At 69.3% G+C, this 43,771-nt stretch carries 35 protein-coding genes and 1 pseudogene; 15 read left to right on the top strand and 21 right to left on the bottom strand.

The window, feature by feature from the left end:
* From ACFW0G_RS14880 to ACFW0G_RS14870, 3 genes and pseudogenes are all read left to right on the top strand, one after another.
* Window positions 1–217 (top strand): annotated as a pseudogene (locus ACFW0G_RS14880) (S1 family peptidase); the annotation flags it as partial.
* Between the two features lie 225 nt (window positions 218–442).
* Window positions 443–1,426 (top strand): S1 family peptidase, encoded by a 984-nt coding sequence (locus ACFW0G_RS14875; RefSeq protein WP_378325727.1) that lies wholly within the window; start codon window positions 443–445, stop codon window positions 1,424–1,426.
* 151 nt (window positions 1,427–1,577) lie between these two features.
* The gene (locus ACFW0G_RS14870) at window positions 1,578–2,462 is read left to right on the top strand and encodes a sigma-70 family RNA polymerase sigma factor (protein WP_378325726.1); all 885 of its coding nucleotides are present in this window, start codon (window positions 1,578–1,580) and stop codon (window positions 2,460–2,462) included.
* Window positions 2,463–2,501: 39 nt separating this feature from the next.
* On the opposite strand, the gene ACFW0G_RS14865 is transcribed toward ACFW0G_RS14870, so the two are convergent.
* The 6 genes from ACFW0G_RS14865 to ACFW0G_RS14840 all read right to left on the bottom strand — a co-directional run bounded on the left by ACFW0G_RS14865 (window position 2,502) and on the right by ACFW0G_RS14840 (window position 8,251).
* The gene (locus tag ACFW0G_RS14865; RefSeq protein WP_378325725.1) at window positions 2,502–2,861 is read right to left on the bottom strand and encodes a YciI family protein; all 360 of its coding nucleotides are present in this window, start codon (window positions 2,859–2,861) and stop codon (window positions 2,502–2,504) included.
* 94 nt (window positions 2,862–2,955) lie between these two features.
* Window positions 2,956–3,534: a hypothetical protein gene (locus ACFW0G_RS14860; protein ID WP_378325731.1), complete on the bottom strand. Its 579-nt coding sequence runs from the start codon at window positions 3,532–3,534 to the stop codon at window positions 2,956–2,958.
* Window positions 3,535–3,781: 247 nt separating this feature from the next.
* Entirely contained in the window at window positions 3,782–6,037 is a 2,256-nt protein-coding gene (locus ACFW0G_RS14855; RefSeq protein ID WP_378325724.1) for a heavy metal translocating P-type ATPase, read from the bottom strand.
* Between the two features lie 25 nt (window positions 6,038–6,062).
* Entirely contained in the window at window positions 6,063–6,974 is a 912-nt protein-coding gene (locus ACFW0G_RS14850) for a hypothetical protein (RefSeq protein WP_378325723.1), read from the bottom strand.
* Window positions 6,975–7,022: 48 nt separating this feature from the next.
* The gene (locus ACFW0G_RS14845; protein WP_378325722.1) at window positions 7,023–7,232 is read right to left on the bottom strand and encodes a heavy-metal-associated domain-containing protein; all 210 of its coding nucleotides are present in this window, start codon (window positions 7,230–7,232) and stop codon (window positions 7,023–7,025) included.
* A 284-nt stretch (window positions 7,233–7,516) separates the two neighbouring features.
* On the bottom strand, window positions 7,517–8,251 hold the full coding sequence (locus ACFW0G_RS14840) for an SDR family oxidoreductase (protein WP_378325721.1): 735 nt from the start codon (window positions 8,249–8,251) through the stop codon (window positions 7,517–7,519).
* A gap of 93 nt (window positions 8,252–8,344) precedes the next feature.
* Between ACFW0G_RS14840 and ACFW0G_RS14835 the strand changes: the two genes are divergently transcribed.
* Window positions 8,345–8,827 (top strand): RrF2 family transcriptional regulator, encoded by a 483-nt coding sequence (locus ACFW0G_RS14835; protein ID WP_378325720.1) that lies wholly within the window; start codon window positions 8,345–8,347, stop codon window positions 8,825–8,827.
* 42 nt (window positions 8,828–8,869) lie between these two features.
* Complete coding sequence (locus tag ACFW0G_RS14830; RefSeq protein WP_378325719.1) at window positions 8,870–10,027, top strand: MFS transporter; 1,158 nt, start codon at window positions 8,870–8,872, stop codon at window positions 10,025–10,027.
* Here the strand turns inward: ACFW0G_RS14830 and ACFW0G_RS14825 are convergent.
* The 5 genes from ACFW0G_RS14825 to ACFW0G_RS14805 all read right to left on the bottom strand — a co-directional run bounded on the left by ACFW0G_RS14825 (window position 10,011) and on the right by ACFW0G_RS14805 (window position 15,277).
* The gene (locus ACFW0G_RS14825) at window positions 10,011–11,174 is read right to left on the bottom strand and encodes an MFS transporter (protein WP_378325717.1); all 1,164 of its coding nucleotides are present in this window, start codon (window positions 11,172–11,174) and stop codon (window positions 10,011–10,013) included. The genes ACFW0G_RS14830 and ACFW0G_RS14825 overlap by 17 nt on opposite strands.
* Window positions 11,175–11,209: 35 nt before the next feature.
* Window positions 11,210–12,373: a S8 family peptidase gene (locus ACFW0G_RS14820; protein WP_378325716.1), complete on the bottom strand. Its 1,164-nt coding sequence runs from the start codon at window positions 12,371–12,373 to the stop codon at window positions 11,210–11,212.
* A 63-nt stretch (window positions 12,374–12,436) separates the two neighbouring features.
* Window positions 12,437–12,895 carry a thioredoxin family protein gene (locus tag ACFW0G_RS14815; protein WP_378325714.1) on the bottom strand — a complete coding sequence of 153 codons (459 nt, stop codon included), beginning with the start codon at window positions 12,893–12,895 and terminating at the stop codon, window positions 12,437–12,439.
* Window positions 12,896–12,908: 13 nt separating this feature from the next.
* A complete protein-coding gene (locus tag ACFW0G_RS14810) occupies window positions 12,909–14,597 on the bottom strand; it encodes a cytosine permease (protein WP_378325712.1) in 1,689 nt (562 codons plus the stop codon).
* Window positions 14,594–15,277, bottom strand: a complete 684-nt coding sequence (locus ACFW0G_RS14805) for a tRNA-dependent cyclodipeptide synthase (protein ID WP_378325710.1) — start codon at window positions 15,275–15,277, stop codon at window positions 14,594–14,596. The genes ACFW0G_RS14810 and ACFW0G_RS14805 overlap by 4 nt, the downstream gene beginning before the upstream one ends.
* A gap of 218 nt (window positions 15,278–15,495) precedes the next feature.
* Here ACFW0G_RS14805 and ACFW0G_RS14800 point away from each other — a divergent pair, with 218 nt between their 5' ends.
* The 6 genes from ACFW0G_RS14800 (at window position 15,496) to ACFW0G_RS14775 (ending at window position 23,535) form a co-directional block, all read left to right on the top strand.
* The gene (locus tag ACFW0G_RS14800) at window positions 15,496–16,449 is read left to right on the top strand and encodes a LysR family transcriptional regulator (protein WP_378325709.1); all 954 of its coding nucleotides are present in this window, start codon (window positions 15,496–15,498) and stop codon (window positions 16,447–16,449) included.
* 17 nt (window positions 16,450–16,466) lie between these two features.
* Window positions 16,467–17,369 (top strand): LysR substrate-binding domain-containing protein, encoded by a 903-nt coding sequence (locus ACFW0G_RS14795; RefSeq protein ID WP_378325708.1) that lies wholly within the window; start codon window positions 16,467–16,469, stop codon window positions 17,367–17,369.
* Between the two features lie 77 nt (window positions 17,370–17,446).
* On the top strand, window positions 17,447–18,805 hold the full coding sequence (locus tag ACFW0G_RS14790; protein WP_378325706.1) for a M14 family zinc carboxypeptidase: 1,359 nt from the start codon (window positions 17,447–17,449) through the stop codon (window positions 18,803–18,805).
* The gene (locus ACFW0G_RS14785) at window positions 18,802–19,416 is read left to right on the top strand and encodes a TetR/AcrR family transcriptional regulator (RefSeq protein ID WP_378325705.1); all 615 of its coding nucleotides are present in this window, start codon (window positions 18,802–18,804) and stop codon (window positions 19,414–19,416) included. Before ACFW0G_RS14790 ends, ACFW0G_RS14785 begins: the two co-directional genes overlap by 4 nt.
* A gap of 485 nt (window positions 19,417–19,901) precedes the next feature.
* Window positions 19,902–22,301: an ATP-binding protein gene (locus ACFW0G_RS14780; protein WP_378325704.1), complete on the top strand. Its 2,400-nt coding sequence runs from the start codon at window positions 19,902–19,904 to the stop codon at window positions 22,299–22,301.
* Window positions 22,302–22,956: 655 nt separating this feature from the next.
* On the top strand, window positions 22,957–23,535 hold the full coding sequence (locus ACFW0G_RS14775) for a DinB family protein (RefSeq protein WP_378325703.1): 579 nt from the start codon (window positions 22,957–22,959) through the stop codon (window positions 23,533–23,535).
* 13 nt (window positions 23,536–23,548) lie between these two features.
* On the opposite strand, the gene ACFW0G_RS14770 is transcribed toward ACFW0G_RS14775, so the two are convergent.
* The 8 genes from ACFW0G_RS14770 to ACFW0G_RS14735 all read right to left on the bottom strand — a co-directional run bounded on the left by ACFW0G_RS14770 (window position 23,549) and on the right by ACFW0G_RS14735 (window position 32,017).
* On the bottom strand, window positions 23,549–24,907 hold the full coding sequence (locus tag ACFW0G_RS14770) for an FAD/NAD(P)-binding protein (protein WP_378325702.1): 1,359 nt from the start codon (window positions 24,905–24,907) through the stop codon (window positions 23,549–23,551).
* Window positions 24,904–25,365 carry an SRPBCC family protein gene (locus ACFW0G_RS14765; RefSeq protein ID WP_378325701.1) on the bottom strand — a complete coding sequence of 154 codons (462 nt, stop codon included), beginning with the start codon at window positions 25,363–25,365 and terminating at the stop codon, window positions 24,904–24,906. Before ACFW0G_RS14765 ends, ACFW0G_RS14770 begins: the two co-directional genes overlap by 4 nt.
* 76 nt (window positions 25,366–25,441) lie before the next feature.
* The gene (locus ACFW0G_RS14760; RefSeq protein WP_378325700.1) at window positions 25,442–26,221 is read right to left on the bottom strand and encodes an SDR family oxidoreductase; all 780 of its coding nucleotides are present in this window, start codon (window positions 26,219–26,221) and stop codon (window positions 25,442–25,444) included.
* Window positions 26,221–27,366, bottom strand: a complete 1,146-nt coding sequence (locus ACFW0G_RS14755) for a sulfotransferase family protein (protein ID WP_378325699.1) — start codon at window positions 27,364–27,366, stop codon at window positions 26,221–26,223. The genes ACFW0G_RS14760 and ACFW0G_RS14755 overlap by 1 nt, the downstream gene beginning before the upstream one ends.
* Complete coding sequence (locus ACFW0G_RS14750) at window positions 27,363–28,442, bottom strand: DUF1214 domain-containing protein (protein ID WP_378325698.1); 1,080 nt, start codon at window positions 28,440–28,442, stop codon at window positions 27,363–27,365. The genes ACFW0G_RS14755 and ACFW0G_RS14750 overlap by 4 nt, the downstream gene beginning before the upstream one ends.
* Window positions 28,443–28,494: 52 nt before the next feature.
* Window positions 28,495–30,387 carry a sulfate adenylyltransferase subunit CysN gene (gene cysN / locus ACFW0G_RS14745; protein WP_378325697.1) on the bottom strand — a complete coding sequence of 631 codons (1,893 nt, stop codon included), beginning with the start codon at window positions 30,385–30,387 and terminating at the stop codon, window positions 28,495–28,497.
* Window positions 30,387–31,286 (bottom strand): sulfate adenylyltransferase subunit CysD, encoded by a 900-nt coding sequence (cysD, locus tag ACFW0G_RS14740; RefSeq protein WP_378325696.1) that lies wholly within the window; start codon window positions 31,284–31,286, stop codon window positions 30,387–30,389. The genes cysN and cysD overlap by 1 nt, the downstream gene beginning before the upstream one ends.
* The gene (locus ACFW0G_RS14735) at window positions 31,283–32,017 is read right to left on the bottom strand and encodes a 3'(2'),5'-bisphosphate nucleotidase CysQ (RefSeq protein WP_378325695.1); all 735 of its coding nucleotides are present in this window, start codon (window positions 32,015–32,017) and stop codon (window positions 31,283–31,285) included. Before ACFW0G_RS14735 ends, cysD begins: the two co-directional genes overlap by 4 nt.
* Window positions 32,018–32,096: 79 nt before the next feature.
* Here ACFW0G_RS14735 and ACFW0G_RS14730 point away from each other — a divergent pair, with 79 nt between their 5' ends.
* The gene (locus ACFW0G_RS14730) at window positions 32,097–32,732 is read left to right on the top strand and encodes a TetR/AcrR family transcriptional regulator (protein WP_378325694.1); all 636 of its coding nucleotides are present in this window, start codon (window positions 32,097–32,099) and stop codon (window positions 32,730–32,732) included.
* A gap of 114 nt (window positions 32,733–32,846) precedes the next feature.
* On the opposite strand, the gene ACFW0G_RS14725 is transcribed toward ACFW0G_RS14730, so the two are convergent.
* A complete protein-coding gene (locus ACFW0G_RS14725; protein WP_378325693.1) occupies window positions 32,847–33,248 on the bottom strand; it encodes a hypothetical protein in 402 nt (133 codons plus the stop codon).
* 69 nt (window positions 33,249–33,317) lie between these two features.
* Window positions 33,318–37,202: a nucleic acid/nucleotide deaminase domain-containing protein gene (locus ACFW0G_RS14720; protein WP_378325692.1), complete on the bottom strand. Its 3,885-nt coding sequence runs from the start codon at window positions 37,200–37,202 to the stop codon at window positions 33,318–33,320.
* Window positions 37,203–37,759: 557 nt separating this feature from the next.
* Between ACFW0G_RS14720 and ACFW0G_RS14715 the strand changes: the two genes are divergently transcribed.
* The 3 genes from ACFW0G_RS14715 (at window position 37,760) to ACFW0G_RS14705 (ending at window position 43,658) form a co-directional block, all read left to right on the top strand.
* The gene (locus ACFW0G_RS14715) at window positions 37,760–38,296 is read left to right on the top strand and encodes a hypothetical protein (protein WP_378325691.1); all 537 of its coding nucleotides are present in this window, start codon (window positions 37,760–37,762) and stop codon (window positions 38,294–38,296) included.
* Window positions 38,297–38,342: 46 nt separating this feature from the next.
* Window positions 38,343–40,313, top strand: coding sequence for an FG-GAP-like repeat-containing protein (locus tag ACFW0G_RS14710; RefSeq protein ID WP_378325690.1), 1,971 nt, complete (start codon window positions 38,343–38,345; stop codon window positions 40,311–40,313).
* A 138-nt stretch (window positions 40,314–40,451) separates the two neighbouring features.
* Window positions 40,452–43,658, top strand: coding sequence for a DUF2961 domain-containing protein (locus ACFW0G_RS14705; RefSeq protein ID WP_378325688.1), 3,207 nt, complete (start codon window positions 40,452–40,454; stop codon window positions 43,656–43,658).
* Window positions 43,659–43,771: the final 113 nt, after the last annotated feature.

Genomic DNA, 43,771 nt, shown 5'->3' with positions numbered 1-43,771 from the left:
CGGCGAGGTCACCTCGGTCGACCAGTCGGTGAACTTCGACGTCGGCGTGCTCAACCACGAGTTCGGCACCACCGCGCACACCGACCACGGTGACTCGGGCGGCCCGGCCTACGACGGCTCGGCCGGGCTCGGCACGCTGTCCGGCGGCGACGGCGTCACCAGCTACTTCTACCCGCTGACACTGGAACTGCAGTCCTACGGGCTGTCCCTGGCCTGATCGCCCACCACGTCGTGGCCTTGCGAGACGTTCTCGCGAGGCCACGACCTTCGTCGGTGTCGAACGCGTCGGAAATGTTCGAGAATAACTCACCTCAGGGCGATCGCGGCCCGTTTCAACGGCGAAACGGACCGCATCTCCTGAGCTGAAGCCATGGCCTCGATCCGAACGCGGGCTCTTCATCCGCGCGATCCGTTTCGCTCATGTTCCGCTCAGGAGGTAAGCATGCGATCGACACGTTCCCGGCTCGGCGTCCTCGGTGTCGCCTCGTTCGGCGCACTGGCACTCGGCATGACCGCCCTGCCCGCGGCGTCCGCCGCGATGACCCCGGCAGCGGTGCTGGACGGCCTCGGCACCGCCACCGGCGGCCACTACCTCGACGACGCGGGCAATTCCGTGGTCACCGTGGTGAACAACGCCGACGCGGCCAAGGTACGGGCCTCCGGTCTGACGGCGAAAGTGGTGCGCTACAGCCTGAACCAGCTCACCCAGGTGAAACAGCGCCTCGACGCCGCCGGCAGCGTGCCCAGCGCGGGCTGGGGTCTCGACATCGCGCACAACCAGGTCGTCGTCGACGTCTACGACGCCACTCCCCAGGCACAGCGGCGGGCTCTGCTCGACACGGTCATCCAGTACGGCGACATGGTGCGCGTCGAGCACCATCCCGGCGCCATGTCCCTGTTCATCAGGGGCGGCGACGAGATCAGCAACGGCCAAGCGGCCTGCTCCAACGGGTTCAACGTGGAGAAGGACGGCCAGAAGCTGTTGCTGTCCGCGGGCCACTGCGAGGTACTCGGCGGCGGCGGGCCGTGGAACGACGGCAAGACCGTCGACGCGGTGTTCCCCACCGAGGACAACATGCTCGTGGAAAACGCGTCGGGCGAAGGACCGAGCGAGATCAACGACGGCACCAAGATCACCTCGTTCGCCGACGCCACGGTCGGCGAGCAGATGAAGCGGGCAGGGCGGACGTCCGGCGTGACCTCGGGCAAGGTCACCAAGGTCGACTACACCTTCGAAGCCGAGGGCTACACCGTCTACCACGAGTTCTGCACGACCGCGCACTCCGACCACGGTGACTCGGGCGGCCCGGCCTACGACGGCGGAAAGGGCCTCGGCACCCTCTCCGGCGGCGACACCCAGACGTCGTGCTTCTTCCCGACGACGCTGTCCGCCAAGCGATACGGCGTGACCCTTCCCCAGTCCTGAGTCCACAGAGGACCCAGGTGCCGGTAAGGCCACCTTGAGGGCGTCCAACGCCGCAAGGTGGCCTTACCGGCACTGCGCGCCCGCGGGCTGTCACATTCGCCGTCGCGGCGGGCTCATCCGGGAGAGCCTGGGTGATGGGATGGTGTGATCGATGAACGAGAACGAGTGGCTGGCCGAGCGGTTCGAGCAGCACCGGCCCCGGCTGCGGGCGGTGGCCTATCGCATGCTCGGCTCGCCGGCCGAGGCGGAGGACGCCGTGCAGGACGCCTGGCTGCGGCTACGCCGGTCCGACGCCGGGGAGATCGACAATCTGGGTGGCTGGTTGACCACGGTCGTCGCCAGGGAGTGCCTGCACGCGCTGCGGTCGCGGCGGCGCCGCCGGGAGGCCCCGTTCGACACGCACCTGCCCGATCTGGTGGTCGTTCCGGACGGTGACCTCGATCCGGAGCAGGAGGCGCTGCTGGCCGACTCGGTCGGCCTCGCACTGCTCGTCGTGCTCGACCGGCTCACTCCGGCCGAACGGCTCGCGTTCGTGCTGCACGACATGTTCGAGCTGCCCTTCGACGACATCGCGGGCATCGTGGGCCGCACGCCGGCGGCCACCCGGCAGCTCGCCAGCCGGGCACGACGCCGGGTGAGCGGTGCCGAAATCCCCGAAGCGGACCCCGATCTGACGCGCCAGCGGAAGGTCGTCAACGCCTTCTACGCGGCCGCGCGCTCCGGCGGTTTCGACGCCCTCGTCCAGATCCTCGATCCCGACGTCGTCCTGTGCACCGACTTCGGTGCCGGTCGCCCGCCGACCGTCGTCCGGGGCGCGGCGACCGTGGCAGGGCAGGCTCAGGCTCCGCGCGGCGGGCAACTGCGTCCCGCTCTGGTCAACGGCATGATCGGCGCGGTGATCACCCAGGACGGGCAGCCGTTCTCCGTCATGGCCTTCACCGTCGCGGGCGACCGGATCGTCCGGATCGACGTCCTCCGCGACCCCGGCCGCGTCCGCCGCCTCGCCGCCGCGGTACTCGACCAGCCCGGGTGGTGAACGCCGGGCCCGGCGCGCGTGACACGCCGGGCCCGGGCCTCACCAGTACTTGGCCGACGGCCGGATCTCGACCGCGCCGCCGAGTCTCGCCTGCGGGACACGAGCCGCGAGGGCGATCGCGGCGTCGAGGTCCTCGGCCTCGACCACCGCGAACCCGCCGACCGCGTTTTCGCCGTCCAGGTACGGCCCCTGGGTGGTGACGGCCGAACCGTTTTCCACCCGCACCGTCGTCGCGTCCGCGGGCAGCCCCATCGGCGGAGCGCCCTTCCAGTTCTCCATCGCGCTGAGCGCGGCCCAGTCCGCGTAAGCCGCCTTCACGTCCTCGTCGGAAACCGTCTCGGCCTGCGGCGTACCCGGCAACGGATAGCTTCCCTGGTGAATGACCAGTACGAACTGCATCGTCGTCCTCCTCATCGGCTTGGTGTGCTCGGCGCACACACCCATGAGCCCGGACGACGCGACGATGTGACCGCCGGGGACGCGGATTCTTCGATCAGCGGACGTCGCGGCACGGCGGCGTGTAGCCGTCGATGCGCAGCCCGCGGAAGTCGAGCGTGTTCGGGGTCTTGCCGACGAAGACCAGGCCGCGTGCCTCGCGCAGCGCCGACGCGAACGAGTAAGACGGCTTGCCCAGCTCGGGCAGCCAGGTCCACGCGTCGGGCGCGAAGCCGAAGAACTTCGTCACGAGCTTCCCGCCCGTCGACGGCACCTTCGTGAGCCACTTGTCGCCGCCGCTCCAGTGCGAAGCCGGGCGCAACTGCACGTAGAGATCGTCGGTCGCGCTGTAGGTCAGCCAGAAACCGGACGACGCCGAAAGGTCGGCCTGCGCCTCGAACCGATTGCCGAGCCAGACGACGATCACATGCCACTCGGCCTTGAGGAACACCACTTTGGCCGCATAACGGTCGCCTTCGCGCACGAGCAGGCTCCCGGTGGCCGGTACAGTGGTGCCCTCGCCGCTGGCAAGCCATTGCTGCAACCGGTCGATCGACGGCGTCGCGCACTCACCGCAGCGCCCGGCCGTCACGGTGTTCGCGTGGGCGACGGTTGTCGTCCCGCTGAGCGAAACCACCAGCGCGAGCGCGAAAGCCACGCGCCTCCAGCGGAAAATGTTCCTCGCACGACCGTGTTCCGAACCTACGCGCATTCGAGGGAAATTAGCACAGATCGAGGGACGTCGTAAGGGACGAAAACCTTGTCATCATGGTGTTTTCGCCCGGCGAACCGAGCGACGCCCTGTCGCGAACGCTCCGTTCGAGACGATCAACGTCCCGGACGGAGCGTTCGCGGCAAGGGGCCAACGGCATCCCTCGGTCACCTCATGCACTCACGCCGCGGAAGCCACGCAGCCGGAGGCTGTTGCTCACCACGAAAACCGAACTGAACGCCATCGCCGCACCCGCGATCATCGGGTTCAGCAGCCCGGCCGCCGCGAGCGGCAACGCCGCGACGTTGTAGGCGAACGCCCAGAACAGGTTTCCCTTGATGGTGCGCAATGTCCGGCGGGACAGGCGGATCGCGTCGGCGGCCGCGCGCAGGTCACCGCGGACCAGCGTGAGATCGCTCGCTTCGATGGCCACGTCGGTGCCGGTGCCCATGGCCAGGCCGAGATCGGCCCGCGCGAGCGCGGCGGCGTCGTTCACCCCGTCCCCGACCATGGCCACGACCTTGCCCTCGGCCTGCATTCTCCGCACGACGTCCACCTTGTCCTTCGGCAGGACTTCCGCGATCACCTCGTCGATTCCGACCTCGGCGGCGACGGTCCTGGCGACGGCTTCGTTGTCCCCGGTCAGCAACACCGGGGTCAGCCCCAGTTCACGGAACCGGACGACGGCGTCCGCCGAGGTCGGTTTCACCGTGTCCGCGACGACCAGTACCGCACGCGCCTCGCCGTCCCAGCCCACCGCGACCGCGGTGCGGCCCCGCGCCTCGGCGTCGGCCTTCGCCCGCGCGAGGCCGGCGGGCAGCTGCTGGCTCCACTCCTCGAGCAACGCCGTCCTGCCGGCCAGAACCGCCCGTCCGTCCACAATGCCCTGTACGCCGAGACCCTCGATGTTGGTGAAGCCCTCGACCTCGGGCAGTTCCCCGGTCCGCTCGCGGGCACCGCGGGCGATGGCTTGCGCGATCGGGTGTTCCGACGCGTTCTCCAGTGCACCGGCCAACCGCAGCACCTCGTGCCGCGCAACGCCTTCGGCCAGGTGAACGTCCACAAGGGACATCTGACCGGTGGTGACGGTGCCGGTCTTGTCGAGCACGATCGTGTCGACGCGCCGGGTCGACTCCAGCACCTCCGGCCCCTTGATCAGGATGCCGAGCTGGGCACCGCGGCCGGTACCGACCAGCAACGCCGTCGGCGTCGCCAGCCCGAGCGCGCAGGGGCAGGCGATGATCAGCACCGCGACCCCGGCGGTGAAGGCCGCCGACACCGTTCCGCCGGCGCCGAGCCAGAACGCCAGCGTCCCGGCGGCCAGCGCGATCACGATCGGTACGAAGATCGCCGAGACCCGGTCGGCCAGCCGCTGCACCTGTGCCTTACCGGTCTGCGCGTCCTCGACGAGCTTGGCCATCCGCGCCAGCTGGGTGTCCGAACCGACCCGGGTCGCGCGCACGACCAGGCGGCCGCCGGCGTTGACCGTCGCCCCGGTCACCGCGTCGCCCGGCCGGACCTCGACCGGCACCGACTCGCCGGTCAGCATGCTCGCGTCGACCGCGGAACCGCCTTCCTCGACGACCCCGTCGGTGGCGATCTTCTCGCCGGGCCGGACCACGAACCGGTCCCCCGCCGCCAGCTGGTCGATGGGGACACGGTGTTCCCGGCCGTCACGCAGGACCGCGACGTCCTTCGCGCCCAGCTCCAGCAGGGCGCGCAAGGCCGCTCCGGCCCGGCGCTTCGACCGCGCCTCGAAGTACCGCCCGGCAAGGATGAACGTGGTCACCCCGGCGGCGACCTCGAGGTAGATGCTGCCGTCGCCGGACATCCGCTCGATGGTCAGCTCGAACGGGTGGGTCATCCCCGGCACGCCCGCGCTGCCGAACAGCAACGCGTAGAGCGACCACAGGAACGCGGCCAGCGTGCCGAGCGAGATCAGCGTGTCCATGGTCGCCGCGCCGTGCCGCAGGTTCGCCCACGCCGCCCGGTGGAACGGCCAGGCCGCCCACACGATCACCGGCGCGGCCAGCACCAGCGAAATCCACTGCCAGTAGGTGAACTGCAGCGCGGGCACCATGGCCATCGCGATCACCGGCACCGAGAGCACCGCCGAGCCGATCAGCCGCTGTCGCAGGGATCGCGTCGGATCGTCTTCGGCGGACTCACTTTCGGCGGACTGTTCAGCGCTTTTCGGCGTCGGCAGCGTCGCGGTGTAGCCCGCGGCTTCGACCTGCTGGACGAGCTGCTCGGGTTGGACGCCGTCGGCGTAGACGACCTTGGCCTTCTCGGTGGCGTAGTTGACCGTCGCGGTGACGCCGTCCAGCTTGTTGAGCTTCTTTTCGATGCGCATCGCGCAGGAAGCGCAGGTCATCCCGCTGATCGCCAGTTCGATCTCACCAGTGGGACCGGCCAAGGACGCGGTCATCGAACTCTCCTTCCCGCTCATGGCTTCAGCGCTGTCCGCTGTGGACGGTGAACTCCGCGGTGCGGACCGTTCCGGCGTGCTGGAAGTCCAGGAACAGCCGGTAGGTTCCGGCCGACGGCGTCTCGGCGTGGAACGTGATGCCGGGGCCCGCCGGGGTTGTGCCGTCCCCGGGCGCGCCGTCGGGATGGACGTGGAGGTAGGCGAGGTCGCCGCCGCGCAACGCGACCAGGTGCCCGTAGGCGCCGAGGTAGGGCTGCAGGTCGGTGACGGGGCGGCCGTCCTTGCGCACGGTCAGCGTCACCTTCGACGGCTGTCCCGGGATCAGGTCGCCGTCAAGGCGCACCTGGTAACCGTCCACTGAGGACTCACGCGACGGCTGCCGCTCGACCGGCCGGAAGTCGCCGGGTACCGCCAGATCGACGCCGAGGGTCATGCTCTCCCCGCCGGTCGGCGTGAAGTCGGCGAAGGCCCGGTAGCTGCCCGCCGACGGCAGGTCCAGCGGAACGGACCAGGTCCCGTCGGCGGCGAGTTCGGGATGCACGTGCCGGAAGACCGCGGTGTCCCGGCGGGTCACGATCAGGTGCAGCCGCTTGTCGTGCGCCACGTCGAACGCGGTGACCGGGCGGCCGTCGGGTCCGGTGATGCGGAAGGTGAAGGGCTCGGTGGTTCCCGGTGCGAGCGTCGTGGTGGTGGGCGTGAGGGTGTAGCCGCCCCTGGACGACGCCAGCCCGCCGGGCTGGTCGGAACGCGTGGCCTCCGCGACGGTGCCGCTGTGAGCGTCCCCGTGCCCGGTGTCCTCGCCACCGTGCGCTCCGGTGCGGCCGGGAGTACCGGCGGCACCGGCGAAGGGACCGACGGCCGCGCCGAGTGCCCAGGCGCCACCGGCGACCAGGACGAGCGCCGCACCGTAGGCGGAGAGCTTCGCTGCTGTGTTCATGTCTTCCTCAGCGGGGCATCGCCCGCAGGTAGGGGAACTGCCGCCGGGTCAGGCGGCGAGCTCGTATCCGGCTTCTTCGACCGCGGCGCGCACTTCGGCGAGCGCGGGTTCCCGGGTGCTGCTCACGGTGACCGCGCCGGTGGCCAGGTCGACGGCGACGTCGGTGACGCCCTCGATGGCGCCGACCTCGTCGGTCACCGCGCGGACGCAGTGGCCGCAGGTCATGCCGGTGACGGTGTAGGTGGTGGTCCCTGCCATGACTGGCTCCTTCTCGTACTCGATGTCGTTCCCGGGGTGCCCGACTTCGCTGGTCAGCACATGCCCGGCACCTCCCGTCCTCATACCCCCTAGGGGTACCCGACAGAGAGGACACTATGCCCGGGGACACGCGTTGCGCAAGTACCCCCAGGGGGTAGCCACGTGCACTAGGTCACAACGCGACTGCCACCCCTGAATGCCGTGAAGGCCCCCTTACCGGCGCTGGACGTCGGCAAGGGGGCCTTCACGGCACGGGGGAACCTCGGCGCGCTCGCGCCCGCGGATCAGCGCGAACGCAGCCAGTCGCGGTAGTGCGTCTTGGCCAGCGGCGTGCCCGTGGGCGTGGTGAGTACGTTTCCCTTGGCAGCGGAGAACAATCCGGCGGATTCGTCGGTGACGACGGTGCGACGGTCGCCGGTCTCGGCCAGGGTGAGGCGGCCCAGCTCGTCGAGCGGGAAGACCTCGGGGCCGCCGATGTCGCGGACACCCCGCAACGGAGCGCCGACAGCGGTCTCGGCGACCGCGGCGGCGACCTCGGCGGAGGCGATGGGCTGGATCGGCGTGGCAGGCAGGCGCACGACGTCGCCGTCGGTGCCCGCGTCCAGCACCGCCGGGACGAACTCCATGAACTGGGTGGCGCGCACGATCGAGAAGGGAACCGGCCCGGCCTGGATCAGGTTCTCCTGCAGGGTCTTGGCGCGGTAGTAGGCGACGTCGGGCACCTGGTCGACGCCGACGATGGACAGGGCGACGAAGTGCTCGACGCCCGCCTTCGCGCCCGCGGACAGCTCGTTGGTGACCGTCGTGCGGAAGAAGTCGATCGCGGCTTCGTCGAAGGTCGGCGAGTTGGTCAGGTCCACCACGACCTGGGCGCCGCGCACCGCGTCGTCGAGCCCTTCACCGGTGAGCAGGTCGACACCGGTGGACAGCGAATGCGCCGTGGTGTCGTGGCCCGCGTCCGCGAGCTTCCGCGCCACCTGGGAACCGATGAGGCCGGTGCCGATCACCGCGATCTTCATGAGGAGCTCCTTGACTCGGATTCATTGTGTCCGAGTTCGAAGCTTACTCGGACACCTGTTGTCCGAGTCAAGCCCGCTGGTTAGGCTGGACGCGTGAAGGTGTCCGGTGGTGTCGAAACGGCGTTGCACTGCTGCGTGGTGCTGACGGCGGCGGCCGAACCGGTACCCGCGGTCCGCTTGGCCGAACTGCACGGGGTTTCGGCCACCTACCTGGCCAAGCAGTTGCAGGCGCTGTCGCGGGCCCAGCTCGTCCGGTCCGCGCAGGGGAAGGCCGGTGGGTACGTGCTGACGCGTTCCCCCTGGGAGATCACGGTTCTCGACGTCGTCGAGGCCGTCGAAGGCCCCCAGCCGACGTTCGTGTGCACGGAGATCCGGCAGCGGGGCCCGATGGCGGCGCCGCCGGAGGCGTGCACCGCGCCGTGCGCGATCACCCGCACGATGATCGCCGCCGACCGGGCCTGGCGCGCCGCGCTGCGCGAGGTGACGATCGCCGACCTGGGCCGCATGGTCGGCGAGGACTACGAAGGCGACGTGCTGGGCCAGATCGGCACCTGGCTCGCGACCGGCTCCGGCTGAATTCGTCCACAAAGGACAGCAGATGTCGTCGGGACCGCATCGATGAGCAGCGAGACCTCCCGTAGCCGGAGCCGGTTGTTTCCCTTGTACGCCGCCGGGTTCGTCACCGCGTTCGGCGCGCACAGCATCGCCGCAGGCCTCGGTGGGTACACCGAAGCCGAACGCGCGTCGCTGTTGACCCTCGGCTTTTTGCTGGCGATCTACGACAGCGCCGAGGTGGTACTCAAACCACTGTTCGGCGCACTGGCCGACCGCGTCGGCCCACGACCGGTTCTCCTCGGCGGCCTGCTCGCCTTCGCCGTCGCGTCCGCCGCGTTCGTCGTCGCCGGGGATCCGGCGCTGGTCGGCCTCGCCCGGCTGGGCCAAGGCGCGGCGGCCGCGGCCTTCTCGCCCGCCGCGGGCGCACTGGTCGCCCGGCTCTCACCGCACAACCGGCGCGGCCGGGCCTTCGGCGGGTACGGCGCGTGGAAGGGACTCGGCTACGCCCTCGGGCCCCTCCTCGGCGGAATCCTGATCACCCTGGGCGGATACTCGCTGCTGTTCCTCGCACTGGCCGCGCTCGCCGCCGCGGTCGCGGTCTGGGCCGTACTGGCCGTTCCCGTGGCCGCACCGTTGCCCCGGACCCGGCAGACGCTGCTCGACCTGGCCCGCCGGCTGAGCGCCGGTGGTTTTCTGCGGCCGACCCTCGCGCTGGCCGGTGCGACCGCCGCGCTCGCCGTCGGCGTCGGTTTCCTGCCCGTAGCGGGGGCAGGCCACGGACTCGGCCCCTTGGCCACCGGCGCGATCGTGTCCCTGCTGGCCGCCTGCGCGGCCCTGGTCCAGCCCTGGAGCGGACGTGCCCGCGACGCGGGCCGGATCCGCGACGGGGCAGGCATGGCCGCAGGCCTCGCCCTCGCCGCAGCGGGTATGACGCTCGCCGCGGCACTGCCTGGCGTGGCAGGGCTCGTCATCGCCGCCGTCGCGATCGGAACCGGCACCGGACTGGTCACCCCGATCGGATTCGCCCATCTCGCGGCGAGCACCCCGCCCGAACGGCTCGGGCAGACCATGGGCGCCGCCGAAGTCGGCCGCGAACTCGGTGACGCGGGCGGCCCGCTTCTCGTCGGCGCGATCGCGGTCGCCACCACCCTCGGCCTCGGGCTGACCGGCCTGGCGATCGTGCTGGTCGTGAGCGCGGTCCTCGTCATCTGTTCGAGGTGACCGGGCCGGCGAGCAGGATCGGCACGGTCAGCAGCGCGACCGCGACCCACGGCAACGCCATGGGCACTGTCTCGAGAACGATCCCGCCGGCCAGCGCGCCTCCGGCCACCGCGCCGTTCCAGCTCGCGATGGTGAGCGACTGCGCGGTGTCGGCGCGGCGTCCGGCGAGCAGGGCGGTGACCGCTTGGAACGACGTCGGCGCGCCGCCGAAGGCGAGTCCCCACAACGCCGTCGCCGCGAGGAGGACGCCGGGGCCGCGTCCGCCGACGGCGAGCACGGCGAGACAGCAGGCGGCGGTCGCCGCGCACGACAGCAGCACGGCGCGGGGATGCCGGTCGAGCGCGAGCCCGACGAGCCACAAACCGGCCACTGTGGACAGTCCGAACAACAGCAGCCCGGCGCTGAGCAGCCCGGCGTGCCCGTGCCCGGCGTAGAACGGGCCGAGGTAGGTGTAGAAGATGTTGTGCGCCAAGGAGAACGCGATCACCAGGACCAGAAGCGGACGCAGCCCCGGAGTCCGCAGGACGCCACGGAGCCGCGTCCGGCCACCGATCGGCTCCCCCGGTAGCGGCGGAACGACCACCGAGATCCACCAGAGCAGCGGCAGCGCGATGAGCGCCATGACGACGAACACCCAGCGCCAGCCGATGAGCACGCCGAGCGCGGCCCCCGCGGGGACACCGAGCGCGAAGCCCACCGGAGTGCCCGCCATCGCGACGGCGAGCGCGCGGCCGGATCGTTCCACCGGGACGAGCCGCATGGCGTAGTTCGCGACGAGCGACCACAGGACGCCGGTGACCGCGCCGGAGACCACCCGCGCCGCGAGGACGAGCGCGAACCACGGGGACAGCGCGATGACCGCGTTGGTCACCACGAACCCGGTGACGAGCGCGAGCAGAAGTGTCTTGCGGGGCACCCGGGTCGTGGCCGCGGTCAGCGGTACCGCGGTGAGCGCGGTGGTGATCGCGTACACCGTCACGAGCTGTCCGGTGACCGCGGGCGCGACCCCGAGATCGGCGGACGCCGGGAGCAGGATCCCGGCGGGCACGACCTCGGTCAGGCAGCCGAGGAACACCGAGGTCGCGAGCGCGAGAAGGGCGCCAAGCGGCAGGCCGGTGGCGCGGCCGGGTGGCGCGGCGAGGTTCATGGTCGAGTCTCCAACCGTCGTCCCGGCCGCGAGCCCTAGGCCGTATGGAGCAGGAGGTTGTGCGATCCGGTACCGGGATCGGCGACCTTGTCCTTCGACGCGGCGGCCTTGAGTGCCGCGTCGAGCGCGTCCGGCTTGGCGTCGGGATGCGCGGACAGGTACATCGCGGCGACACCGGCCGCCTCCGCCGACGCGATCGACGTACCCGACACGGTGGTGCAGCCGGTGTCGCTCCGGTTGTCCGCGGTCCTGATGTCCTTGCCCGGCGCGTAGAGATCCACGCAGCCACCGAAGTTCGACGACGGCACCCGGCGATCGGCCGCGTCCGTCGCGCCGACGGTGATCCCGGTGGTCTGCCGTGCCGGGGTGGTGCCGCAGGCGTCGGCACCGGCGTTGCCCGCCGCCGTGGTGTAGGCGAGCCCGAGCTGGGTCATCTTGTAGAGCTGGATGTCGATGACCGTGCCGCCGGGACCGGCGAAGCTGAGGTTGAGCAGCGCCGGGCGTTTCGCGTTGAGGTTCACCCAATCCAACGCGGACAGGATCTGTTCGGACGTCCCGGTGCCGTCGCAGCCGAGCGTCCGCACCGATTCGATCGACGCCTCCTTCGCGACGCCGAAGTGGTGCCCGCCGATGGTGGCGGCGACCCGTGTGCCGTGCCCGTTGCAGTCGGCGCCGCTACGGTTCTGGCCGGGCTCGACGGCGTCGAAGGCCGCGTGCGCGCGACCGCCGAAGTCGCGGTGGCTGGTCCGGACGCCGGTGTCGAGCACGTAGACGTGCACGTCCGAGGCCGTGTTCGGGTAGGCGTAGCTGTGATCGAGCGGGAGGTCCGGCTGGTCGATGCGATCCTGTCCCCAGGACGGCGGATCGTTCTGCGTGCCCGCCGCGGTGTAGGTCTGGTTGGCGCCGACGGTGCTGACCGCGGTGTCGGTGAGGTACTTCGTGTGCTGCGCCTCGGTCAGGTCGATGGAGAACGCCTGCGAAACGGAGTAGTAGACGCGGCGGAGCGTGCCGCCGTACTTCGCGATCATCGCGTTCGCGGCGGTGGTGACCTTGTCCTTGTCCGCGGCCATCGGCTTCAGCCGCACGATGTACACCGACGTGGCCTCGGCGGGGGTGCTCGCGGCGGCCGTGGCGGGCGGAACCGCGGCCACCGCGGTGAAACAGACCGCCAGCACGGCGGCCCTTGTCTTGCGATTCATGGGAAACCCTTCGCGGAGAGGGACGGATCGCCGCCGGCGCCGACGAGCCCCGGCGGCGGTGCGTCAGAGACCGTTCAGCCAGGTGCGCAGGTCGGCGGGGCCGCTGCCGGAGTCGAAGCCGACGACCCTGCTGCCCTTCTCCTGCCCGTCCCTGATGTCGATGAGCGTCGGGATGTACTCGATGCTGTACTTGTCCGCGATGTCCTTGTTCTGCCCGCTGTTGCTCAGGTCGACCTTCGCCCAGATCCACTTCCCGTTGTCGGCCTTGTGGTACTTCTCCAGATAGGGAGCCATTTCCTGGCACGGGCCGCACCAGGTGGCGTAGAAGTCGAGCACCACCGGTTTGGTCTTCGACATCTCCATGACCTGGTCGTAGTTGGCCGAGGTCACGTCGATGACGGTGTCGTCCTGCGTCGTGACGGCCACGCGCTCCGCCGCGATCGCGGGCGTCATCGTGCTGCAGCCGAGCAGCGCCGCGGCCGCCGCGACGGCGGCCGCGAGCACGGATATTCTCGTTCCCATTTTCCTTCTCCTCCTATTCGGTGCTGTCACCGGAAACCGGCGCCGGACGCGCCGCCGTCGGGGTGCCGGACTCGGTCCGGTACCCGGCGTCCACCCAGTCCTCGATGCCCTCGCGGTACTTGCGGACGCTGGTGTAGCCGAGTTCGCGCAGGCGAACGCCGACGAATTCGCTGTTGCGGCAAGGAGTGTTGGCGCAGTAGACGACGATCGCGGCGGACTTGTCCGGAAGCACGTCCGGCGCGTGCGCGTCGGTGAACTCCGCCGCGCGTTCGTACGGGAAGCCGGGAATGTTGCGGGCGCCGGGCAGGTGTTCCCGTTCGTAGTAGGCGACGGGCATCGTGTCGACCACGATCACCGCGCCCTCGTCCATCGCGCGCTTGAGTTCTTCACGCCCGATCAGTGGAAGCATGTCCGTTCCTCCCTGTGTCCGGCGGCGGGCCGGGAAGAGCCGGCTCGCCGCGAAGTAACCGGCGAAGGCCACGATCACCGAGTTGATCGCGGGAATACCGAAGTCGAAGAAAACCGCGCACGCCGTCCCGAGCGCCCAGCTGACGAGCGCCGAGGGCACCCAGTCCCGATGCGGGCCCGGCACCGAACCGCGTTCCCGCAAGGCGTCGAGCACGGGGCGGCAGCGGCGAACGACGAAGTACTCCGCGATGAGCACCCCGGCGACCGGCGGCGTGAGCACGCCGACCGCGGTCAGGAAGCCCGCGAAGTCGTCGGCGATCCCGAACGCGGACGCCGCGGTGCCGAGCACACCCAGCACCAGGACCACGCGGACGCGGCCGACCTTGCGGCCGAACAGCACGTCGACGACGTTGACCAGGCCCAGCGAGGACGAGTAGAGGTTCCAGTCGTTGATCTTGAAGATCGCGGTGGCGAGCACCAGGGTGCCCAGCACGCCCGACGAGGAGGTGACGATGCCGACGATGTCGGCCGACTTCGTGGCGTGAGCCAGCAGCACCCCGATCAGCCCGATGAGGTACTCGCCGAGCGTCACGCCGAGCAGCGTCTGCTTGACCACGTCGCCCGGGGTGCGGTTGAACCGGGTCATGTCCGGGGTCATCAGCGCGCCGAGGATGAACGCACCGGAGACCAGCGTGGTCGCCGCGCCGAGCGAAAGCGGTGGGCCCGGCGGCGGGCCGGAGACCAGTGACCCGAGCGAATGGCTGCTCAGTGTGTCCACAATGGAGTATCCGGCGAGGACGAGGAACGCGGGCACGGTCAGATAGCCGACCCAGGCCATGAGGCGGAAACCGTACACGGTGATGGTGGTGATCGCGACGCCGCCGAGCACGGCCCACACCCATTCCGGCACCGTCCCGCCGAGCGCGTGCATGCCGTGCGCGAACACGCCGTTCTGCACGCCGAACCAGCCCGCGAGGCTCAGCGCCACGAGCAGCCCGACGAGCGCGGATCCCTTCCGGCCGAACCCGGCCCAGCGGGCGAGGACGGATGTGGACAGTCCCTCGCGGACCCCGGCGATGCCGAGCAGCACGGTGATGACCTCGAGCAGCACCGAACCGATCGTGATCGCCAGCACGGCCTGCCAGAACGTCATGCCGTACCCGAGCATCGCGCCGACGATGAACTGCTGGAACGAGGAGACCTGCCCGAAACGCTGCACCGCGACCGACGGCCACGACCGGCGGGCGTGCGCCGGGACCCGCGTCAACGAGTAGTCGTCATGACGGTTCGTCATCGGCCCGCCGCCTCCAGCACCGGCTCTCGCACGACCAGGAACCCCTGCCCGGGATTCGGCCGGAAAGCGAATTCCCCGTCGAAGAACCTCTGCAGAAAGGGCACCCGCTGGTGATAGACGAACATCGATCCGGCGTTCCCGGTGATCAGCCCCGATGCCGCGAACAACGGGAGTTCGGCGAGAAAGTAGCGGACCGCGAGCCGCAGTGTTCCGGCATTCGGCACGTCGCCCATTTTTCCCTGCAGGACCCAGGTCGAAGCGCTGTGGCAGGCGGAACGGAAACCCTGGTCGGTTTCGAAGTGTTTCCCCACCTCGTGCGCGACGCTACGGTAGGCTGGCATCTCCCATAGCCGTGCCATGCCGAGGATCCGGCTCGCCGGATCGGGCACGCCGAGCGTGGTCAACGCGGTGGTGATCTTGTTGTGCACGTGACAGGACTGGCGATGCGCTTTCTGCTTCGCCCGCGCCGGTGAATAACCGAGTGCTTCGAGCGTGTAGGCCGTGACCTCGTCCGGCACGAAGAAATGGAAGTCGTCGAAATTGCCCGCCGTCCACGCGGCGAGCCGGACCAGCCGTTCCGAGGTGAAATAACCGTTGAACGGACTCACGCCGACACAGGCGTGTGGTGCGCCCGGAAACAGCCGGGCACAGCCGGAAGACAGCGGACTCGCGTCGAACATGAGAGATTTCCACCTTTCCTGGTCCGGTTTCCCCGGTGGCCGCGAGTGGATGTGCCTACTGTCGCCGTGGCCCGGTGGGACGGCTAATGCCAGCGGGTTATGCCTTCGCGGTCTCGCGAGCGCCGGACTTCGGAAAGAGGATTTCCTACTTTGGTAGGGGTGGCGATCACACTTTCGCCGGTGCACCCGCGGGTACTCCTGCCATACGGTGATCAGTCGTGGAGCTGGAACTGAAGCATTTACGCCACCTCCAGGTTGTCGCGAAAGCGGGCAGCCTCAATCGCGCCGCTGCCCAGCTGGTACTCCCGCAGCCCGCGCTCAGCCGGGAACTGCGGAGAATCGAGGAGCTGCTCGGCCAGGCGTTGTTCGAACGCGACCGCACCGGCGTCCGTCCCACCCCGTTCGGGCGGCTCATCCTCGATTACGCGGACGGGATTCTCGCCCGCACGGCGAGAATCGGCACCGATCTGGCACAGCGGTGCGCGCAGCGCGCCAGGGCGTTGCGGGTCGGCTGGTCGGCGACCGCGCTGGCCGGGCCCCTGCTCGACGCCTTGGACACCACCGGCACCGGCGACCAGGCGGAGATCAGGACGGCCGGGTCGACCGCGGAGATCCTCAGCTGGTTCGAGCGCGGTGAACTCGATCTCGCGGTGCTGTCCGAACAGTGCGAGGTGACGACGCCCGCGAACACCGGCCGGATCGACCTCGCCGACGACCCGCTGCTCGTGATGCTCCCCGACTGGCATCCCCTCGCGTCGAGACACTCGGTCCGCCTCGCCGAACTGGAACACGAGCGGTGGATCTCGTCGACGGGGCCCGACCGCTGCCGCGAGTTCCTCGCGCGTGTCTGCCACCCTTTCGGCTTTTCCCCGCTCATCGCGCACCATGTCCCGGTCTCCGGCCCCCGCGACGAAATCGTCCGCTATCAGGGCGACGTCACTCTCATCCAGACACTGCGTCCCCTCGCGCCCGGCGTGGTGCACCGGCCGATCTCGGACCTGCTGATGCGGACCAGCCATTTCCTGCTCTACCGCGAGGACAGCCCGATCGCCTCGCGGGCCGGCCTGCTGGCCGGGGTGATTCTCGACGCCTACCGGGACAGCCGCGGACGGCACAGCGGCCCGCACGTGTTTCCCGCACCACTGCGACGGCTCGCCGCGCGCACGAACTGACCCGTGCCGGAGCGGGAGTGGACATCGAGCTGCGGCAGCTGAAGATCCTCACCGCCGTCGCCGAGACCGGGAGCGTCGCGGCGGCCGCCGTCCTGCTCGGCACCACGCAGGCGAAGCTCGAGGTGCGGATCCAGCGGCTGGAACGCATGGTGGGCGCCGAACTGCTGACCGAAGGCCCCGCGGGAACGACGTTCACGGAAGCGGGCGAGGTGCTGCTCGAACACGCCGCGGTGGTGCTGCCGCAGTTCGACCGCATGCTCGCCGCCGCGCGGGCGGGCGGCCACGCGCCGCCGGACCGCATCCGGATCGGCGCGGTGGCGACACCCGTCCTGCCCCGGCTCGTCCGGGAACTCGGTTCGCTGCGGCCCGGCGCCGAACTGTCGATGCTGATCGACGAACCGGGCACGGAGCTGGCCGAGGCGGTGAAGCGCGACGAACTGGACCTCGTCGTGCTGCGGCAGAACACGGACAGCGCTTCCCTGCCCGCCCCGCTCGCCTGGTCGTCGGTGGCCACCGAGCCGCTCGTCGTCGGCATTCCGCGGGGGCACGCACTCGGCACTCCGGACTCGGTACCGCCCTCCGCGTTGTCCGGCCATCCGTGCGTCCTGCTCGATCAAGCCGTCCAGCCGCTGACGCGCGCGGTGCTCGCGGCGTGTGCCGAACCGCGATTCCGCTACGTCACCAGTGAATGGGCCGCACTCTGCCTCGGCCACGGCGCGGGTATCCCGACCGTGACCTCGCCACCGAGGACTCCGATGCCGGACACCGTCTATCGCCCGCTGCGCTGCGCGGCGACGACGTCGACACTCGTACTCGCCTGGGTCCCCGGCGGACCGGTCGGCGGCTGCGCACTCCGTGTCAGCGAAGTGGCGGGCCAGGCACATTCCGCGTACCTGCGTGCGCTCACCACCTGCCCGTGAACCTTGCTGGCGCTGCTCGCGCGTCGTTGATAATCTCGATTACGGTAGTAATCTGGATTATCGTTCTGGGGGACGTCATGATCGGACTCGTCGCGGACCGGCTGAGCGGACTGCCGGACATGGACCGGATCTGCACCGTCGACGAACTCGAGGCCGCGCTCGCCACGCTCGCGGACGACCACCCCGAGGTCTGCCGCCTCCGCCGGATCGGCACCTCCCGGCTCGGTGATCCGCTGCGGATGCTCTCGGTGGGCCACGGTCCCCGGCACGCGCTGATCGTCGGCGGCCCGCACCCCAACGAACCCCTCGGCCTGCTCACCGTGCTGCACCTGGCACGGCTCGTGACCGAAGACCCCGCGCTGCGCGACGAGGCGGGCTACAGCTGGCATTTCGTGCCCTGTCTCGACCCGGACGCGACGCGCATGAACGAGGACTGGTTCGGCGGTCCGTACACGATCCGCCACTACCACCGGAACTTCTTCCGCCCGGCCCTCACCGACCAGCCGGAGTGGACTTTCCCCGTTCTGGACGAGCAGGCGTATTTCGACCGGATGCTGCCCGAGACCCAGGCGCTGGCCAGGGTCATCGACGAGCTCCGCCCGGTTTTCCAGTACTCGCTGCACAATGCCGATTTCGGCGGGGTGTTCTTCATCCTCAGCCAGGACGTGCCCGGCGTGGCGGACGACCTCGCCGAGGTCGCGCGGGCCGGAAATGTCCCGCTGTCACTGGGTCCGATCGACACACTCGGCTGGCCCACCGCCGCGCCGGCGGTATACCTGATGCCGTCCGCACGTGAGCTGGCCGCCGCCACCGCGCGTCCGGACGGATCCGCGCGTCTCGGCGGCTCCAGTTCGCACTACGCCGAGCGGCACGGGACGACCACGCTGGTCACCGAGGTACCGCTGTGGCGCGACCCGCGTGCCGCCGATCCCTCGGCGAGCGGGCGTGCTTACGCCGACGTGTTGCGCGAGAACGCCGCACAACTCGAAGCGGACGCCCGTGCGCTCGGCGCGGTGTACCAACGGGTGTCGCCCCGGCTGACGATTTCCTCGCCGATGCGCCCGGCCATTGCCGACACTCTGGAGCACAGCTCGTCGCTGGCGTCCGCCTACGACAAGATGGCCGGCGCCGTCGCGGGACGAGAGGCGACGGTCGCCGAATCCTTCGCCGCGCACTGTGTCGTGCACATGGTGCGGCTGCGGTGTGCGGGTCTGTTACACCGCCAACTCGGCGTCGAGCAGGCGGCGGGCAACCAGCCGTCGGTACTGCGAGCCGCCACGGAAGACGCCTCCGGCCTCCTCGACCGTTGGTGCGCGGACGCCGAGCACGCCCTGCGCGCCGATCCCTTCCCCCTGCGTGACGTGGTCGCGGTCCAGATCGGCGCCGCGCTCGCGACGGTGCGGCGCCTCGACGACGTCGCCGGTGCCGGCCGGTGAAACGTGCCGAATCACGGCAGCGCAACAACACCGCGCTGATCGAGGCCGCGCTCGCCGAGATGGCCGCACACGGCTACCGGGCCGCGCGGCTGGAAGACATCGCCGCCAGGGCGGGCCTGACCACAGGCGCGGTGTACTCCCGATTCGGCGGAAAGCGCCAGTTGCTCCTGGCCACCGTCGAGCACCTGGCGCGGCTCCTGCGAGACCGCCTCGCCGAGCTGACCGAACAGGACCTGACCCTCCACGAAGCACTTCGGGGCTACGCCCTCGTCACCTATCGGCTCGCCCTCGACGAGAACGCCGCCCACTGGTACGCCTTCGAAGTCGACGCGGCCGGTTTGGCCGCGCACGACGAAGAACTCGCCGACGCCATCGCCACGCAGGCGAGCGAGATCACCGCTCTCCTCACCCGGCTGCTCACCGGCCGCGTCATCGCCCCCGGGCGCACCCCCGTCCGCCGCACCACCCCCGCGCAGGCGGCACGCCTCACCCCCGCCGTCCGCGCCCTCACCATCGGCCTTGCCCAGCAAGCGATCCGCGATCCGGACGCCGTCGCCGAGCGCTACGCGGCCGATGCCACCGCCGCCCTCGCGCACCTGCTCGATCCGTGAACCACCGGACCGTCCGGTCCGAAGTGGACGGACTGGCCGGCACGAGGTGCGAAACGTGCCGGCCAGTCTCGTCCCCGCGACGTCGTCGACCAGCGTGACCATCCAGGGAACCGCGCGCCGGGACCGGAAGTCGGGCACGACCACGCCGCCGAGCTATTGGTCCGCCGATATTCCCGTCGTTCTCCCGAAAACGCGCAGGCTCGCATCACGATCGACACCGCGGTGCCTCTTCCCCCTCGATACTTCGCCACCCGGTCACGGCACCGACCGAAGACGACGCTCCCTTTGTCCGGAATTCGAACTTTGCCCGGAACCAGAAGTTCTCCGCCCCGGTGACAACGATGGTGCCACCGGCCTCGCGGGACCGGCAATGGCGACAGGCCGTCCCGGACAGACCCGGCTGTCCGCACTGGTCAGGCGAGTGCCCGGACATTGTTACGGACAGGCTATTGCCACTGCGCGCCGAATGCCGCGAGCATGGAGACGTGGAGGATACGGGCATTCACCCGGATGCCGCTCGCGACGCCGCCGAGTTCGTTTGCCTGCTGGGAAAGATCAAGGAACGATCCGGATATACCTATCGGCAGCTAGAAAAGCGTGCGGCCGACGCCGGCGAATTCCTGCCCCGCAGCACACTCGCGGGTGCGCTGCAGAAGAACGTGTTGCCGAGCCCGCAGACGGTGGCCGCGTTCATCCGCGCCTGCGAGGGCGACGAGCGGGTCGGGGCCTGGATCGCGGCGCGCAACCGGATCGAGGCGAATACGCCAGGGCTGCCCGCGGCGGAGGCAAACCCGGATCCCCGGCGCGTTCTCGCCGCCGATCCGGTGAGTGCCCGCACCCCGCCCGCCGACCCCGGCCCGGCGAGGCGCGCGGTACCCCGCCAGCTGCCCGCCGCACCCCGCCCGTTCGTCGGCAGGCTCGGCGAACTCGCCCATCTCGACTCCGCGCTGGAGGAATACCCGGACGGCACCGGGACCGTCATCCGGGCGATCGGCGGTCCCGGCGGCATCGGCAAGACCTGGCTCGCGTTGTGGTGGGCCCATCAGCACCTCGACCGGTTCCCGGACGGTCAGCTGTACGTCAACCTGCGTGGTTTCGACGCGGTGGACGAACCGATGGAACCGGACCTGGCCGTCCGGGGTTTTCTGGACGCGCTGGGTGTCCACCACGACGCCCTGCCCGCGGAGTTCGAGGCGCAGGTGGGCCTGTACCGCAGCCTGGTCGCCGACAAGCGGCTGCTGGTGGTCCTCGACAACGCCAGGGACAGGGCCCAGATCACCCCGCTGCTGCCGGGCGGGCGGGCCTGCACGGTGCTGATCACCAGCCGCCACCGGCTCACCAGCCTCGTCACCACGCACGGAGCCCGGCTGCTCGACCTCGGCGTCCTGCCCGAGCAGGAGGCCAAGAGGCTGCTCGGCCGCCACCTGGGCGTCGACCGGCTCGCCGCGGAACCCGGCGCGGTCACCGAATTGCTGACGTACTGCGCGGGACTGCCGCTGGCACTCGGCATCGTGGCCACCCGGGCCGGCACGCACAGTGACTTCCCGCTGGCGACGCTGGTGCGGGAACTGCGGGACACCTCCGCGCGGCTCGACGCGCTGGACACCGGCGACCTGACCGCGAACGTCCGGGCCGTGCTCTCCTGCTCCTATCGCGCACTGCGGCACGAGGCAGCGGACACGTTCCGGTTCCTGGGCCTGGTGCCCGGACCGGACATCGGCGTGCTCGCCGCCTCCTCCCTCACCGCGCGCCCGGCCGACCGGACCCGCGTCATCCTGCGGGAGCTGGAGAACGCGAGCCTGCTGCAGCAGCATCTCCCCGGTCGCTACCGGATGCACGACCTCATCCGGCTGGACGCCGCGGGCCAGGCAGGCCAGGACCTCACCGAAGCCGCCCGCGACGAAGCACTGCGCCGCTTGGCCGACTTCTACCTGCACACCGCCTTCGCGGGCCAGCAGCTGCTGGATCCGCACCGCCCATCGGCCCGGCTCCGGCACCGCGCGGCGGGCTGCGTCGCGCAGCCTCTCGAGGATCGGGCGGCCGCGCTGGACTGGTTCACCGCCGAACACGCCAATCTGCTCGCCATCCAGAACACCGCCGAGGCAAGGAACTGGCCCACGCTGGTCTGGCAGCTGGCCTGGGTCCTGTCCACCTATCTGTGGCGCCGCGGCCGCCTGCACGACGATCTCGCGGTATGGCGCGCCGGCCTGGCCGCGGCGACCCGCATCGAGGACGTCACCTGCCTGGTGCGGGCACGTCAACGGCTGGGCAACGCCTGCGCGCGGCTGGGCTTGCACACCGAGGCACTCGAACACCTCCAGGAGGCACTCGCGCTCACCGAACGAGCGGGCGACCACTCCGAACAGGCCTACACCCACCGCATCTTCGCGCGCGCCTGGGAACACCAGGGGGACGACGCACGCGCGCTGGAACACGCGCGCAACGCCCTCCACCTGTTCCGCACCGCGGGCAACCCGTTCGGCCAGGCGCGCGCGCTCAACGACGTCGGCTGGCACCAGGCCCGGCTGGGCCACGGCGAGCAGGCCCGCACCCACTGCACGGCCGCGCTGGCGATCGCCAGGCACCACGACTATCCCGAGGGCGAAGCGGCCATTTTGGACAGTCTCGGGTACATCGCCCACCATGCCGGCCGGCACCACCAGGCGCTGCACTACTACCTGCAGTCCCTGAGCGTGTACCGCAAACTCGGCCACGCCTACGAGGAGGCCGACACCCTCGAATGGCTCGCCCACACCCACCACGCCCTCGATCAGCGCGAACCGGCGCACAGCGCGTACCAACAGGCCTTGGAGCTGTACCAGACGCAGAACCGCGCCGGGGACGCCGAACGCACCCGCCATCACCTGACCCTTCTCAAGCGGTGACTCGCTTCGGCGGTGTTGCACGGCTGACGTGAGCTGAAGGGGACTTTCGTCGCGTCCAGCGCGCCGAAAGTCCCCTTCACGACACAGGAGTCCACAAAGGACGCTACGAATCCGGACGCACGCGGCGGGTAGCGCGGGTTGCGACAAGGGCGTCCCTCGGCGGTTCGCGCGGCTGAGGCACATGGCTCGGCAGCACCTCGCGAACGACGCGTTCGCGACGATCAACCTGGCCCCAGCGGCGTTCGGATGACGTGAAGGCGGCGTGCCACATACACTAAATTGTCCTTTGTGGACTATGTGCGGCGAAGGAACCCTTCGGTGCGTTGGAGGCTACGAAAGGCCCCTTCACGGCCTTCGAGGTTCCTCGCAGCGTGTGACTTGCGCGGTGAAAGTCGCCTGCTGGCTCGGGAGATTCATGCGTGATGACGCCCTGCTGCGGAACGAGGCGGCTTTGCTCCCCTCGCGTAGGAGTGAAGGTCCCCCTCGGGGCATAGCCGGCCGGCGAATCCAGGATCAACGTCCCAAACGGAACGTTCGCGACACCGCAAGCTCGTCATCCTTTGCGGACTACGGCGCCCTGAGCGTCCCTCGGTCCGGGCGGAGCGAAGCGTTATTCGCTTGTCGCCCCTCGGGCACCTAGCCGATGATGGCGGTCATGGCGACCCGACGAGCCGACATGTTCACCGAGGACGGCAGACCGTCCCCCGACGACCCGCGCGAAGACCGGGCGAGGCTGGGTGACGAACGCACCACGCTGACCGAGTCCCTGCGCTGTCAACGGCTCACCCTGGAAATGAAATGCGCGGGCCTCGACGCGGAAGCGATGGCACGGCGCTCCATCGCGCCCTCGACGATGTCGCTCCTGGGGCTCGTGCGACATCTGGCCGAGGTGGAGCGCGCGACGTTCCGGGTGCTGATGGCGGGGCAGGACGTATCCCGGCTGTTCTGTTCCGCCGCCGAACCGGACGGCGATTTCGACGGCGCCGTTCCCGACCCTCAGATCGTCGCGCAGGCGTGGGACGCGTGGCGTGCCGAGGTGGACTTCGCCACGCGCTTCGTGGCCGACGCGCCCAGCCTCGACATCACCGGTGACGATCCCTTGAACCGGCACGGCAGCGGTGGCGGCGCGATGTCGCTGCGCGAGGTCCTGGTCAGCATGATCGAGGAGTACGCCCGCCATCTGGGGCACGTCGATCTGTTGCGCGAACGGATCGACGGCCGCACCGGCCAGTAGATCCATCCCCGGCTCACGGCAGCGTACCGAGTCCGGCGGTCACCGTCTTCCGCGTTGTCACGAACGACAGCACAGAAGCGGCGACGGCGTCGGCCTGGTCCCGGATCTCCGGAATGGCGGTGGATTCCCAGAGCGTGCCGACCCGTGGTGCGCCCAGCGTCCACAAAGGAGTGTCGGGACCGGTGCGGGCGAGCACACGCCCGTCGGCAGCGGTGTCGATACCCAGCCCGTGCGGGCCCGGCATCGCGAGCCCGTCCGCGAACAGACTCGGCACCAGTTTCCCGCCCGCACGCAGATCCAGCTTCGGCCCGGTGCAGTTGACGACGAGGCCGACGCGCAGCACCTGTCCGTCCGACAGCGCGACGAGCAGCCCGCCGGCGTCCTCCACCGCTCCGGTGACCTCTCCGGTGTGCAGGCGCAGACGGCCGTCCCGCCGGATCCTCCGCAGCCGATGGGCGACCACCGGCGCCATCCGGTGGCGCAGAACGTTCCAGTACCGCGACTTCTCGGCGAGAAAACGCTCCTGCTCGGCAACGGAGAACCCACGCCAGAGTGCCGAAGCGACCGGGCGGAGGCAGTCCACCGCCGACCGCCAGCTCCGCCCGCCGGACACCGCGCGCCACACCTCGTCGGGCCCCAAACCGGCGAGGTTCGGTGCGACGACCGGAGCCCCGGGCCGCGACGCGTGCGCACGGGGCAGCAAACCCGTACGGGACACCGCATGGAGTGTCCGATCCGGACGGTCGAGCTGGATGGCGAGGTCGACCATGGTCAGCCCGGTTCCGACGAACAGCACGTCCCCGTCCGAGGAGAATCCCCCGTCGCGCGCCCACGGATCGGCGACGAACCGGGGCGACTCCCGGAGGTGTCGCGGCGCCCAGCCGCAGTCCGGGGCGCAGGGCCCGACGGCGAGCACGGCCGCCGACGCGGCGAGCGTCGCACCGGACGCCAGCTCCAGTGTCACGCCCGCCTCGGACCGCTCCAGCCGCACGACTCGCTCACGCGCATAGTCCCAGTGCGCGCCGCTACGCCGAGCGGTCGAATCGAGCAAAGCGCCGAGATAGTCCCCGAAGTGGCGGCGCGGCAGGAACTCGCCGGGCCCCACCGGCCGCCTGAGCCGTTCACTGCTCCAGCGCACGAAACCGCTGGGGTCGGCGGGATCCGCGCCGAGTTTGCCCGCGGGCGTGTTGAGCAGGTGTTTCGGCTCAGGTGTCCGGTAGGCCGTCCCGTGCCCGACCTCGGCGGCCGGATCGATGAGGACCGGATCGATCCGGCGCCGGGCCCGCGCGGCCGCGTCCAGCAGCCGGACGGCGGTCAGCACCCCGGCCGGGCCGGCGCCGACTATCGCGACGGTCGATTCCGGCGGCCTCATCTCGCCTCGGCCACCCAAAGTTCTTCGGCGCGTGCTTTCAGCGCGCGGGCCACGGCGTCGAATCCGGCTTTGACCCATTGCCCGGTCTGGTCGAGGACCGCTTCCGCGTACTTGCCGCTGAAGGTGTCCGTGGTGCGGTAGCCGCACCGGGCCGGCCCGAGCGGTTCGATCCACTGGTCGCGGAAGGCGAAGATGCCGGGCAGTTCGTCGCCGGTGTCGTACCGCAGATGACGCGGCGGGTCGACGACGCGAATGTACTCGCGGTTGACGAACGTACCCGCCGAGCCGTCCCTGTTGGGCAACGTCAGGTCGATCGCCTCGCCGACGCGCAGCGTGGTGTCCACCTTGACGGTGTACGGATTCCACTCGGGATAACGCGGATAGTCGATCAGCACGTCCCAGACGAACTCCGCGGGCGCGCCGATCTCGACCGTGACGGACTCGACAACATTACTCATGCGATCGACTCGCTCCGCGAGACAGTGTCCAATCCTTTTTGGCGCATGATGTCCATGATTCGCTCGCAAGCTTCGCTCATGACGGCATGTACTCCCCGCCGTTCACGTCCAACGTCGCCCCGGTGACCTCGCTGGCGTAGCGGGACAGCAGGAACAGCACGGAACCCGCACACGCTTCGTCCGGCGGAATCCGGCCGAGCGGGTTGCGGGCGGCGATCTCGTCGTAGACCTCCTGCTCGGACACCCCGCGCTGTTCGCCGGTCATCCGCAGGTAGTAACGGACGCCGGGGCCGTCGAGCCAGCCCATCACCGCCTGGTTGACCCGGATGCCGTGTTCGCCGAGTTCCACGGCGAGGGAGCGCGTCGCCGAGCTCATCGCCGCCTTGGCCACCGCGTACCCGCCGTCGCCCAGCATCGGCTTGCGGGTCGCCATCGTGCCGATGTTGACGATCGAGCCACGGCCCGCCGCCTTCATGTGCGGGACCACCGCGCGGGTCACGTTGAGCGCGCCGTAGAGAATGATGTCCATGGAGCGGCGTATCGCCTTCTCCGGGGTGTCGAGCAGCGCGCTGAGGCCGGGATGACCGAACGCCGAGTTGACCAGCCCCGTGATCGGGCCGAACCGCTCGACGGCGGCGTCCACCAGACGCGCCACCTCGTCGGGTTTGCGGACGTCGCAGGAAAGACCGAAGGCTTCCCCGCCCGCGGCGGTGATCTTCTCCGCTTCCTTTTCCATGACGTCGGTGGAGCGCGCCGCCATGACGACCTTCGCGCCCTCCGCCGCGGCGCGAGCGGCCAGCTTGACGCCCAGTCCGGGCCCGACCCCGGTGATGAGAACGACTTCACCGTCGAGCATCACAGGTACACCTCCAGATAGGCCGCGAAATCGCGGTCGAGTTGGTCGGCCGAGAGCCCGAAATCCTCCGCCGTGTAGGAATGCGCGGCGTTCCTTTCCTTCTTGTCACGCTCCACATAGGACATGAACGCGGCGTCGTCCGCGGCGTCGGCAGTCAGCCCCAGCTCCCCGAGCACCCGGCGGGCCTGCGCGACCGGCTCGGTCAGCATCGCGTCGAACCGGACGTCCACGAACCTGTCCGGCCGCCGGGCGCGCACCGCCGTGAACTCGCGCAGGGCGGTGGCGAACCGATCGCTCCAGTACCGGCCGACCGCGACCGGATCGCTTTTCTCGCTGTACTGCGCCGACATCGTGCACACCATCGAGGCGTAGGACGGGACCGCACGCGCCGGGGAGCGATGCGTCATCACGATCCGGCACCCCTCGAAGGTGTCCAGCACGGTGTCCACCGCGGTGAGGTGATGCGGCGATTTCAGCACCCACTTCCGGCCCGCCCGCGCCGGATCCTGCCACTGCAGGACCTGCAACCACTGGTACAGCTCCTGATACGCCTTGCTCTGGTCCGCGGCCCGCAGCCAGTCGCCGTAACTGGGCACCCAGTAGAAGGAGTCGAAGCTCATCGAGGTGAACGAGCGGTCGACCAGGATCACGTCCTCTTCCGGGCCGTCCCAGGTAATGGTGTGGATATCGCCGAAGTTCGGGGAAAGATCGAGAAACGCCTGCATTCGCTCCTGCGCGCGACGTTTGCGTTCGGCGGCGCCGGGCCCCTCACCGGGAAACGGTATCGGATAGGAGGTTTCCCAGGACAGTGTGGAAGTCAGCTTCGGGGAGGCGGCCAGCAACCGGTGCAGCAGCGTGGATCCGGTGCGTGGCAGGCCGCAGATCTCGGCCGCCACCACCGGTTCGACGTCGAGGATCTCCGGATGCTCACGTTGCACCGCTCGCAGCCGGAGCCGGTCCGCCAGCAGTGCGATCACCCTGCGCTGGGTCAGCTGGAAACCGAGTTCCGACAACCGGGCCTCGTCGTTGAGCGCGGCGACGAGCACGCCGAGCGGTTCGAGAAACCAGTCGTCGCCGAATTCGGTCAACCCCGTCTTGTCCCGCGCTGTGCTCAGCAGATCGTCGACACGCAACGACGAGGTCATCGATTCTCCTTTACCGCCGAGGAATCCACAGGAACGACCCGGCACCGCGGGATCGGGTGCCGCTCCGCGCCGAGCCAGCGCAGCAGAGCGGTACCGGTGGTGTGCCCGCAGGTGTCGATCCAGTTGCCGACGCCGGGATCGCGGTCGGCCACGACGATGGTCACGCGGCCGTCCTCGTCCAGCGCGGCTGTGTGCTTGTTGACCGTGATGCGGCGGCGCTGGTCCAGCGACTCCATCCACCAGTTGTCCAGCTGGAAATTCCAATAAGGACAGTCCGGCACCTCGGTCTCGATCACCCACGCCTCGCCCGGCCGCAGCGTCCAGTAGCCGTGCAGGTAGAAGATCTCCGGATCACCACCGGCTCGCTGGAAGAAGTCCTGGCCGAAGTCGGGCAGTTCGTTGGGCCGGGCCATGAACTTCTCGGTCCACCTGGCGAAGGTCTCCGCGGTCCCGTGCACCGACAGCGCGGCCCTGCCGAACGCCTTGGCCAGGAACTCCGGATCCAGCTCGGCCGGTTCGCCCGGCCCGTCGATCCGCTCGATCCGCCACTGCCCCGGCGTCTCGGTAATGCGGTCGAGGTAGGTCTGCCGCACCACGAGCCCGGTGGAATCGGCGGCGAGCGGCAACCAGTTGCGACCCTGCTTCGTCGCGCTGGCGATGATCTCGATCGTCCCGTCCGGTTCGGGGACCAGCTCGGCGCCGGTCAGCTCGCCGGTGGACGCCATGGTGCCGTCCTTGGCGTACCGGTTGGCCTTGGAACCGATGCTGAAGTACGCGATGGTGCCGCGCCGCCCGGTGATCCGGTAACTGCGATCGCCACGGATGTTCGCCGACAGGTAGACGTTGTCCGGATTGTCGGCGCCGATCTTCACCAGATCGAGTTCGTGCAGCCGGGGGAAATCCGGGTCGGCGTTGTCGACGCAGGAATAGAGCATTTCGCGCGTCAACCTGCTCAAGTACCGGAAGCCTTCCGCCCGGTCGAGCGGGGTGTCCGGCGCGGTGTCCCGCAGCACGACCTGACCGGCTCGCTCCAACGCGCGGCAGAACTCGGTCCAGGCCCCGGCAATCTCGGCCACGACACCTCCTAGAACACGTTCTAGTGTGACTGTACAGGATTATGGACAACGTTCAATAGTTGCCGAGCACTCGCATCTCCCTGAGCTTGGCGAGCACCGCCTCCGCCGCCTGCTCGGCGCTCATGGCCGTGGTATCGAGCCGCACTTCGGCGTCCCGCGGCGGCTCGTACGGGGAATCGATCCCGGTGAAATTGGCCAGTTCACCGCGCCGCGCCTTGGCGTAGAGCCCCTTCGGATCACGCCGCTCGGCCACTTCCAGCGGAGTGTCGACGTGCACTTCGCAGAATTCGCCGGATTCCACCAGGCTGCGCGCCAGCGCCCGCTCGGCGCGGAACGGCGAGATGAAGGACACCAGCACGATCAGCCCGGCGTCCACCATCAGCGCGGACACCTCGGCGATCCGGCGGATGTTCTCCACCCGGTCCGCGTCGGTGAAGCCGAGATCGGAGTTCAGGCCGTGCCGGACGTTGTCCCCGTCCAGCAGGAAGGTATGTGCTCCCTCGGCGTGCAGCGCCTTTTCCACCAGGTCGGCGATTGTCGACTTGCCGGCACCGGACAGGCCGGTGAACCACACGACGCACGGCCGGTGCCCGTTGCGCACTCCGCGCGCCCGCTTGTCCACGGTGAGGGCCTGCCACCGCAGGTTCGCGGTGCGGCGCGTCGCGAAGTCGATCATCCCGGCGCCGACCGTCCGGTTGCTCAGCGGGTCGAGCACGATGAACGAGCCGAGATCACGGCAGGCCCGGTACGGCTCGAAGGCCACCGGCCGGTCGATGTGCAGGTTCGCCACGCAGATCTCGTTGAGGCGCACGGTCTTGGCAGGCAGATGCGCCTGGGTGTCCACGTCGATCCGGTACTTCGGGTGTTCGGCGGTGAACCCGGTCGTACGCGCACCGAACTTGGCCAGGTACCGCCTGCCGGGCAGCATCTCGTGCTCGTCCATCCAGACCAGGTGTGCCTGGAACGCGTCGGCGACCTCCGCGGGCGCCTCCAGCGCGGCGAGCACACTGCCCCGGCTGACGTCCACCTCGTCCGCCAGCACCACGGTGACCGAATGCCCGCTGACCGCCTGCTCCCGATCACCGTCCATGGTCACGATTCGCTCCACAGTGGACTCATGACCGCCCGGCAGCACCCGGACGCGCTCCCCGCGGCGGAGCGTGCCCCGCACCACCCGCCCGGAGAAGCCGCGGAAAGTGTCGTCCGGCCGGTTCACCCACTGCACGAGCAGCCGCGCCGGGCCGGTGGACGCGCCGTCGTCCACCTCGACCGATTCCAGCCACTCGACCAACGTCGGCCCTTCGTACCACGGCGTCCGTTCACTGCGAGCGACCACATTGGACCCCTCGACGGCGGACACCGGAATGCAGGCGACGTCCCCGATGCCCAGTGCCGCGGCGAAAGCGCGGTACTCCGCGCTGATCTCGTCGAACACGGCCTTCGAGTAGCCGACGAGGTCGAGCTTGTTCACCGCGAGCACCACGTGCCGGATTCCCAGCAGTGCCACCACATGGGTGTGCCTGCGGGTCTGGGTGAGCAGGCCCTTGCGGGCGTCGAGCAGGATCACCGCGGCGTCCGCTGTGGACGCACCGGTCACCATGTTGCGGGTGTACTGCTCGTGGCCAGGGGTGTCCGCGACGATGAAGCGACGGCGCTCGGTGGCGAAGAACCGGTGCGCCACGTCGATGGTGATGCCCTGTTCCCGTTCGGCGGCCAGGCCGTCGACGAGCAGCGCGAAGTCGAGGTCGGCTCCCCTGGTGCCGTGCCGCTTCGAATCGGCGGTGAGCGCGGCGAGTTGATCACTGTAGAGCAGTTTGGACTCGTACAGCAGCCTGCCGATCAGCGTGCTCTTGCCGTCGTCGACACTGCCGCAGGTGATGAATCGCAGCAGATCGGCGTGTTCGACGTCCTCGCCGTCCCGCACCTCGGTGATCGCCTGGGTCATCAGAAGTAGCCTTCCTGCTTCTTCCGCTCCATCGAGCCGGAATGGTCGTGGTCGATCACCCTCCCCTGCCGCTCGGACGTGGTGGCCGTCCGCATTTCGGCGATGATCTCGTCGATCGTGCGAGCACTGCTCTCCACGGCCCCGGTCAGCGGATAGCAGCCCAGCGTGCGGAACCGGACGCTGCGCGTCGCCGGGACCTCGCCGTCCGCGAGCGGCATCCGGTCGTCGTCCACCATGATCAGCGTGCCGTCGCGCTCGACGACCGGCCGCTGGGCGGCGAAGTACAGCGGCACGATCGGGATCCGCTCGCGCCGGATGTAGCGCCACACGTCGAGTTCGGTCCAGTTGGACAGCGGGAACACCCGGATGCTCTCGCCGGGCCCGATCCGGGTGTTGTACAGCCGCCACAGCTCCGGCCGCTGGTTCTTCGGCTCCCACCGGTGCTGGGCGCTGCGGAAGGAGAACACCCGCTCCTTGGCGCGGGAGGCCTCCTCGTCCCGCCGGGCGCCACCGAACGCGAAGTCGAACCGGTGCTTGTCCATGGCCTGCCGCAGACCCTGGGTCTTCCACAGGTCGGTGTGCGTTGCCGACCCGTGGTCGAACGGATTGATGCCCTGCGCGAGACAGTCCGGATTGCGGTGCACGATCAGGTCGAGACCGAGACGCCGCGCGGTCTCGTCCCGGAAAGCGATCATCTCCCGGAACTTCCACGTGGTGTCCACATGCAACAGGGGGAAGGGCAGCGGGCTCGGATAGAAAGCCTTGCGCGCCAGGTGCAACAGCACCGAACTGTCCTTGCCGATCGAGTAGAGCAGCACCGGCCGTTCGCTCTCCGCGACAGCCTCGCGGAAGATGTCGATGCTGTCGGCCTCCAGCCGGTCGAGATGGTCCAGTGTCATGCCGGCACCTCCGCCAGTACCGCGCCCGCCAGCTCCGGCCTGCACACCAGCAGATCGGGAACGCGCAGGTCTGCTTTGTTGTACGTCAGCGCGGTGCCGTCCAGCCGCGAGGTGTGCAGACCGGCGGCCCTGGCCACCGCGACCGGCGCCGCGGAGTCCCACTCGTACTGGCCGCCGCTGTGCAGGTAGACGTCCACCTCGCCGCTGACCACCGCCATCACCTTCGCGCCCGCGCTGCCCATCGGCACGAGTTCGGCGTCCAATGTGGACACCAACCGGCGGGCTTCCGCCGGTGGCCGCGTTCTGCTCACCGCGATGCGCAGGCGCCCGGCCCGCGCGGGCGGAGACGGGATGGGCTCATCGGTGGCGTAGGTGCGACCGAGCGCGGGCAGGGCGACGGCCCCCGCGGTCAGCTCCCCCGCCTGCCACAACGCGACGTGGACCGCCCAGTCCGTACGGCCGGGCTCGCCGAATTCCCTGGTGCCGTCCAGCGGATCGACGATCCACACCCGGTCGGCGGCCAGCCTGGCCGGATCGTCCGGCGCCTCCTCGGACAACACCGCGTCCGCGGGCCGGTGCGCGCGAAGCTGTCGATCGATGACCTCCTGCGCCCGCCGGTCACCCTCCGCGCGCACCGCGTCCGGGTCGTGGTTCGTCCGCCGGAGATCCAGCAGGACCGCGCCCGCCGCGTCCGCGAGGCGGCGGGCCAATGCCGCGTCCATCTCGTCCATGAGGCCACCATAACCGCAAAATGAACAACGTCCAATACTTAAAATGAACATCGTCCAGACTTGCGCTAAGGTCGTTTCCATGGCGAAGACCGAGACGACCGGCCCGCTGCCGACAGCATGGGGTGACGCCGAGGGCAGGCGGCGTGACATCCTGGCCTCCGCCGAGCGGCTCATCGAGGAGTCCGGCTACACGGCGCTGACCATGCGCGCGATCGCCGCCGGAGCCGGTGTCAGCTCCGGCACCGTGTACCAGTACTTCGGCGGCAAGGACGACGTCTTCGTCGCGCTGACCGCCCGACGCCTCGAAGACATCCAGGCCACTCTGTCCGAAGTGGACGTCACGATCGGTATCGCCGGAGTACTCCGTGAAATTCTGCCGCAGATCACCGAACTCTGGCGCAGGCTCGGGCGCTCCGCCCCGCAGTGGGAGGCGAAGGTGCTCGCGGGCGGGCGGCGCTCGAAGGGCGTGGCGACATCGGCGACGGTGTACCGGCACACCCTGAAGGCGCTCGTGAAGACGCTACGGGAGAGCGCGGAGGCGCACGGCCAGACCCTGATCGACGATCCCGCCCTCGCGCACTGGGTGTGGGACGCGCTCATCGGCGTCGCGGACGACCTGCTCCTCGGCGGATCCCGGCAGGACCGCATCCGGCCGGAGCGCCTGATCACCTTCGCCACCGAAGCCGTCGAGCGCAGCATCGTGATATCAGGCTAACTCCGGAAGCCGACCAATGACCGCCTTTCGCCCGGGTGGCCGGGAGGTCGCACCCCCGGCCACCCCACAAGGCAGCCAGTGGTCAACTAATCTTTACCGTACCCGGCACCCTTATCACGATTTATTCCCCGGCGCCGAGCGCACATACAACACCGGACTCATTTCCTCTACTATTTCGACAGTAAATCCCGCAGCACTCAGGATGGACTTGATTGCATTTCTCATCGTTCCTTTGATCGCTTCATAATAGGCCACCACCGGCCTTTCTGTTTGCCCAGAGAAAATCGCATCCTGGACTTCGTCCAGAAGCTCGGATTTGGTGATCCAGCTAACAGAAACTCCCCCGCTGCCGTCTACGGCGGCATGAATCTCGACTTCCGCACCAGGGCGACCTTCGACGTCGCGATTACCGCGATAGGAAACCAAACCCGCACGAGTCAGCTCGGCGCACACTTGGGTTGCCAACCGGCCGTAGGCGGCAAGCACGTCATTCGATGCACCCGCTTGATCAGACATCTTTCTCAGGCTCCAGCTTATCTACAATCCAATGGACAGAGTGCAGGCGAGTATAGCCCAGCATACGAGCTACCCGCGGCGCGCGTCTTGGATCATACGCTTGAGCAGATCAGTGGTAGCGTCATACCACTCTTTACTGTAAGGAACAGACCAGGTGATCGGCGTTCCCTGCTCGAGATCTTTGAGGAGTTTTTCGCAGTCATCGCAGGGGGATCGTTCAGTGTAAATGGCTTTGATATCCCTTGCGGTAAAACCCTTGGCCTGGAGTTGTTCGAGGATATGCCCTTCGGAGTGCACCTGTTGCCCGTCGGCGCTGCTGAAGCCAACTACGAAATCGTCGGGAACGTTGGGGTTTTCGCTCTTCCAGCCGGGTACCCTGGCGACGGCGACGTTTCGTCCGGGGCCGTATCCCGCTCTTTCACGGGCGATGAAGGCGAGCTTGCCGAGTTCGTCGCTGTTGTAGGGGATGAGGCCGCAGGCAGGAACCGCGAACCCCGCGTATCCGGCGCCTTTCCAGAGGCAGGGCGGAACGGGCCAGCGAGCGAGTTGTTGCTGAAGTCGCGCGATGCGGGATCCGGCTGCGGAGGCTCCCGCGGCGTCTTCTTCGAGGAGCGCGCGCAGCCGTAGCCCGCCGATGCCACCGGCGGCGCCCCCGATGCCGGAGAACAGCCCCGCCGCGATATCGGAGGTGACGAGCGGAGCGAGTTCGATACCCCACGGAGTGGCGGCGAAGAGCACGGTGCAGGCTTCGGCGCACAGCGCGCCCCCGACCACTCCGATTTCCAGGAACAGCAGGCCCTTCGCGAACGCGACGCCCGCCTCGATGAGCGGGGTGGCCAGGGTCAGCGCCTGCATGGCTTCGAAGTGCGGGCTCAGAACCTCGTGCAGGCAGTTCTGGCGATAGTTTTCACTTCCGCTGAACAGGAGATTGCACAGCTTGGACCGTTCGAGTGCCACTTCCCCGGGATGCAGCGCCGTGTACCCGCTCGTGTAGATGCAGTTCTTGTATTCCTCGGGGTTGACGTGCTCGAGGTACTTACATTCCCCGGCAAGGCGCTGCGCGATGTCGGCCCTGACGGACTTGATTTTCTGGTTGTAGACGTTGATGGCCTCGTTGGCCGCGGCGACGGCCTCGTCGACCTTCTTACCCGCCGCGATCAGGTTGTCGTAGGCCTCGCGAGCGGCGTCGTTGGCGGCACGGGCATAGCCGGCGGCCTCCTGAGCCGAGACCTGTGCCCATACCGCGGAACGACTTGCGCGTTGCGCGGACGCCTTCGCCGACTCGGCCGCTCTGCCCGCGGTGGCGGCGGATTCGGCCGCGTTACGGGCGGACTGTTCGGCTTCGAGGGCGTGCCGGTGAGCCTCCTTCGCGTATCCGGAAGCCTCGCCGGCGTATTTTTCGGCCGCCTTCCCCCAGTCGTCCGCCTCCTTGGCGGCATTGCGGGCGATCGCGGCCACCTTCTGCGCGATGGCCGCGTTCTGCGCGGCTTCGGTGGCGGCGCGGATCGCCTCGGAGAGGAAGCCGGCCACCGTGGCGAGATGGGCGGCCGCCTCTTGGTCGTGGCGAGCGGCGACATGCTGGCCGGTCGCGAGGAATTCCCGGATCAGCCCCGGCGGGCCAGCCAGCGTGGCGTTCGCCATAGCCTTGAGTTCGAGCCCGCTCGTGTCCGCGGCCGCGAGCTGGTTGACATGCAGCCGGTCGTCGGTCCCCAGCGCGTTGTACTGCCCCTTGTCCAGGAACTCGCGGTAGGCGTCGCCGTTGTTGGTGTCGAGCGCCTTCTGCGCGGCCTGCACGACGGTCGTGTTGCCCGCCGTCTTCGCTGCCGCGAGGATCTGGTTGACCGTGAGCCGGGACTCGGTGTCGCGGGCGGGGTAGTCCGGGTTTCGCAGGAACCGGGCGACGTCCTCGTCAGATCCGGCGAGGGCGGCGTCGGCCGCGGCGCGCATCTTGTCACTACCGGTCTTCGCCAGGCTGGTCAACGTCTCCCGGTCGTCCTGGCCGGTGGCCCTGGCGATACCGGTGCGGACGTAGTTGATCACCTCGGCGTCGGCGCCGGAGAGCGCGGCCGCCGCGGCGGCGCGGTTCCACGAACCGCCCGTGCCGGTCAGCCGCAGCGCGATCTTCCGGCCGTCGGCGATGACGAGCGCGGGATCAGCGTTCGGTGCGCTCGCTTCCGCCAGCAGGCGCTGGGTTTCCGCGTCCCGCTGGGCTTCCTGGGTCGCGGCCCAGTTCTTGCTCGCCTCGAGTTTGGCGCCGGCGTCGGCGGCATCCCTCGCCGCTTCCTCGACCTGCTGGGACTGCACCGCCAGCCGCTCGGCGTCGGCTTTGCGGGCAGCCTCGAACAGGGCGACAGCCGTGCTCGCGGCGGTGTTGGCGCGTTCGGCGGCGGCGCTGGCGACGTTGGCGTGCTCGGTCGCCTCCTTGGCCGCGTCGGCCGCGTTCCCGGCGTGTGCGACCGCCGCGTCCGCCGCCGCGGCGGCGGCCCGTGCGTCGTCGGCGGCGCGGTTGGCCGCGTCCCGCGAGTCGTAGGCGGCTTGTTTGGCCTCACCGGCGAAGGCGTAGGCCGCGTTGGCGGCCCGGTCCGCTCGCGCGGACTGCGCCCGTGCGGCCGCGGCGGCTTTGTTGGCCCTGCTGGCGTCCGCCCCCGCCTCACTTGCGTAGCGGCCCGCCTCGGCGGCCGCATCCCCCGCCTGCTTGGCATGGCCACCGGCCACCCTGATCGCGTTGATCGCGGCCTGCGCGTTTTCCGCGGCCTTCCCGGCCGCGTCGGCGGCGCTGGCGATGTCCTTCGCGTGGTTGGCGGCTTCCCTGGCGTCCTTGGCAGCCTGGACGGCCACGTCGATCCTGCACTTGCAGAGGTCTGTCCGGACATCCGCCGCCGCCGAAGCGGCACGCGCCGCGGCCTGCCCGGCCTTCGACGCCGCGGCCGACGCCCGGACCGCCGCCGCGGCGGCGACCCTTGCGGCCGCGGCGGCCGCATTGGCCGCATCGATCGCTTCCTGCGCTGCCGCCGCCGCGCGGTTCGCGGCCTCCGCCGCCCGCTGCGCGGCAGCCGCGGCTTCGGCGAGGTGGCCCTTCGCGCTTTCCGCCGCCCGCGCGGCGTCTTCCGCGGACTTGCGCGCCAGCTCCGCCTCGGTGACCGCGCGGGCGGCGGCGTCCTTGGCGAACTGGGTTTCGCGCGCCGCCTGATCCCCCGCGTCCTTCGCGACGGCGGCGAGTTCGGCGATGCTCGCCGTCTCCTGGTCCCTGGCCGCCGCGACCGGCCACTCGGAAGTCAGGAACAGGGTGTATGCCTGCGCGGTGGCCGCGTCCAGCGCGCGCTGCGCGGCCGCGCGCACCTGTGCGCCGCCGCCCGCCATGATCTGGTTGATCCGCAGCCGCTGGTCGGTCTCGGACGCGACCGAAAGCTTCGTCTCCAGGAAGGCTTGCAGGGCTTCGGGTGTGTTGGCGTCCAGCGCTTCTTGGGCGGCCTTCCGCACCACCGGGCCCGCACTGGCCATGATCTGGTTGACCCGCAGCCGCCGGTCGGTCGCGGCGGGCTGTTGCCAGCCCGATTCGAGGAATGTCCGCAGAGCACCGTCCACGGTCGAGTCCAGAGCCCGCTGCGCGGCGGCTTTGAGCGTCACTCCGCCGGCGGCCATCATCCGGTTGACGCTGATCCGGTCGTCGACGGGCGCGAACCGATCCACGCTCGTGGCCAGGAACGCCTGCACCTCGGCGTCCGAACCGAGCAGCGCTTTCTCCGCTTCGGCCCGCACCACGGGACCCGCCGAGCGCCAGATCGCCACGACCTGCGCACGAGGGCTGAGTGGTGCCTCGGCACGCGGCGCGGCCGATGCCGGGGCCGCGCCGGGAGCCGCGAGGGCCGGCGGGCCCCCGACCAACTGCCAGACCAGCGCGATGATCACCGACAATGTCGTGACGAGCCGCGCTCGGCGCGGCCTTGTTCTCAACGGTTTCACCCTGTCACCCTCCCCGGCTGACGGTTATTCCCTGAAAGACGTGATGCCCTCGCGTTGCGCCAGACAGCGCTTTCCGCAATTACCGGCGATGCCGGATAGCGAATCATTAATAGCACTCGACCAGGACGGTACTCAATGCCCGTCCGGCTTCTTGACACCTTTGGTGTAGCGCAAGCAGCACAGGGCAGCCGATCACCCCGGGAAGTCAAGAACGCGCGATGAACTTGTCCGGAACCTTGTCCCACTGCTGCACTGTTCGGCCCAAACGGTCGCGAGTCTGCTCTGTTCGGCCCAGTCGATTGCGCCGAAACCCCATGTTGCGAACAATCCCATTACCGAGAACGTGACGAGCTGCCGAACTTGGCTCAGGTGACAGTTGCCCTGGCGTCCGCGCCAGGGAATACTCGGCCTTGGCAGAGTCTTTGCCTGGGGGTTGTCGGGGGGCTTCTGAAGGCGCGGCATCCGCGCCTACTTTTCGTGCTCACCGGCTCATGCTGCTCAATAAACAAACTTTCGCCTGCCCGAGTACTGCAAGAAAAGAGGGAACTGTGCGCTTGCTCTATCGCCTTCTGGTCGTCGGCCTCGCCGGGGTCGTGGTGGTGTTGATGTGCGTCACCCCCTCTTCCGGCGTCTCCCCCGGCCCGGCGCGCGCCGCCGACGAACCGCCGACGCTCGAAGAGGACTACGCCTATCCAGGCGCTGACAAGATCTTCGCGGACTACGGGGTCAAGCTGATCTCCGGCGACGGGCACATCCTGTTCGCCGACTGCGCCACCCCGCCCACCGGGCCGATCGGCTTCATCCAGGTGAGCAGTCCCGGCATCGGAATCGGCGGCAAGGGCCTGATCTGTTTCCGGGTCACCGCCCCCACCGGGCGCCTCGCCGTGAAGATCCCCGCCGTCTTCGAGATCCGGGGCGACGGGCGTGAAGCGGGGAAGGGGCACAAGCTGCGCGCCGAACTGACCACCGACGACGGGCAGCACACCACCGTCGACGTCGATCCGAGCGGATCGACCCAGGTCGGCACCGGGAGCAACCCCAGCAACCCGCCGACGACCCTGCTCGAACTGAACGCGTCGTCCTGACCGGTCAGGACATTCCGAAAACCGAACCCCGAGAAGGGATCCCGCTGTGCCACGTACCCGCCCGCGGGCTGGGTGGATCATCGGTCTGCTCACGACACCACTCGCCGCCGGCCTGCTGGCCGGTGCACCCGCGCACGCCATCACCGGCGGCGGCCCCGCCGCCGACAACACCTACCCGTTCGTCGCCAAGATCGACACCACCGGCCGGAGCTGCAGCGGTGCGCTGGTCGATCCGCTGTGGGTGCTCACCGCCTCCAGCTGTTTCTCGGAGAACGGCCAGCCCGCACCGGCGGGCCCGCCGAAGCAGCCCACGACCGCCACCATCGGCCGCACCGACCTGACCACCACCGCCGGGCAGGTCGTCCCGGTGACCTCGCTCGTTCCCCGCCCGGATCGCAATCTCGTCCTCGTCAGACTCGCCACCGCGGTCACCGGTGTCGCCCCGGTGAAGATCGGCAACACCGAGCCGCGACGAGACGAAATTCTCCGGGTGGCAGGCTACGGCCGTACGAAAACCGAGTGGGCGCCCAGCAAACTGCACACGGCGACGTTTTCCGTCTCGGCGCTGGCGCCCACCACGATCGGCATCACCGGGCAGACACCGGACGCCAACACCTGCAAGGGGGATTCCGGTGGCCCCGCGTTCCGCGACAACAACGGCTGGCCCGAACTCGTCGCCCTCAACGACAGATCATGGCAGGCAGGCTGCCTCGGCGAGACCGAAACCCGGCGGGGCACGGTGGAAACCCGTCTCGACAACATCACCGACTGGATCGAGCAGCAGATGCTCGGCCTCGCCGCGACCCCGGCTAGCAAGCACGCCATCAACCTGCACTGGAATCCCGTCGCGGCACGCGGCTACAAGTCCTACCGAGTCTACGGTTCCCAGACAGCGGACGTGCCGCTCAGCCAGGCGACGCTGCTCAGCACCGTCACCACGCCGGGCTTCACGCACGGAAACCTCCCCGGCAAACAGACCTGGTACTACCGCATCGTGCCGGTGACCGCGACCGGTCAGGACGCGCTGGCCTCGACCGTCGCGTCGGCGACCACACAACTGGCCACGGTCGCCGACTTCACCGGTGACGACAAGGACGACGTCGCCACCTTCACGCGCGGCGAACTGGCCGACGTCTATGTCGCGCCCTCCGACGGCACGAAGTTCACGAACCCGGCGGCCAAGTGGAGCGACTACCTGGTGGCCGGGCAGGAGATCCCGCTCAGTGGTGACTTCAACGGAGATGGCAAGGCCGACATCGCGACCTTCGCCCGAGGAGCCACCGGAGTGGTCACCGTGGCGCTGTCCAACGGCACCGGGTTCGATCAGCCCAAGACCTGGCACAACCACTTCTCGATCGGCAACGAAATCCCCATGACCGGCGATTTCAACGGTGACGGGAAAACCGACATCGCCACGTTCACTCGCGGCGACGCCGCCGATGTCTACGTGTCCTTCTCGGATGGAACGAAGTTCGTGCAGGACGGCTGGAAGTGGCACGACCATTTCGCGGCGGGTGGCGAGATCCCGGCGGTCGGCGACTTCAACGGCGACGGCAAGGACGACATCGTCACCTTCACCCGCGGCGACGCCGCCGACGTCTACGTGTCCTTCTCCGACGGCACCAAGTTCGTGCAGGACGGCTGGAAGTGGCACGACTTCTTCGCGGCAGGTGGCGAGATCCCGGCGGTCGGCGACTTCAACGGCGACGGCAAGGACGACATCGTCACCTTCACCCGCGGCGACGCCGCCGACGTCTTCGTGTCCTTCTCCGACGGCACGAAATTCGTGCAGAACTCTTGGAAGTGGCATGACTACTTCGCGGTCGGCAACGAGATCCCCGGCGTCGGAGACTTCAATGGCGACGGAAAAGCGGACATCGTGACGTTCACCCGCGGAGAAGGTGCCGACGTCTACGTGGCCCCCTCCACAGGTGACAAGTTCATCCCGGAATCGAAGAAGTGGCATGACTTCTTCGGCTACGGCACGGAGATTCCGCTCCCCGGCTTCATCTGGTAACCGCCTGCCTGTCCTCAGCCGCTGGTGGCCCCGGTGCAGCACCTCGGGGCCACCAGCGCGCTCAAGAAAGAATCAGGTATCGGACAAACTATGCGTATACGTTCTGTTCTGCGTGCCCTTCTTGCCCTCTTCGTCGTCATGACGTCGGTCCTTGTGCTCCCGGGCGGGGCCCCCGCGGGTGCCGCGCCCGCACTGGCCCGGCAGCAGGCGGCCGGCTGGGCGACCTTCCGGCAGCTCGACCGGCTGTCCGAACTTCCCCCGCCGGGCGTGCAGACCCGTCAGTTCTCCAGCTTCGGCCGGGACGGCAGCAACAACGACGGTTTCAGCGGGGCCTACTCCTGCTTACGGCACAGCGAAAGCGGTTGTGTCCTCGGCGAGGACTACGGCCCCGGCGAGATCGACGCACTGTGGTTCACCCAGATCTCCCGGAACCGGACCGGGGACCTGAGCGACACCGGCTGGATTCGCATCGAGCTGGACGGCAGGGTGGTGCTCGACCGGTCGCTGCAGGACGTGGTGAGCGGCCGCGCGGGTGCCCCGTTCAGCTTCCCGCTGGTGGCCGACGCCGAGCAGAGCTCCGGCGGAAGCTACGTCAAGGTCCCGATGCCGTATCGGGAATCCATGCGGGTCACCGTGCAGAACAACCCGAACTTCTACCACCTCGGCTACCGGCATTTCCCGACCGCGGAGGGGATCACGACCTTCGATCCGGCGGATCGGGCCGAGGACGTGCTGGCGTTGTTGCGCGCGTCGGGTACACGCGATCCCAAGCCACAGGATCCGAACGCGAGTACGAAGTCCACCGAGCTGATCCTGCCCCCGCGCGGACAGGCGACCGCGGCACAGCTCACCGGCCCCGGCAGCATTTCCGCCCTGCGGCTGCTCGGCGCGGCGGCCGATGAGAGCCTTGGCCGGGCGCTCCGCCTTCGCATCACCTTCGACGGGCGGACGACCGTGGACAGCCCGGTCGGCGAGTTCTTCGGCAGCGGGCTCGGCCCGGCCTCGGTCCGCTCGCTGCTGTTCGCCATGGACGCCGCCCCGGGCGGCTGGTATTCCAGCTGGTGGCCAATGCCCTACCGGACCTCGGCCACCGTCGAGCTGGTGAACACCGGCACGAGCGAGGTGCGCGGTATCACCGTGGAAACGACCTCCGCTCCCGATGCCCGCTGGTCCGAGGAACTCGGCCCCGGCGGCGACGCCGGGTACTTCACCACCCAGTCCCACGCGGGCCGGACCGTGGCCGGCCAGGACTGGAACTTCGTCGACACCGGGGGCCGGGGCCGTCTCGTCGGGGTCTCACACACCATGCGAGGTCCCGAACACCGTGGGTTCCTCGAAGGCGACGAACGCGTCCACATCGACTCGTCTCCCAGCCCGCAGTTGCACGGCACCGGCACCGAGGACTTCTACGAAGGAGGCTGGTACTTCGACCGCGGCGAATTCAGCAATCCGTTCAACGGCAACCCGCGCCACCAGCGCACCACGGCGAGCTGCCCCGGCGACTGCACCGGGGCCTACCGGTTGCTGCTGAGCGATTCTGTCGGCTACGGCAGCGCACTGACCTTCGGTATCGAGCACGGCCAGCAGAACGACGTCGACGCCGAATACGCCTCCACCGCCTACCTCTACACCCGGCCCGAACCCGTCGGCCGGCATACCGACACCGTCGAGGTGGGTGACCAGGGCAACCGTGCCGCGCACGGCTGGACCGAGGCCCCCGGGGCGTCCCAGGCCACGCTGGAAAGCTCCTTCGAAGGCGATGAGAACGACCTCACCGCACACGACGAGGTGCGCTCGGGCTCGGGAGAGTCGTCGTTCCGGGTGACAGTGGCGCCGGCCGGCACCGGCGTGCTGCTGCGCAGAACGAGCGACCAGGCCAACGCAGGCCAGCGCGCGGAAGTGCTCGTCGACGGAGTCTCCGCGGGAGTCTGGTACCAGCCACTCGGCAACACCGCGTCGCGCTGGCTGTCCGATACCTTCGCGCTGCCCCGGTCCGCCACAGCGGGCAAGACACACGTCACCATCACCCTGCGCCCGGCCGCCGGGAGTCCACAGTGGACGGCAACACGCTACCTGGTGGACAGCATGACCGGGCCCGCCCAGGACACCACCGGCCCCGCCGCGCCGAATCCCGCTTTCCGCGGCACCACACATCGCTCGCTGAGGCTGGAGTGGAAACCCGCCGCCGACAATGTCGGTGTGCACAGCTACCGGATCTACGGCGCCCGCACACCACAGGTGCCGATCTCGCCCGCCACCCTGCTCGGCACGCAGCGCGCCACGGCGTTCGTCCATCGCTCGCTGCCGCCCGGTCAGACCTGGTACTACCGGGTCGTCCCGGTGGACGCGGCGGGCAACGCCGGGGCCGGTTCCGCGCCGATATCGGCCAGCGCCACTCAACCGGCAACGAGCGACTTCGACGGTGACGGCAAGGACGACATCGCCACGTTCACCCGGGGCGACGCCGCCGACGTCTACGTGTCCCTTTCGGACGGCACCAAATTCGTCCAAGACGGCTGGAAATGGCACGACTTCTTCACCACGGGCAAGGAAATACCATTGACGGGGGACTTCGACGGTGACGGCAAGACCGATGTCGCCACCTTCACCCGAGGTGATTCCGCCGACGTCTACGTATCACTCTCCGACGGCGGCAAATTCGCCCAGAGCAGCTGGAAATGGCACGATCATTTCGCGGTCGGCGACGAGATGCCGCTGGTCGGGGATTTCAACGGTGATGGCAAGGACGACATCGCCACGTTCACCCGGGGCGACGCCGCCGACGTCTACGTGTCCCTTTCGGACGGCACGAAGTTCGTCCAAGACGGCTGGAAATGGCACGATCGCTTCGCCGTCGGCGACGAAATCCCCGCCGTCGGCGACATGGACGGCGATGGCAAGGACGACATCGTCACCTTCACCCGGGGTGCCACCGCCAACGTGTTCGTGTCCCTGTCCGACGGCACGAAGTTCGTCCAGGACGGGTGGAAATGGCGCGACAACGTGAGCGGCGGAGCCGCCAAGTCCGGGCTGGGCGATGCCGACGGGGACGGCAAGGAGGACGTGATCTCGTTCGCGAACGGCCAGGTCACCGTCGCGACCTCGACAGGAAGCGGCCTCACCGCACCCAGCCGATGGCACGACTATTTCGCTTTCGGAGATGAGGTACCCGGCATCGGCGACTTCACCGGAGACGGTAAGGCCGATATTGTCACCTTCACCAGGGGAAAGAGTGGCCAGGCCTACGTCGCGACCTCGGACGGGACGCGCTTCACCGGGCGAGGAGTCCTGTGGCACAACCACTTCGCCCTCGGTGACGAACTACCCCGGCCCAGCCTGTACTGACCCGGCGGGGGGGGGGGGGGGCGGCCCGGACGGGAGCGGCGGGGGAGAAGGTGGGGGGGGGGGGCGGGGCGGTAAAGGCCGGCCGGCGCCCGCGCGGGGGGCGCGCCGGCCCG

The organism is Amycolatopsis sp. NPDC058986 (assembly GCF_042741125.1).
In the GTDB taxonomy this organism is placed as follows: Bacteria; Actinomycetota; Actinomycetes; order Mycobacteriales; family Pseudonocardiaceae; genus Amycolatopsis.
Note: the sequence above shows the minus strand (reverse complement) of the source record. Positions and strands in the feature narration are given on the sequence as shown.

Coding starts and splice junctions, on each gene's coding strand:
- ACFW0G_RS14875 (WP_378325727.1), top strand. CDS start 443: ATGCGATCGACACGTTCCCGGCTCGGCGTCCTCGGTGTCGCCTCGTTC.
- ACFW0G_RS14870 (WP_378325726.1), top strand. CDS start 1,578: ATGAACGAGAACGAGTGGCTGGCCGAGCGGTTCGAGCAGCACCGGCCC.
- ACFW0G_RS14865 (WP_378325725.1), bottom strand. CDS start 2,861: ATGCAGTTCGTACTGGTCATTCACCAGGGAAGCTATCCGTTGCCGGGT.
- ACFW0G_RS14855 (WP_378325724.1), bottom strand. CDS start 6,037: ATGACCGCGTCCTTGGCCGGTCCCACTGGTGAGATCGAACTGGCGATC.
- ACFW0G_RS14850 (WP_378325723.1), bottom strand. CDS start 6,974: ATGAACACAGCAGCGAAGCTCTCCGCCTACGGTGCGGCGCTCGTCCTG.
- ACFW0G_RS14845 (WP_378325722.1), bottom strand. CDS start 7,232: ATGGCAGGGACCACCACCTACACCGTCACCGGCATGACCTGCGGCCAC.
- ACFW0G_RS14840 (WP_378325721.1), bottom strand. CDS start 8,251: ATGAAGATCGCGGTGATCGGCACCGGCCTCATCGGTTCCCAGGTGGCG.
- ACFW0G_RS14830 (WP_378325719.1), top strand. CDS start 8,870: ATGAGCAGCGAGACCTCCCGTAGCCGGAGCCGGTTGTTTCCCTTGTAC.
- ACFW0G_RS14825 (WP_378325717.1), bottom strand. CDS start 11,174: ATGAACCTCGCCGCGCCACCCGGCCGCGCCACCGGCCTGCCGCTTGGC.
- ACFW0G_RS14820 (WP_378325716.1), bottom strand. CDS start 12,373: ATGAATCGCAAGACAAGGGCCGCCGTGCTGGCGGTCTGTTTCACCGCG.
- ACFW0G_RS14815 (WP_378325714.1), bottom strand. CDS start 12,895: ATGGGAACGAGAATATCCGTGCTCGCGGCCGCCGTCGCGGCGGCCGCG.
- ACFW0G_RS14810 (WP_378325712.1), bottom strand. CDS start 14,597: ATGACGAACCGTCATGACGACTACTCGTTGACGCGGGTCCCGGCGCAC.
- ACFW0G_RS14805 (WP_378325710.1), bottom strand. CDS start 15,277: ATGTTCGACGCGAGTCCGCTGTCTTCCGGCTGTGCCCGGCTGTTTCCG.
- ACFW0G_RS14790 (WP_378325706.1), top strand. CDS start 17,447: ATGATCGGACTCGTCGCGGACCGGCTGAGCGGACTGCCGGACATGGAC.
- ACFW0G_RS14775 (WP_378325703.1), top strand. CDS start 22,957: ATGGCGACCCGACGAGCCGACATGTTCACCGAGGACGGCAGACCGTCC.
- ACFW0G_RS14770 (WP_378325702.1), bottom strand. CDS start 24,907: ATGAGGCCGCCGGAATCGACCGTCGCGATAGTCGGCGCCGGCCCGGCC.
- ACFW0G_RS14765 (WP_378325701.1), bottom strand. CDS start 25,365: ATGAGTAATGTTGTCGAGTCCGTCACGGTCGAGATCGGCGCGCCCGCG.
- ACFW0G_RS14760 (WP_378325700.1), bottom strand. CDS start 26,221: ATGCTCGACGGTGAAGTCGTTCTCATCACCGGGGTCGGGCCCGGACTG.
- ACFW0G_RS14755 (WP_378325699.1), bottom strand. CDS start 27,366: ATGACCTCGTCGTTGCGTGTCGACGATCTGCTGAGCACAGCGCGGGAC.
- cysN (WP_378325697.1), bottom strand. CDS start 30,387: ATGACCCAGGCGATCACCGAGGTGCGGGACGGCGAGGACGTCGAACAC.
- cysD (WP_378325696.1), bottom strand. CDS start 31,286: ATGACACTGGACCATCTCGACCGGCTGGAGGCCGACAGCATCGACATC.
- ACFW0G_RS14735 (WP_378325695.1), bottom strand. CDS start 32,017: ATGGACGAGATGGACGCGGCATTGGCCCGCCGCCTCGCGGACGCGGCG.
- ACFW0G_RS14730 (WP_378325694.1), top strand. CDS start 32,097: ATGGCGAAGACCGAGACGACCGGCCCGCTGCCGACAGCATGGGGTGAC.
- ACFW0G_RS14725 (WP_378325693.1), bottom strand. CDS start 33,248: ATGTCTGATCAAGCGGGTGCATCGAATGACGTGCTTGCCGCCTACGGC.
- ACFW0G_RS14705 (WP_378325688.1), top strand. CDS start 40,452: ATGACGTCGGTCCTTGTGCTCCCGGGCGGGGCCCCCGCGGGTGCCGCG.